Source organism: Bacteroides parvus, assembly GCF_017309675.2.
In the GTDB taxonomy this organism is placed as follows: domain Bacteria; phylum Bacteroidota; class Bacteroidia; order Bacteroidales; family Bacteroidaceae; genus Bacteroides; species Bacteroides uniformis.
This window is the reverse complement of record NZ_CP084680.1, coordinates 2,768,235-2,825,905: the sequence shown is the minus strand read 5'-3', so window position 1 is coordinate 2,825,905 and position 57,671 is coordinate 2,768,235. Positions and strand designations below refer to the sequence as shown.

At 45.0% G+C, this 57,671-nt stretch carries 52 protein-coding genes and 1 pseudogene (2 of these 53 cut by a window edge); 18 read left to right on the top strand and 35 right to left on the bottom strand.

Annotated features, from left to right (window positions below; translation table 11 throughout):
• The 3 genes from JXR92_RS11370 to JXR92_RS11360 form a co-directional block, all read left to right on the top strand.
• A protein-coding gene (locus tag JXR92_RS11370) for a glucosaminidase domain-containing protein (RefSeq protein ID WP_055298230.1) crosses the window boundary here: on the top strand, window positions 1–226 show its 3' portion. Its footprint begins 410 nt before the window's first position; 226 of the gene's 636 nt are visible here — the last part of the coding sequence; the start codon falls outside the window, past its left edge; the stop codon is at window positions 224–226.
• Between the two features lie 77 nt (window positions 227–303).
• The gene (locus JXR92_RS11365) at window positions 304–663 is read left to right on the top strand and encodes a hypothetical protein (RefSeq protein WP_070103063.1); all 360 of its coding nucleotides are present in this window, start codon (window positions 304–306) and stop codon (window positions 661–663) included.
• A 6-nt stretch (window positions 664–669) separates the two neighbouring features.
• Entirely contained in the window at window positions 670–1,527 is an 858-nt protein-coding gene (locus JXR92_RS11360) for a hypothetical protein (protein ID WP_155520061.1), read from the top strand.
• Window positions 1,528–1,538: 11 nt separating this feature from the next.
• On the opposite strand, the gene JXR92_RS11355 is transcribed toward JXR92_RS11360, so the two are convergent.
• The 18 genes from JXR92_RS11355 to JXR92_RS11270 all read right to left on the bottom strand — a co-directional run bounded on the left by JXR92_RS11355 (window position 1,539) and on the right by JXR92_RS11270 (window position 17,530).
• Window positions 1,539–2,225 (bottom strand): TraX family protein, encoded by a 687-nt coding sequence (locus tag JXR92_RS11355; protein ID WP_055298224.1) that lies wholly within the window; start codon window positions 2,223–2,225, stop codon window positions 1,539–1,541.
• An 11-nt stretch (window positions 2,226–2,236) separates the two neighbouring features.
• The gene (locus tag JXR92_RS11350; RefSeq protein WP_055298222.1) at window positions 2,237–4,546 is read right to left on the bottom strand and encodes a type IV secretory system conjugative DNA transfer family protein; all 2,310 of its coding nucleotides are present in this window, start codon (window positions 4,544–4,546) and stop codon (window positions 2,237–2,239) included.
• A gap of 24 nt (window positions 4,547–4,570) precedes the next feature.
• Window positions 4,571–5,044: a hypothetical protein gene (locus JXR92_RS11345; protein ID WP_055298220.1), complete on the bottom strand. Its 474-nt coding sequence runs from the start codon at window positions 5,042–5,044 to the stop codon at window positions 4,571–4,573.
• Between the two features lie 3 nt (window positions 5,045–5,047).
• Entirely contained in the window at window positions 5,048–5,935 is an 888-nt protein-coding gene (traN, locus tag JXR92_RS11340; protein WP_055298218.1) for a conjugative transposon protein TraN, read from the bottom strand.
• A 50-nt stretch (window positions 5,936–5,985) separates the two neighbouring features.
• Entirely contained in the window at window positions 5,986–7,197 is a 1,212-nt protein-coding gene (locus tag JXR92_RS11335) for a conjugative transposon protein TraM (RefSeq protein ID WP_055298216.1), read from the bottom strand.
• On the bottom strand, window positions 7,194–7,682 hold the full coding sequence (locus tag JXR92_RS11330) for a hypothetical protein (protein ID WP_055298214.1): 489 nt from the start codon (window positions 7,680–7,682) through the stop codon (window positions 7,194–7,196). The genes JXR92_RS11335 and JXR92_RS11330 overlap by 4 nt, the downstream gene beginning before the upstream one ends.
• A gap of 12 nt (window positions 7,683–7,694) precedes the next feature.
• Window positions 7,695–8,291 carry a conjugative transposon protein TraK gene (gene traK, locus JXR92_RS11325; RefSeq protein WP_055298212.1) on the bottom strand — a complete coding sequence of 199 codons (597 nt, stop codon included), beginning with the start codon at window positions 8,289–8,291 and terminating at the stop codon, window positions 7,695–7,697.
• Window positions 8,292–8,310: 19 nt separating this feature from the next.
• Window positions 8,311–9,438: a hypothetical protein gene (locus JXR92_RS11320; RefSeq protein WP_055298210.1), complete on the bottom strand. Its 1,128-nt coding sequence runs from the start codon at window positions 9,436–9,438 to the stop codon at window positions 8,311–8,313.
• A 60-nt stretch (window positions 9,439–9,498) separates the two neighbouring features.
• Window positions 9,499–10,149: a DUF5045 domain-containing protein gene (locus tag JXR92_RS11315; RefSeq protein WP_394373458.1), complete on the bottom strand. Its 651-nt coding sequence runs from the start codon at window positions 10,147–10,149 to the stop codon at window positions 9,499–9,501.
• Window positions 10,150–10,174: 25 nt separating this feature from the next.
• Complete coding sequence (locus JXR92_RS11310) at window positions 10,175–10,828, bottom strand: hypothetical protein (RefSeq protein WP_018711100.1); 654 nt, start codon at window positions 10,826–10,828, stop codon at window positions 10,175–10,177.
• 61 nt (window positions 10,829–10,889) lie between these two features.
• Window positions 10,890–11,636, bottom strand: coding sequence for a hypothetical protein (locus tag JXR92_RS11305; RefSeq protein ID WP_055298206.1), 747 nt, complete (start codon window positions 11,634–11,636; stop codon window positions 10,890–10,892).
• Complete coding sequence (locus tag JXR92_RS11300) at window positions 11,630–14,464, bottom strand: TraG family conjugative transposon ATPase (RefSeq protein ID WP_055298204.1); 2,835 nt, start codon at window positions 14,462–14,464, stop codon at window positions 11,630–11,632. Before JXR92_RS11300 ends, JXR92_RS11305 begins: the two co-directional genes overlap by 7 nt.
• A gap of 15 nt (window positions 14,465–14,479) precedes the next feature.
• Window positions 14,480–14,770 carry a hypothetical protein gene (locus JXR92_RS11295; RefSeq protein WP_018711097.1) on the bottom strand — a complete coding sequence of 97 codons (291 nt, stop codon included), beginning with the start codon at window positions 14,768–14,770 and terminating at the stop codon, window positions 14,480–14,482.
• 12 nt (window positions 14,771–14,782) lie between these two features.
• On the bottom strand, window positions 14,783–15,139 hold the full coding sequence (locus JXR92_RS11290; protein ID WP_055298202.1) for a DUF4134 domain-containing protein: 357 nt from the start codon (window positions 15,137–15,139) through the stop codon (window positions 14,783–14,785).
• A gap of 67 nt (window positions 15,140–15,206) precedes the next feature.
• Window positions 15,207–15,641, bottom strand: a complete 435-nt coding sequence (locus JXR92_RS11285) for a hypothetical protein (protein WP_055298200.1) — start codon at window positions 15,639–15,641, stop codon at window positions 15,207–15,209.
• Window positions 15,623–16,240: a MarR family transcriptional regulator gene (locus tag JXR92_RS11280; RefSeq protein WP_172681568.1), complete on the bottom strand. Its 618-nt coding sequence runs from the start codon at window positions 16,238–16,240 to the stop codon at window positions 15,623–15,625. The genes JXR92_RS11285 and JXR92_RS11280 overlap by 19 nt, the downstream gene beginning before the upstream one ends.
• 3 nt (window positions 16,241–16,243) lie before the next feature.
• Window positions 16,244–16,642 (bottom strand): hypothetical protein, encoded by a 399-nt coding sequence (locus JXR92_RS11275; RefSeq protein ID WP_055298198.1) that lies wholly within the window; start codon window positions 16,640–16,642, stop codon window positions 16,244–16,246.
• Window positions 16,643–16,669: 27 nt separating this feature from the next.
• On the bottom strand, window positions 16,670–17,530 hold the full coding sequence (locus tag JXR92_RS11270; RefSeq protein WP_055298196.1) for a ParA family protein: 861 nt from the start codon (window positions 17,528–17,530) through the stop codon (window positions 16,670–16,672).
• Window positions 17,531–17,913: 383 nt separating this feature from the next.
• Between JXR92_RS11270 and drt3a the strand changes: the two genes are divergently transcribed.
• Together drt3a and drt3b are read left to right on the top strand one after the other, a co-directional pair.
• Window positions 17,914–19,317: an antiviral reverse transcriptase Drt3a gene (gene drt3a, locus JXR92_RS11265; protein ID WP_055298194.1), complete on the top strand. Its 1,404-nt coding sequence runs from the start codon at window positions 17,914–17,916 to the stop codon at window positions 19,315–19,317.
• Window positions 19,314–21,569 (top strand): antiviral reverse transcriptase Drt3b, encoded by a 2,256-nt coding sequence (gene drt3b, locus JXR92_RS11260; RefSeq protein ID WP_055298191.1) that lies wholly within the window; start codon window positions 19,314–19,316, stop codon window positions 21,567–21,569. Before drt3a ends, drt3b begins: the two co-directional genes overlap by 4 nt.
• Before the next feature lie 162 nt (window positions 21,570–21,731).
• Here the strand turns inward: drt3b and JXR92_RS11255 are convergent, their stop codons facing one another.
• Window positions 21,732–23,300 (bottom strand): relaxase/mobilization nuclease domain-containing protein, encoded by a 1,569-nt coding sequence (locus JXR92_RS11255; protein WP_055298189.1) that lies wholly within the window; start codon window positions 23,298–23,300, stop codon window positions 21,732–21,734.
• Between the two features lie 118 nt (window positions 23,301–23,418).
• Window positions 23,419–23,805, bottom strand: coding sequence for a plasmid mobilization protein (locus JXR92_RS11250; RefSeq protein WP_007835290.1), 387 nt, complete (start codon window positions 23,803–23,805; stop codon window positions 23,419–23,421).
• A gap of 876 nt (window positions 23,806–24,681) precedes the next feature.
• On the opposite strand from JXR92_RS11250, the gene JXR92_RS11245 reads away from it, so the two are divergent.
• Complete coding sequence (locus JXR92_RS11245; RefSeq protein WP_055298187.1) at window positions 24,682–24,894, top strand: hypothetical protein; 213 nt, start codon at window positions 24,682–24,684, stop codon at window positions 24,892–24,894.
• A 91-nt stretch (window positions 24,895–24,985) separates the two neighbouring features.
• On the opposite strand, the gene JXR92_RS11240 is transcribed toward JXR92_RS11245, so the two are convergent.
• On the bottom strand, window positions 24,986–26,482 hold the full coding sequence (locus JXR92_RS11240; RefSeq protein ID WP_055298185.1) for a tyrosine-type recombinase/integrase: 1,497 nt from the start codon (window positions 26,480–26,482) through the stop codon (window positions 24,986–24,988).
• A 201-nt stretch (window positions 26,483–26,683) separates the two neighbouring features.
• On the bottom strand, window positions 26,684–29,407 hold the full coding sequence (gene ppdK, locus JXR92_RS11235) for a pyruvate, phosphate dikinase (RefSeq protein ID WP_117976624.1): 2,724 nt from the start codon (window positions 29,405–29,407) through the stop codon (window positions 26,684–26,686).
• 204 nt (window positions 29,408–29,611) lie between these two features.
• Between ppdK and rlmD the strand changes: the two genes are divergently transcribed.
• Both rlmD and JXR92_RS11225 read left to right on the top strand, forming a co-directional pair.
• Window positions 29,612–31,033, top strand: coding sequence for a 23S rRNA (uracil(1939)-C(5))-methyltransferase RlmD (rlmD, locus tag JXR92_RS11230; RefSeq protein ID WP_138345470.1), 1,422 nt, complete (start codon window positions 29,612–29,614; stop codon window positions 31,031–31,033).
• A 60-nt stretch (window positions 31,034–31,093) separates the two neighbouring features.
• Window positions 31,094–32,005 carry an RluA family pseudouridine synthase gene (locus tag JXR92_RS11225; RefSeq protein WP_117600531.1) on the top strand — a complete coding sequence of 304 codons (912 nt, stop codon included), beginning with the start codon at window positions 31,094–31,096 and terminating at the stop codon, window positions 32,003–32,005.
• 66 nt (window positions 32,006–32,071) lie between these two features.
• On the opposite strand, the gene JXR92_RS11220 is transcribed toward JXR92_RS11225, so the two are convergent.
• The 6 genes and pseudogenes from JXR92_RS11220 to JXR92_RS11195 all read right to left on the bottom strand — a co-directional run bounded on the left by JXR92_RS11220 (window position 32,072) and on the right by JXR92_RS11195 (window position 36,596).
• The gene (locus JXR92_RS11220; RefSeq protein WP_131226110.1) at window positions 32,072–32,476 is read right to left on the bottom strand and encodes a hypothetical protein; all 405 of its coding nucleotides are present in this window, start codon (window positions 32,474–32,476) and stop codon (window positions 32,072–32,074) included.
• A gap of 5 nt (window positions 32,477–32,481) precedes the next feature.
• Complete coding sequence (locus JXR92_RS11215; RefSeq protein WP_117703950.1) at window positions 32,482–32,901, bottom strand: hypothetical protein; 420 nt, start codon at window positions 32,899–32,901, stop codon at window positions 32,482–32,484.
• 57 nt (window positions 32,902–32,958) lie between these two features.
• Window positions 32,959–34,101 carry an MFS transporter AraJ gene (gene araJ, locus JXR92_RS11210; RefSeq protein ID WP_117600532.1) on the bottom strand — a complete coding sequence of 381 codons (1,143 nt, stop codon included), beginning with the start codon at window positions 34,099–34,101 and terminating at the stop codon, window positions 32,959–32,961.
• A 104-nt stretch (window positions 34,102–34,205) separates the two neighbouring features.
• Complete coding sequence (locus JXR92_RS11205; protein ID WP_138345472.1) at window positions 34,206–35,075, bottom strand: aldose 1-epimerase family protein; 870 nt, start codon at window positions 35,073–35,075, stop codon at window positions 34,206–34,208.
• A 16-nt stretch (window positions 35,076–35,091) separates the two neighbouring features.
• A pseudogene (locus JXR92_RS11200) lies at window positions 35,092–35,420 on the bottom strand (PAS domain-containing protein).
• A 93-nt stretch (window positions 35,421–35,513) separates the two neighbouring features.
• Window positions 35,514–36,596 carry a hypothetical protein gene (locus tag JXR92_RS11195; RefSeq protein WP_138345474.1) on the bottom strand — a complete coding sequence of 361 codons (1,083 nt, stop codon included), beginning with the start codon at window positions 36,594–36,596 and terminating at the stop codon, window positions 35,514–35,516.
• 270 nt (window positions 36,597–36,866) lie between these two features.
• On the opposite strand from JXR92_RS11195, the gene JXR92_RS11190 reads away from it, so the two are divergent.
• From JXR92_RS11190 to JXR92_RS11160, 7 genes are all read left to right on the top strand, one after another.
• On the top strand, window positions 36,867–37,496 hold the full coding sequence (locus JXR92_RS11190; RefSeq protein WP_138345476.1) for an HU family DNA-binding protein: 630 nt from the start codon (window positions 36,867–36,869) through the stop codon (window positions 37,494–37,496).
• Window positions 37,497–37,523: 27 nt separating this feature from the next.
• Window positions 37,524–38,735, top strand: coding sequence for an exonuclease SbcCD subunit D (locus JXR92_RS11185; protein WP_138345478.1), 1,212 nt, complete (start codon window positions 37,524–37,526; stop codon window positions 38,733–38,735).
• Window positions 38,736–38,750: 15 nt separating this feature from the next.
• Window positions 38,751–42,173 carry an AAA family ATPase gene (locus JXR92_RS11180; protein WP_138345480.1) on the top strand — a complete coding sequence of 1,141 codons (3,423 nt, stop codon included), beginning with the start codon at window positions 38,751–38,753 and terminating at the stop codon, window positions 42,171–42,173.
• Between the two features lie 102 nt (window positions 42,174–42,275).
• Window positions 42,276–43,130 (top strand): type I methionyl aminopeptidase, encoded by an 855-nt coding sequence (gene map, locus JXR92_RS11175; protein WP_138345482.1) that lies wholly within the window; start codon window positions 42,276–42,278, stop codon window positions 43,128–43,130.
• A gap of 21 nt (window positions 43,131–43,151) precedes the next feature.
• Window positions 43,152–44,384: a DNA recombination protein RmuC gene (locus JXR92_RS11170; protein WP_138345484.1), complete on the top strand. Its 1,233-nt coding sequence runs from the start codon at window positions 43,152–43,154 to the stop codon at window positions 44,382–44,384.
• 13 nt (window positions 44,385–44,397) lie between these two features.
• Window positions 44,398–44,964: a xanthine phosphoribosyltransferase gene (xpt, locus tag JXR92_RS11165; RefSeq protein WP_117600538.1), complete on the top strand. Its 567-nt coding sequence runs from the start codon at window positions 44,398–44,400 to the stop codon at window positions 44,962–44,964.
• A 12-nt stretch (window positions 44,965–44,976) separates the two neighbouring features.
• On the top strand, window positions 44,977–46,311 hold the full coding sequence (locus JXR92_RS11160) for a nucleobase:cation symporter-2 family protein (protein WP_138345486.1): 1,335 nt from the start codon (window positions 44,977–44,979) through the stop codon (window positions 46,309–46,311).
• Between the two features lie 127 nt (window positions 46,312–46,438).
• On the opposite strand, the gene nqrF is transcribed toward JXR92_RS11160, so the two are convergent.
• The 7 genes from nqrF to JXR92_RS11125 form a co-directional block, all read right to left on the bottom strand.
• Window positions 46,439–47,713, bottom strand: a complete 1,275-nt coding sequence (gene nqrF / locus JXR92_RS11155; RefSeq protein ID WP_117600539.1) for an NADH:ubiquinone reductase (Na(+)-transporting) subunit F — start codon at window positions 47,711–47,713, stop codon at window positions 46,439–46,441.
• A 17-nt stretch (window positions 47,714–47,730) separates the two neighbouring features.
• Window positions 47,731–48,357, bottom strand: a complete 627-nt coding sequence (gene nqrE, locus JXR92_RS11150; RefSeq protein WP_005828321.1) for an NADH:ubiquinone reductase (Na(+)-transporting) subunit E — start codon at window positions 48,355–48,357, stop codon at window positions 47,731–47,733.
• A 113-nt stretch (window positions 48,358–48,470) separates the two neighbouring features.
• Complete coding sequence (locus tag JXR92_RS11145; protein ID WP_117600540.1) at window positions 48,471–49,109, bottom strand: NADH:ubiquinone reductase (Na(+)-transporting) subunit D; 639 nt, start codon at window positions 49,107–49,109, stop codon at window positions 48,471–48,473.
• A gap of 4 nt (window positions 49,110–49,113) precedes the next feature.
• Window positions 49,114–49,803 carry a Na(+)-translocating NADH-quinone reductase subunit C gene (locus JXR92_RS11140; RefSeq protein WP_117964443.1) on the bottom strand — a complete coding sequence of 230 codons (690 nt, stop codon included), beginning with the start codon at window positions 49,801–49,803 and terminating at the stop codon, window positions 49,114–49,116.
• Window positions 49,804–49,820: 17 nt separating this feature from the next.
• Complete coding sequence (locus JXR92_RS11135) at window positions 49,821–50,990, bottom strand: NADH:ubiquinone reductase (Na(+)-transporting) subunit B (protein WP_117600542.1); 1,170 nt, start codon at window positions 50,988–50,990, stop codon at window positions 49,821–49,823.
• Between the two features lie 53 nt (window positions 50,991–51,043).
• Window positions 51,044–52,393 (bottom strand): Na(+)-translocating NADH-quinone reductase subunit A, encoded by a 1,350-nt coding sequence (locus tag JXR92_RS11130; protein ID WP_138345488.1) that lies wholly within the window; start codon window positions 52,391–52,393, stop codon window positions 51,044–51,046.
• Between the two features lie 220 nt (window positions 52,394–52,613).
• On the bottom strand, window positions 52,614–54,014 hold the full coding sequence (locus JXR92_RS11125; RefSeq protein WP_138345490.1) for a C1 family peptidase: 1,401 nt from the start codon (window positions 54,012–54,014) through the stop codon (window positions 52,614–52,616).
• Between the two features lie 159 nt (window positions 54,015–54,173).
• Here JXR92_RS11125 and JXR92_RS11120 point away from each other — a divergent pair, with 159 nt between their 5' ends.
• The 3 genes from JXR92_RS11120 to JXR92_RS11110 all read left to right on the top strand — a co-directional run.
• A complete protein-coding gene (locus JXR92_RS11120) occupies window positions 54,174–55,376 on the top strand; it encodes a BamA/TamA family outer membrane protein (protein ID WP_098032475.1) in 1,203 nt (400 codons plus the stop codon).
• A gap of 204 nt (window positions 55,377–55,580) precedes the next feature.
• The gene (locus tag JXR92_RS11115) at window positions 55,581–56,771 is read left to right on the top strand and encodes a glycosyltransferase family 2 protein (protein WP_117600546.1); all 1,191 of its coding nucleotides are present in this window, start codon (window positions 55,581–55,583) and stop codon (window positions 56,769–56,771) included.
• Between the two features lie 16 nt (window positions 56,772–56,787).
• A protein-coding gene (locus tag JXR92_RS11110; protein WP_138345492.1) for a hybrid sensor histidine kinase/response regulator crosses the window boundary here: on the top strand, window positions 56,788–57,671 show its start. Its footprint extends 1,807 nt past the window's final position; only the first 884 of its 2,691 coding nucleotides appear in the window; it begins with the start codon at window positions 56,788–56,790; its stop codon lies beyond the right edge, outside the window.

The window sequence follows — 57,671 nt, the reverse complement described above, 5'->3', positions numbered from 1 at the left end:
CCGTTCATCAGTATGCCGGAACAAGCATAATCTTTTCGGACTTACCAATCCACGTACAGGGAAATACTATGAATTCAATCATTGGACAGAAAGTGTCCGGGCTTATTATACTAAAGTGCAATATAAATACAAAGGTGGAAATTATCTGCTTTGGCTTGATGAAATCGGTTATGCGGAAGATCCAAGATATGTTCGAGAAATTATTCAAGTTCTAAAACTTATTTAATCGCAAATAATCTAGCATATTATATAGAACATAATAATTTCAATATCTTTGTGTAGAATTACTATAAATGAATGATTATGGAAGATGTATTTCGTGATTACGGTCAATTTGAAAATATAGAAAACAAAAAAATTATATGTTTTAATATAACCAAGACATATCTTCTTTCAGAAAGGGAAAACCTTTATGAGTGTACAAGAAAATTTTGGAGGCTAAACGGTGAACGAGCTAAAAATGCAGAATTAGTTTTTGCCGTATGTTCAAAGTATATTGTAGGAGTCTTCAAACCGACACACTGGTTTCTTACCGATTCTGAGGAATATTCTGGTCGTTGGGAGTTTGAAGGAGAAGAAATAATCGATTCACCATTTATAAATATGAGTATTGCTCATTTAGTAGGTAGAAGACAAAATCCTGTTATGTATATTAATATGTAATCATTTATGAAGCCAACTAAAGAAGAATATATAAAAATCTTCAGTGAAATGAAGAAATGTAGATTTCTAAATGAATTGAAAACCGATAGATATGACTCTACTATAGACTGCTTTTGCATTGTACGGATAGTAGATAAAAATACAAACTGCCTTGTTCTATATGATAATATTTCAAAAAATGAGTTGTTTAAATATTCTCAAGATGAATTCTTTAACATTTGTAGCTATATTGAAAAATATGCGGACTCTCATTTCTTAGGTTGTGATTTTTGCCAAATAACTAAAACTGTTTCTATTTCATCCCTTATAAAAGGTATAGTAAATGAATTTAATTTACATGAGAAGAAAGATATAATATTAGGAACGAAAATTGCTTTGTCTTACTTAAAAGTTTATGGAGACTGGGAAAATTTTAATTACTCGGTTGAACTTCTATCAAAGGCCAAATTTATAAATGACTTTCGGGATGCTATACAAAAAATATGTATAAAGGCAGGGGTAAACGACCTATTTAGAAGCCAAGAAAACAAGTCCAAAAAAGAATACATTATCAAACAAGCTCAAAGAATATCAAAAAGCGATAATATAATTTACTCGCATACTATTATTCAAAAATTAAATAATGCCTTCATGAAAATAGGCTTAACAGAAGATGGATACCTATTAGACGAACAATTCAAAGTTATCAAAGAAAATATCGAAAGTTTATATCACTCAGAAGCTCAGATTCAAGGTTCAGTTGTCTATAATTACGAAAAAGACAAATGGAATAAAACTTTTTCAGGATGGACTGCTGAAATAACAGAGAATAAACCTTTTGATTTTTCAGAAGATGATTTAAGTCATGATTCGAGGTTTTGGTAGTAAAATATATCTTATAAGAGAAAAAATACTAAAACAATAATATGTATGGGATAAATAGTATAGAACCCATATTTTGCTAACATACTATGTATAAATCCCCTTGTTCCATCATAACTAGAAATCACGAAATGTGCTAATAAAATGCCAGTTATCCCGTAATACATCATCAAAGTAAATGTGCAAAAAAATTGCATACCTCTACTATATGGTAAAGAGTCATCATATCCATTAAAAAGGTAAAATATAACAATAACAAGAATCCCTCTCCACTCATAATCCAAGCCAAGCCAAGAAGCAAGTCCGGCCATGCCAAGCGTCCAAAGGAATCCCTGTATCGGACTACGTTGCAAAAGATTTTCAAGAACCATCAGCGTGGCCACACCCAAAGCCAGTGTAAACATTACATTATGTGTTCCGTCAGCACCATTCAGCAGATACCAGGGTATTTCACTGATTATGGCAAAGCCCAACAGAGTAAAGAAATACCTGTACCTGCTTCTTGTATGAATAAACCCTTCAGCAATCAGGAAGGCAAACACAGGAAAAGCGATGCGCCCGATACAGCGCATCGTTTCGTATAATACGGTACCGTGCTCCATCAGATAGAGAGCAACGTGGTCTATCACCATGGAAATCATGGCAATGACTTTCAATGCACTGCCGCTAAGTCCAAATGCCGGTTTTAAGGTCATATTCATAAATTACATATTTAACTGATACCAAGAAGTTCCTTTACCATATCCTCCACTTCCTGGTTCACACGCTTGAAGTTACGGTTGAGAAGGATTTCCTTCTCTTTGTCGTTTTTGAACTCATAGATTTTGGGTAGAGCCACATAGTGTTTTTCCTCGTCCTTAATCTTCTTCATGTCAAAATGCGTCTTACAGAAATACTTGGTAGTCCTGAACTCTTCCGACTGCTCGATGTCAAAATGGTCAAGCATACTGTCATCGGTAGCCGTAAAGTCACGTGCCGCCTGTCCGGCCAGCCAGCCTGTTGCCATATCCGCAATCTTGGCTGCAGGAACCAGAAAGTCCATCTTCTCAGATATTGTGGTTGATACCTTGTGGTCATTGATGGAAATGGAGTGTGAAGTCTGCTTGGCCTTTCCGAACACATCATTCTGTGCCCACTCCAGCGTCTCCTTGTTACGTGCCGCACCCATGAAGATATTACCGCAAGTGGTGATAATCTTCTGCATACCTACTTTGCCGTAGTCAGCTTCCAGCTGAGGAAGCTCCTGGAAACCTAAGGTTACGGCAACCTTGTTGGAACGAGCCGTACCGATAAGACGGTCTATCTTGTGAAAGTACAGTGTAGGAAGCTCGTCCACGATAATGCTTACCGGGATATTGCCCTTTGAGTTTACCCTTGTGATCAGTCGGTTCAGAACCAAGGCATTGAGTGAGCCAATAACCTGTTCCTTTTCTGGGTCATTGGCAATCACCAGATAGCTCGGATTGGCCTTGTCAGAAATCTTCAGGTCGAAATCATCCCCGGTGAATACCCAGTATGCTTCTGGAGAAACAAGGCGTGCAGCGTTCACACGAAGCGTACCGACCATACCTTCCAGCTGGTCATTCGCCTTGTTCTCATAAGCACTCTTGAAAGGAGCCATCAGCGAAGCAATCCTGTCATCCTGCATCAGGATATTGAATACCTGGTCATATGGCCTTACAAGGAATGAAAGCACATGAGGCATGTCTGAGAACTCACCGGTTACGGTATCCGGTTCCACCTCATTGCCATGCTCGTCCTCATACCAGCACCTCTGAATCAGAATCTTCCTGCCTGTCCTGTCCTTATAGCTGTATCCGTTCAGGTCAACAAACATACGGTCCTCGTCAGTCGATACGTCATTGCCGTTCTCATTCACGAAATCAAGCACCACGTTACCGTCCTTGTCTATGGCATTGAAGTCATCCCAGTTGCGTATGACAATCTCCAGCTTCTTTCCTTCCAGTGATATGAAGCGTCTAAGCTTCTTACCGTTCCTGAACCCGACCGGATGGAAGTTTACAAAGAAATAGATGATGGCAGCTAGGAAGTTCTCCGCAGAGTTAGTAAAGAAGGCTTCCGAGCCGCCCTTCTTCTCTCCACCTCCCTTGTTGAGCGAGGCCAAAAGAGTAGCAGCCGTTTCAGAAGCGGCAGCCAGATCCGGGATATATTTCCGCTGAATCGGGTTGATACGGTTGGAGTATTCCACATCGGTAAAGTTTACTATACGGAACCCGCAGCTCTGAGGCAGTTTACCGGCTTTCCTGTTCTTGCAGTACTGATAGAAAAGCGTCTGTGCAAGTGTCGGAAACTTGAAGTCATATACCATCATGGCAAATCCCTTTGCTGAATGCTGCCTGATGAACGGGTCAATGATACCGAAAGACTTACCCGAACCCGGTGTACCCAGTACAATCGTACCACGGAACGGATTGATGATATTGATCCACCCTTTGTGCATCTTCTTTTTCCAGTAGTATATCATCGGAATGTTCACCGAGTAATCATTGCTGACCAGCGTTTCCGACTGCTGGAACGATTCGTTCTCAAAGTTGAAACGGTCCTCACCAACCTTGTAGTTGTAATACTTGGCAATACCGTCCAGCCCCTGATGTACCAGCATAGTACCCACCACCGAACAGACCGCATACAGAAGACGGTTGGCAGGAAATCCCAGCCAGCTGAATCCGAAACTCATGCCATGGAATACAAAACAAAGCCCTACAAGAGTCAGACCGGCCAGTACCGGATAGACAACCATTGTCCTTACATTGAATTTCAGGGACTTTTCAGCCTTTGTGCCGATACAGACAATACAGATGCATATCAGTTCAGCCACCTTGCATCCCGATACGGAATTGAATACCCTGAAGCGTGCCAGCAGGTCGAGTACGAACTGAGTAACCCTGTTGTCAGCCGTAACAGGCAGGTTCATGATAATTTCAATAATCAGAAATATATAGATGCAGCTCCTGAAGTAGTTATACATCTGCTGCTGTTCCCTTGTTTCTTCAAATGCCATACGCTCTAACTGTATATGAATTTACTAAAATGGAACCTTTATACCCAGCAGCAGACCGTTGCGGAAGGTATCCCCATGCAGGAAGTTCACATTGTTCTTCTGTATGACAGAGAGCTCCAGCCCGCTGCGGAACACATAGCTGTATTCAAATCCGGCCTCCAGTCCGAAGAAGAACTTCTTCTGTACCGCACCGAACTGAGGGCCAAGACGAAGGCGCATCATGCCGTTTTTGTACCGTGTCAGACGGTGCTTATAGACTATACCGCCGTCCCAGAAATATCCTTTCCAGAAATTGTGACATACTGGCTTATGCCAGTGATTCCCGACCTCACCATATACTTCGACGGCATTTCCGTATGAAAGCGGATACTCATAACCCAAAGTGGCATTCAGCGTACTTGGAAAAAGGAATCCGGCATTGACGGAAACCTTTCCGGTCTGTGCCGATGCACCGATGGATGCAATCGAGCAAAACAGAATGAACAGAATCTTCTTCATGGCCTATCTTTTTATGGAATGATCAATATAATAGTAGGGGTAATAGTCGGCACCGTCCAGAATATCCGAGTCGAAGCCGTCCGCATTGAGAATGTCCTCATACTCGATGGTGAGTACCACTACACGTCCGCTAATCTGGTTCTCGGAAATCTCCAGACGGAGCACCTTCTCTTCAGGGAAAGTCAGCTTCGGAAGTACAAGCACGTTCCTATAGTCCTTCCTGAACTTACGGGTATTGTTCATGGAGAATACCGGAGTAAGCTCTATGGTCTGTGAATTGGTTGCCTTTGTTTCCTTTTTGTCAGCAAGTTTTACCCTGATTTCTTCAATGTCGTATGCAATTCTGGTCCTGTTCTTCAGCGTATAGTCCAGAAAGAAATAGTCACCGATGGAATAGATATTGTTGATGTATGCCCTGATTCCGTTTTTATTGGATACAATCTGGTTGAACTTTCTCCTGCTTCCATAGACAGCCCAAGCATATCGTGCAATCTCGGCCATCGGCATGGAAACCTCCGGATTGATATAGGACAGTGTCTCATTGTAGGATACATTGTAGATGGTAGAAGCATATTTGGGTGATTCGGTATAGAGGATGTCATACTGTGCGATATGACGCTCACCGATAATGGTGAGTGTACCCAGCAGTTCGTTTTCGCTGTAACCTTCAGATGATATGGAATCATTCTCCAGATAAGGCTTGATGCGGACGATGTTGTCTGTACACTGGTTGCCTATAATTTTAGTAGTGGAAATATCCACCATTTTGATGTTCTCAGGCATGACAATGTGTGTGGTCACTTCCCGGTTGATGTATATCTTCTCGTTGGCCGACAGATGTACGGCTATGCCTGTGATAAGGCATATTATCAGAAAAATTCTGGTTTTCATATTGGAATATTAAAATGTTACTATAATTTTCTTTGCTGTATTCAGATATATTATCTCGCATCCTCCGAGTTTATCAGGTAAACAATGGTATTGTACTTGATTTTCGCCTTGTTCTTTCTGATATTGGAAGATATTGCAGAGGTAGCAGAGTTGTACATGTTCTGCAGCGACTGGAGTGCAATGGCCTCAGTCGAAATACCTGTACCGTAACCGTCAGTGGATTCAAAGCTGATATTCTGCTGTACCGTGTTGGAACCGGCATCCTTCATGAAATCACGGAATGCAGATTCAGGAACATAGAAACCTTCCATACCGTCATTGTCAAATACAGAAAGCTTGACCTTGATGAACCTGTCGCCGATAAGGATACTGGTTATGGAAGCCCTGACACGCTGCTGTCCGAAACCTGTTACCGTTCCATAGAGGTAAGTTCCCTTTTTCAGCTTTGTATCGCTTACCGTCACATCGTCCAGAAGCTTGAACCGTAGACGTGTGCCTTCATGCGCCTTTGTAGTCTGGTCAATCATGGCACGTATCAGCTTGTTCTCGGCAAATTCATCCGGAGCAGTAACCGTATTGAATCTGTCGGCATTGGTATCATCGGACTTGATTACCAGACTCGGACGGTTGCGTTCCCTTTCCTCCTGACGTACTTTAGCTATGGAATCAGCCCTGTGCTTTCTTTCCGCTTCCTCTGCTTCCGGGTCTTTGATACCCAGTCCGCTTTCAATGGCCTTCTGCCGTTCATAGCTCCTTCGCTGAATCTCTTCAAGGTCACGTGCAAACTCGTCCTGTGAGGAATATCCCATACCTCCGTAACCCGTTTCACTGTTTTCCGAAGGACCGTTACCGTAGGCATATGCATTGATATGCTTTCTTGATTCTGCAAGTGAACGCTCCAGTTCTTCAAGTTCCCTCTGCTGCCGCTGTCTTTCAGCTTCAGCAGCATCCAGACGGTTCAGTTCCTCCTCGCTGTAGCCGTGTTCCAGTTCCTCCTTCTTCTGTTCTTCCTCCCCGATACCGCTGACGGCTGTGAAGGCATCCTCGTCACCGAAACGTCTGGACATCTCATACATCTTGTCTCCGGCTTCCTCGGCATTGGCCTGGGGAAGTTCCATGTTGATACGGTCTGTAGCTACCGTTCCTGCAGTCTCCTCACCGCCGGAGAAAGTCTGCATCACAAAGTATACCAGTGCGCACAGCGGAACGAATATGACCAGCGGAAAGATATACTTGGGCTGTTTGAAATTAATCTTAATCATAGGTTATCATTGTTTTTTATGGATTTGACTATATTTTCCAGCTGCCGGTATTTGAGGATGATCCGCAAGGAATCCTCACGGCTTTTTACAGGTATGGCAATCATGGAGTCCAGTTCATGATGCAGTAACTGTCCCTTTACCGTCATGTCCGTCAATTCACTGCGGTGAATGTCCTTGTTTGCCTGGATGGTACGGAATCCCTGAAACACCGGTTCCATACCAGCAATCGAACTGACATCCGGTTCACTCTGTTTCCCGTTGCCGGAATCTATGGCAAAAGTACTGACGAGTAGTAGAAGGAGTGTTCCTGTTACACCTGCGAATGTCGTTTTCGGATGCTTTGCCGCCCATCTGTTGGCCAGTCTTATCCTTGCGGACAGACGGTATCTTGTACCGATGACACCCAGTTTGGGCTGCAACCACGACCTGACAAGCAGATGCGTTTTCAGACGGCTTTCCTGTATCTTTTTTCTGAATGATTTCATAATATCCGTATATCAATAGTCCAAATCCCTGTTTTCAAGAGTCCTCCAGCCGGTAATGAGCAGACCGTGGGGATTGTTCCTTGTCCTCGGCACGGACTCAATGTAACCTGTTGTCACCATCGAGCGTCTGATGTCCCTGGTCCTGCGCTTGATAAGCTGCGTACCGTAATAGGTAAACTTCCGTTCATGTTCGTCAAACTGAATGGAGTCACACATGATGGTACAGACAGCCGAAGAGGAAATAATGTCCGAGTAGAAACCGTTTTCGTCCATGGCCTGTTTCTGTTTCAGTGCAGTCCCGTCAGCCATATACATTGCTTTCCCTACCGTCCATTTGATATAGTCGTTGTCTGGCGGCAGATTGAAGAAATACTGGTGGAACAGCTGTATGTGCGCCTTGGCCTCCATGGTGAAGTTGGCTTCCAGCCGTGCACGCTCGGCAAGAAACGGAATGTCTCCGTCAAGTACATAAATCTGCTGCCTTTCCTCGTTGACAAAGGAAATGCAGCACCAGACCGTAAAGGCACAGATGACGGTGCAGCCTCCGATTACCGCAAATACCGTCATCATGGCCAGTCTGGTTTTCTGTGCAAGGGATTCAATAAGCATATTGTAAAAAGATTTGAAGTTATTTGACTAATGACCTGACAGCCGAACCTGTTCCTCTCATGGCAGAACCTGCCGCACCTCCGGCCATGGCACCTGCAGTAGTGGTGATACCCATTGCAGCCGAACCGGCAACGGAACCCGTACCCGAGCTTACACCTCCCGGAATCAGCCATGAAGCCACTTCAGGAACGAAGCGTATGATATAGGCACCCACGAGCATACCCATGGCATACATACAGTTGGAGCCTATTCCCTGCAGTCCCAGTGCGCCAATCTGTTCCCATGAGTTGACCGAGCCATGAAGCAGATGGTCGTATGCCACCAGATCCTGCTGTAGGTTATAAAGAAGGATGAAGTCTATATAATAGATGCACATATAGGTCACGAATCCCCATAACGAGAGGGAAAGGAACTTGGACATCCACTGGCTCCAGGCCGAGTTCCATGGCGGTGCCAGCGAGAGAGCAAACATGATCGGACAGAATATCATCATGATGGCCATGAAAATCCTCTGTGCCACGAGCATCCCGTAATACGACATCTGGAAAATCAGTTCTCCAACAAAACGTATGACATCGTTTATCCATTCACTGACCTTAGTCTCAGCCGCCACGGCAGCCCTCTGGGCGTAGTTGTTGATAGTCGAGCCCAGATTCTCCACATTATATATCAGCTTGTCCCACCAGGCAGCATCCTGACCGATTTCGGCCACCTGCTTTGCTGTGGCTATGGAGTCCTGCACGGTTCTCAGCCTGTCAAGATATTCACTCTGTTTCTGTGCCACCTTCAGCTCGAAGGCCGCCACTTCCTTGTTCTTTGCCTTGGCCATAGCCCATGTAGCGGATTCCAGACTCTTTCCCGGAACCTGCAGAGCCGAGCATATCCATGAAGAGGATGAAATACACAGGGAAATGCCAATGATACGCAATAGTTTCATGACATCCATGCCACGCCTTCCGAGCATCATCATCCAGCATTCGTATGAACCGACACACAGGGCCAGGCACAGGCCGAGAGCCTTTGCCATTGAAACGGCATCACCGAGAACAGTCACATTGGGAAATGTCTCCATGGCCGTCAGCAGCTTTTCCAGACTTTCGTCAATGGCCGGAAGTCCTATTGTCAGCGGAATAAACAGTAAATTCATGATTGACTATATTATTTGTTTAATATTATTACTTAAATTATTATCAATTATAGAGAGTGTCTAATAGTGTGTAGCGGCAACGGCACAAAGGTGTGCAGTCCTGTTGACCAGTTCTGCCATCCTGGATTTGGCTTCCTCGTATGCCTTCTGCCGCTTGGCATTCTCCAGCCCATAACCGACACCGGTTTTGTGTATATAGGCTATATCCGCACAGAGTATTTCATTCTGGCGACTCAGTTCGTCCACCTGATAGCGGAGCTTGCCGTCACTCTTCTGCATACAGTAGAGCAGTCCGTCCGTGATACAGTCCTGCATACGGTTGAACTCGTCCTTGTAGGTGGCATACATCAGGTCAACATTTCTGTCAGCCTCCCTTGCCAGTTCTTCCTTATACAGTTCCTCGACATATTTGCGCTCACTCTCCACTTTCTTGATTTTCTGCCTCTGCGTCTCTTCGGCAGTCACACGTACCGGTATGATACGTTTCACATCAGACTTGGGTTCCTTGAAACGGACACGGAATCCGGAGTTGAACCAGTCCCATTTCCAGTACATTTCCGCACCTGAGTATTTCTTATGCAGGAAAAAGTAATACCAGTCCGGAGCAAAATCCCACGGACCGTTTTCCATAGACTTCCACTGCTTCTGTTTTTCACTGTCACTGACTATGCTTTGGGCATTGGCAACAGTGACTGTACCTGAAACTGACATGCAGAACAGGCACAATAACATAATTCTAACCTGCATATCCCTGATTCCATTTGTTGATTACACGCTCAGCTATCTCATTCTTCACATTGGAGTTCAGTATCTCCCAGATATAGTCCGGCTTCCATCCGCAGTCCGTGACAAGGAAACAGTACAGGTTGGCATTGTCTATTATGTACCTTGCCCTGTCGATTGAAGCCTTCAGTGTCATTACCAGATTCAGCTTTTCATCCATGGAAGCCTTCATCAGGTTTATACCCGAAGCGGCCACGGATGCATACAGTCTGTAGCAGTGCTGTATCTCCCTTGATATTGCCACGTTGGCATCGGCATAATACCAGGCTACGAAAGGCTTCTTTGATACATGACTGAAAGTATTGCCGGTAAAGTCCTTGTATTCCGTTACCAGCTGATACAGTGAGTTGGCCGTTGAAGAAATGGCACCGGCCAGTACCAAATACGAATACGCATTGTTCAGCCTTGTATCCAGAGTAGTCCGGACATCATTGAACTTTTCCGCACCTTTCTCAATGAGCGACTGCTCGCCATAACTTGTGGCCACCCTTGTCAGAGCCTTGTCCTCGTCCTTCTTTATGGCCTTGTGCAGGGCAATGAGTGCTTCGATGGTCGGCAGGTCTTTCGGTATGATGAAAGCGGAAGCCTTTACAGGCAGCAACAGCATTATAATACCGGCTGATATGATACTTATATTCCTGAGTTTCATGACAGAGATATATTAAGGGTTAATAATTTGAAGCCACCAGGCCGTTCCAGTCCTGTACAAGATTTCCCACATGATTCTTCATGGTCATCACATTTGCCCATCCTTCAGGATCTATGGCAAAGAAGAGGTCGTTTGCAGTGGCATACTGTGCCATCAGAACCATCCCTTCCACCTTGTAGCGTATCCTGTTCAGGTCAGTATAGATGCTGTTGGCCAGTGTCAGCCTTTCATACCTGTCCAGCAGGTTGTAGCCGTCATTCTTTTTCTCGGCAGTTGCCTGTCCCTGCAACGGATTGGGAATCCTGGCATTGTTCACGATATTGACGAAGTTGCCGACCAGCTGCTGGGTTTCCGCTACAAGATTGCCGAGTTCGTTCAGACAGAGCAGCCTGTTTGAAAATTTGGCCTTGTTTACCGTACTGACAAGTACTGGAACATTTCGCAGAATATCCAGAGCACACAGGCCTATTTCCTTATAATAAAGACTTTCAGTCCCGAAACCGGATATGTTCTCCATGCTCAGCTTGTAGAGTTCCTTCATGGTAGCCATGCTTACCGTATAGAGTTCCACCTTCTGTTTCTTGGCTGCAATGGTATCCACACGCTGGTTGTGCTGTTCCTCGATAAGTTTCTGTGAAGCGGTATTGGCCATGACAATCTTCAGGCAGTTGCGGTCGAATACGATTCTCCAGGCAGCATGTGCATTGATACAGACAAATGCAGAAAGCATTATAACCGATATGACTCTTAATACTGTTCTTACCATAGTGACATAACTTTTTGATGTTGGTTGACTTTTCTTGCAAACTCCAGATACAGAAGCCCTCCATCCGCCTTGCGGTCTTCCTCGATACGGGTTATGGCCTCCTGCAGCGTACCGTACCGGGAAAGATAAATCTTCAGAGCCTCCTTTTCGCTACGTTCTGTAGTATATGCCCAGTAGCATTCCGGTGCTTCCTCCACACCATACACATCCGAGTGCTGTCCCCGGCAAATCCACACCTCCTTGAAGTAACTTCTTCCCTCATGGTTATTCAGCGCATTGATGGTGAAAATCTGCTGACGCTGTATGTCAGTGAGTCCCAGAATGGCTGCAATATCCTCATACCTGTCCTTGAACTTGGTCTGGTCAAGCAGAATCTTCACATCCGAGTTATTGATGATGGCCTCCTTCACAATAGGGGAGTCAATCACGTCATTAAGCTCCTGAGTAACCACACCGGCTATTCCGTGGAACTTTCTGACGGTCTTATACAAATACTTTATATATTCCGCCATGGTAGGTGAAGCGATTGCCTTCCATGCCTCTTCAATGATAAGAGCCTTCCGTCCCTTTTTGATACGCATCTTCTGCAGGAACACGTCCATGATAATCAGCACCACAATCGGGAAAAGCACCGGATCATCCTTTATCTTGTCAATTTCGAACACAATGAAACGCTCGTCAAACAGGTTAATGTCGAGGTCGGAGTTCAGCGTCATCTCCAGCTCGCCGCCACGGTAGAACTGTTTCAGAATGGCCGCAAAGTCATGTATATTGAAACTGATTTTCTCCAACTGTGTAATCTGCGGAATGCGTTCCAGAGCAAACTCGTAATAGGAATTGAACGAGAGTTCCTGAACCTTCAGCCTGCGCTTCTGTTCCTCCATGTGGTCAATCTGCCTGTCTATCTTAATCAGCATGGAATTGTTATAAAGTTCCCTTTTATATTTTTCGATAATGGCAAGTGCACGTTCCTTTTCCGATTCTGTGGCCGCTTCATCATTAATCAGAGCTGTCAGTGAACGGCACTGTCGGATAAGCTTCAGGCGGCGTACTTCGGAAGGCAGCAGCAGGGCACGGCTTTCAGCCTTCTCCTGAACATCTTCTGTATTTATCTGCCTGTCGATGTCCTCCATGCTGTGCGTGTACTGTTCATAGTCATCCTCCATTTTGGCGGCGACCAGCAGTTTCTGCCTCAATGCCTCACGCTCACTGTCACTGAACCCTTCAAACGGATTGAAATAGGCCTCGTAATATTCCACTATGGTCTGGTTTATCAGCATGTCCTCAATCTTTGTTGGAAATGCGTTACCTTTGAATATCAGGAATATCAGCGATTTGAGAAAGTTCTTCTTCTCACCGAAATTAAGTTCATACTCCTCCTTCGTGACCTTAAACGGATTCATGGAAATGGGCTTCTCCTTCGAGTAGGCTATGTATGTACCCTTGTAATATCCGCATATGCCTTCGTAGGAATCACCCGTATCCACCATGACCACATCCGTATTCTGTTCCAGAAGCTGGCGTACCACACTGTTCATGTGGAAGGACTTGCCGGAACCTGAAGGACCGATACAGAAGAAGTTGGCATTGTCCGTCATCTTCCTTTTGCCTTCCTTGCCTGTGATGTCGATGCATACAGGCAGTCCCTGACGGTCGGTGTAGTATGTGGTCAGCGGTGTATCCTCAGACTCCTTCAGATGCTCCTTGAAGAAAAAGCACAGGGCTGCATCCGAAAGCGTCAGGAACAGGTCATAGTCCGGGTTGAATGCATATCCGTTACCGGGAAAACTGTCCATGAAAAGCTCCAGCTGATTGTAGGCTGTTTTTGACGGCATGATGCCGCACTCATACAGCTTTGTCTCCAGAAAGGAAGTTACAGGAGTTACTTTGTCAGGGGGACAGCTCACCAGAATGTTGAAGTTGCAGTACACAAGCATGGTACTGTCAACGGCCAGCCTGTCCAGCACTTCCTCAATGTCAGCCTTGGCAATACGGTTGCTCGGGTCCGGCATGGAACCGTGACGCTTCGCTTTGGCCTGAAGCTTACGCAGCAGCTTCCTCTGTCCCGGTATCTGAATGACCTGGTTGAACACCACACAGTCCGAGTAGGGGACGCCGGTAAGGAAAGAAAGCAGGTCTGTAGCAATTCCGTATCCGTTGATGTTCATCTGCGTGTACGGCTTTACCATGGAAGGCAGGTTTATCTCGTCAATATCGACCAGCGGATAGGAACGGATGATACGGTCACCAGTCCTGAGATATTCGTCCGAAGCCTTGAAGTTGGTCATTGAGAACGGTCCATGCCGGAACTGGAATGCCATGAAACGGTGACAGTACTCGCTGACTTCCTCCTTGTCGAGCTTCCTGTGCCGGATATGCTTTTCGGTCAGAATATCATCCGTCTTTGATACCTTGGCATGGAAATCGAGCCATCTCTTCGGGTCATACTGGATGAACTGGCTTCTCTGAGCCTCCTGGGTGAGGATAAGAAAAGTCCTTATCTCTGTGAACTCCCTTCCCTCGAAGTATCTGAAATAGCTCCTTGTCAGGAACTCCGCATCATCCGGCACATCATGGTGATATGCCTGTCTGCACATAATATCCTGCTTCTGCAGAGTATATCCCTCACCGATGGTCTGAAGGATATTGGATAGCACGTCATGAAACAGCATGTACTGCTGCGCATCCGTACAGAGCTGCTGGACCGGATTGGTTATCTCAAAGATAACTGACGGCTCGCCTCTGGCCGAGAACAGCACGACATTGCCGTCCGTCTCCTCCAGCTGCGCATAGAGTCCGTCAAATATTCTTTTCCTTATGTGTGCCATACTGTATAAAGTGATTTACTGTTCTTTTCTCAGGCTTCTGTAGATATAGATACCTCTTGCCCTTTTCTTGTTGTGGAGTCCTCCACGCTGCTTGATGTAGATGGTTATCAGTCCCACCAGTGCCATGACCATCATGGCTATGAACCCTGCAATCTTTCCCAAAGCGATTGAGAAACCGATGAAGCCTACGAATGATACGCCTATGGCTGCCGCTGCCAGAGTGAGGAAACGGCCGCGTATGCCCATAAACTCCAGCGGCTTCTGCAATCCCTTGAACACAGGGTAACCTTCCTGATTCATTGTCATGCCGGGAAAGGATTACTGGAAGAACAGCGGAAGAGCTTCCGAAAGTGCGATGAATGCGATACAGCCTCCGATGGTAAGCATGATGGTCTTCTTCACGTCCTGGTCTCCGTTCTGCATCTTGAAATAGACGTTGAATGCACCGACCAGAACGATAACGGCAGCAATGGCCTTCATCAGGTTCGATACCGGAGTCTGGTAGGAACTGACTTCCTGAGTTGCCTTGGTAAAACCTGCGGCACCCTTGCTTCCTGCCATTGCATTGGATGTGGAAATAATCAGTGCAATTGCCGCCACCACACACTTCTGTCCAAAACTTGAACCGATGAATCGCTCCGTAAGATTCCGGGCATTTTTCTTTATTATCTGCATTTCTGAATAATGTTAAAGGATTTCATCGCCAAAGAAACAGATGTCACTAAAGGAACGGTATATAATATCAGGCGTTCTCACAGCTGAAGATAACGGCACCGAGGTCACTGGTACCGGTCTCTGCCAACCGGTTTATTTCCTGAATGATATTCTCTACCAGAATGCCGTCAGTCATGATGGCCTCCCGGTAAACGTGTCTGGAAGATTCTGATTTGGATGCAGATTTCTCTGTACCGTCAGAATCAGTATTTTCATTCTCAGGTTCGGGATTCCCTGTATTATTCTCTTCCTGATTCTCTTCTTTGGATTCAGGTTCATCCCGGTTTATTCTTATCGGCCTGAAGCTTCGTTCTTCTTCCGATATGTCAATGTCCTCTTCTTTTTGGCTGTCCTGTTCGGCATTCTGTGCGGCCTTTGCCCTCTGAATGTCCATAAATATCATTGCCGCATAATAGAGAGCCATTATTATAAAGAGAAGGAATACTATCTGTCCGTACTGCATGGCTGTTGTAATATGATGTTGGATGAAAGAGCGGAACTCTCCTCCGGAAGCGGAAGGATATGCAGTCCCAGTCTGATGCCCCGGCTTTCCAGACGTTCCCTGCGTTCCGTACTGCCGGTATAATAAATCACGTTGTGTTCCTCACTGATGATGTATCCGTTTGACTTCATGTTTGAGCGTACCCTTACCTTTGCCCTGTTTGAAATGACACGGATACCGGTTATGGGTTCCAGTCCGAAGACGATACGCCGTCTTTCCCTCTTTACCATCTGAGTACGGATACGTGATGAAATGAGGTGTTTCTCTTCACCAGTGCGTTTGAGTCCGATTGCAGCGGCTATGCGTCCGACACTCATCCGGGTAATGCCGAGAGCTTTCCCTATCTCAGAGAAGGAACACTCCTGGAAATGGTTTCTGATATAGTCTGCACGCTCCATCCATTTGGATTTGGCCATTTTTACAAGTCCAAGCTCTCGGGCTTTCAGCTTGACTGTCGACTCGCTAAGATTGAGAACGGCAGCGGTATAGGCTGTGGTCTCTACCGGATACAGTTCAACAAGAGCGGCCAGCATCCTGTCGGTCCAGTCTGTCTTTTTCATATCCTACAGATTATAACTGTTAAACAAAGATTTCTTTTCCCTTCTGTATTCTGCCAGACGTGGTAGGTAGGACTTGAAGAATGCCCTTACGATGGCATTCACCAGGTCAGAGCGGCATCTGCCATGTATATCGCAGTCGTCAAGTGAATCCGCAAGGTCACGGTCGAGTTTGCAGACAAGTCTTTCTGTTTTGTCTGTTCCTGAACTGTCCGATTGCAGGAATTCCATGAAGTCATCCCAGCATCCTGTATCCGAGAGGGAAACAGCAGTATCCTTTTCCTGTGCTTCGTTATTATTTTCCTTTTGCTCAACCTGGGTTTCTACGGAATCTTGCGTCAATATAAGTTCTGAATCATTGATGCCTCTTGTCAGGTCATCTATTTCCGGTATATCCTTACTCATAGTGCTATGGTTATTGAAATTTACTGATTATTCTGGTTCTTTATTCTGATTGCAGTTGCCATTTTCTGAAGGACTGGTTTTAGATTGGCCGGTATTGTCATTTGATGCTTCATCAGACGGCTGTGCCTTCTTTTTCTTCTTAGATTTGGGATTCAGATTTTCCGTCAGCTGTATGCCTTTGAGTTCTTTTTCCCTTATCGGTTGAAGTGTATCGAAGATACTCTGATAGACCTTGTCAAAGACCGGTGTAACGATAGTAGCCTGCATATCAAGTGCCGCCATAGTGCTGAACCGTTCCATATCCGCACGTTTGGGAATCTTCGCAGTGACATATCCATAGTTGGAGAAGGTATCCCTTGCATTGTCCCAGATAAGCAGTTCGGAACGCTTGCCGATTCTTCCGTCATTCAGATTGGGAATGATGAAGAGTCTGGCTTTCATTCTTTCACCGACAGCCTTTTTCAGCCGGTCAACAAACATGAGGAAACTGGCTGTGGACGGAACGGTTACCAGGTCATAATGAAATGGAACAATAATGATGTCCGAGTTGACGAACATGGGTATCAGCCCTTCCGCTTTCAGACTACCGGGAGAGTCCATAAGCACAACGTCAATGTCAGGATCGTTGTGCAGTTTCTCCATCAGGGAAGTCATCATTGCCTTGTCGTTTGCTTCGTATGCCCATACCTCGTATGGCATTTCTTGTTCGCCATATTTTCTGATGTCGGCCTTTCGGCACTTCATGATGGAGTGCTGGAAGTCGCAGTCTATCACCACAACCCTTGCACCTTTTGTCACCAGATAGTTGGCAAAGGTTACGCAAAGGGTAGTCTTTCCTACACCTCCCTTCTGATTGGCGAATGTCACGATAACCGGAGTCTGTATCATTTCAAGTATTGATTGATTTTGTGACAAATGTATCAACCAAGATTTTCAGGTAAGAAATGTGCAACACATTTGTGATTTCGGTTTGCTAAACCTAGATTTTATGATTTTAATTATTTAATTATCAAGATTATTACAGCTGAAAAGGTTACAAATAGAAGTCCTATTATGTAAGGAAAATAGTTTTAAAAAAACGTTGTTTTTGAGATGTTGTGTATATTGACCATTTTTATAAATCATAATACAAATCTTCTATGTGATTGTACTATTAATAAAAAAAAATGTGAGTATTAACGATTTTACGCTATCTTTGTGTAAATCACACCTTTTTTGGGTATATCTTTAACATAAAAGAATAATCTGTAATTATTAAATTTGTAATAGCAATGTTGGATCAATCGTTTTCAGCACATAATTTTGATATAATTTACGGAATAGAAAGCCGCAAAGGAAATATTGATATACATAGTATGCCTACAAAGTATCTAGACATTGTCAAGAAAACAAAGGATATAAAATCAATAATTAAAGAATTAAAGAATAAGGAGGATGATAAATCAATCGAGGATTTACATCATAATAAGGAACTGTTGCTTGAATTACAAGAAAATAAAAAACAAGCTTTGTATGAGCATTTAGAGGAGATTTCTGATATCGTTAATAGCTCTTCGTTTAGATTTGAATTAAAGAAATTGAAAATAAAAGGGAAAGAGGCTTTTTCCATTGATACAACTAAACATACTCAGTTTTTTGCAATAAAGCAGTTACAATACAATTTGAGAAATGTTTTTAAAGTAAGACAAGCGAATCGGCATCAGATACTGTCAAATATCAAAATATTTTTAGACTCCAAGATTCCTGTTTATGTAATTAGAACAGATATATCAGGATTTTATGAAAGTATTCCACAGAAATCTTTGATTAAGTCTGTAGTAGAAAATTCTTTATTGAATTATAAGTCAAAATCTTTTATTCGAGGAATATTGAGAGAATATGAAACAACTAAGGACAAATCATTGATTCCTGAGAATTATGGTGTACCTCGTGGTATTGGAATAAGCTCATATTTAAGTGAACTTTATATGCGTGACTTAGATAAAAAGTTATCATCCCGAAAAGAAATAATATACTATGCACGGTATGTTGACGATATATTCATTATTTTATCATCATTACCCAATGGAAAAACGTTGCAATCATATTATGATGACATTGTAGCTTTATTCAATGATTATGAACTAACATTAAAACAACCAGGCATAGGGAATAAATGTGAGCTAATTGACATGTATTCATCACTAAACTTAAAATTACAAAAGATTGAATACTTGGGATATTGTATTGAAATAGAGCGTATCAATGGAAAAATTGATTGTAAATTTCGGATGAAGAAGGAAAAGTTTGATAATATAAAAAAGAAAATGGATAACGCTATTAAGCACTTTAATGACTTAAGTGTCATAAATGTTAAACAAGCATATCGTGATTTAATGGACTCTTTAGATTACATTACGGGAAATATAGCTCTTAATAAAACAAAGTCTGGTGTAAAAACTGGTTTATATTATAGTAATGATTTGTTAGACAATGATTTGCCTGACCTTAAAGGGTTAACACGTTATCTTCATAGTCGTAAAGTTGAACCATATAATAAACTCAAAGGTTATGAGGTCTTAAAATCACGAATAGAAAGTAAGATAAAAAAAATAGATTTAGCAAAACGGTGGAATGAACGAAAATTTAATAGATTCTCATTAGAACAAATTGAAAGAATGGAAAGTTGGTTATGAAACGTCGTAAAAAAATTAAACTTCAATACAAGAAAGAACGTGTGGTTTTTTCAGATATTCTCCCATATGAATTGCCGATTATTTTTTCTAATCGGTATTTCTATAGATTTCTTGTGAATAATAAAATTGCAATCTGTAATATTAACTCTAAAGATTGTAATGTTTCTTGGAGTAATGAAATGCCAGATGGAGCAAGATTTATTATGGCAATATTAATGAATATGAATGCATCTCCTTTGTTAACTTGTCATGAGTATAAGTATAATGAATTTAAGTCAATTCCATTTGTCTATAATGTCCAACATAAACCGACAAAACCACGTCAATTGGCAATTGTTCATCCAATTAACCAGATTAAAGTGGTTGAATTTTACAATAAATATAAGGATGCTATTATCTATCTTTGTTCCAAAAGTAATTTTTCTATGAGAAAACCTCAAAAGGTAGCTAGCTATTTTTTCTATAAAGATAGGCTTCATCATATTCTCTTAGGTAGAAAGACTGATAAAATGGAAATGTATTTTAAAGAATATGAGAACTTAAAAACTTTTTTTAGTTATAAAAAATATACGAATATCTATAAATTCTATGAGGATTATCGTTATCAGAGAGCTGAAAAAAAGTATCAGCATTTGCTAAGGACTGATATACAAAGTTGTTTTGATAGCATATATACCCATTCGATTGCATGGGCTGTGAATGGAGGAGCTAATATATATAAAGATAACTTTAAAGGATATGATATGTCTATTGGTTGCGTTTGGGATAAAATGATGCAAGAAATGAACTATAATGAAACCAATGGTATAGTTATTGGTCCTGAATTTTCACGAATATTTGCAGAGGTTATACTTCAGCAAATAGATACGTCTGTTGAGCGAGAATTATTGAAATTGGGGTATATACACAAAGTAGATTATGAGTGTTATCGTTATGTAGATGATTATTTCTTTTTCTTTAATGATGAAAAGGTAAAAGAAATAGCGATTCATCTATTTCAAGATTATCTGAAAGAATATAAATTAAATCTAAGCCAAGAGAAGACTGTTGTATTAAATCGTCCTTTTATAACAAATATCACTAAGGCAAAAATCAAAATAGATAGTTTAATTCAAGAGTATGTAAAATTTTATAATGATTCTGACAATCAAAACATTGATGAACATACAATAGAGCAAGAGAATATTGATATAAATGATCTAGATACAAATGAAGAGGAGGAGTCTATAGTTAATATAAATAGAGAAAAAGCTGAAGAATGCATAAATAGTAATGGATTCTTTAAATTAAAGTCAACAAACTTCAATAGGAATTTCAAGGCTATTTTAATAGATAATGATGTAAACTCAAAAGATGTTTTAAACTATACAATTGCACGTTTGGCAATAAAGCTCGAAACTTCTCTGAAAGCTTTTGATAAAATTTATAAGGGTTTGTGTCTAACTTTAAGAAATGAAAAGTTATATGACCTCCATGAAAAGGCATCTTGTAAGATAAAGCAGATGGAAAAGATTCTTTCCAAATATCTTTACGAAGTATTAGATGTAGTTTTCTTTATGTATTCAAATAATAAACGTATTAATACGACATTAAAAGTTATGCAAGTCCTTAATGCAATTATAATTTACCTAGATAATGATTATATAGTCCAAAGAGGAAAAATTAAAAATAAAATAAGACGTTTTAGTGAGTATGGTCGTGAAATTGTTTTTAAAAAAATACGTGATGAAATAAGCCTCGTGCTAAAAACATCTCCTATAGATAATAGAATACAACTAGAAACACTTTATTTTCTTATAACTTTAAGAAGTATGAATAAAAAATATAGACTAGTTTCAGGAGAACTAATAACGTATTTAAATATAGAGAGGCAAGAAAATGGTAATCTTAATTTTCATCATTTGAATGCTATTGCTATAATTCTTTTATTATATTATATGGGTAACGAAAAAGAATATATAAGTATTAAAGATGCATTAATGAGATATATTAAAAGAAAATTTGATGAAACTCCAGAAAATAGGCGAAAAATAATGTCTGAATTTGTAATTTTGTCATTAGATTTAGCGACTTGTCCTTATATTAACCCTAGTCTTAAATATAGATGTTTAGAAAAAATGGGGTTAAATACAAGTGAGGCTATTGAAGTTTGTAAATATCTGAAAAGACAGAAGTATATGTTTACTAAATGGACGGGAGTAAACATAACTAAGGAACTAAACGCAAAGATAAGTCAAGAGGTATATTCATAGGCCTTGGGTTGGAACAGGCCTATGATATATAAACTTTATGGCAAGTCTTCACGTTTTGATAAGGTAGAGAGGTTGAACTCAACAAATCTTACACACATTACCTCAAGCCAGTCCGATGGTGGACAAAACTTGGAGGACGGACAGAGTTCGCCGTCCTCCTTTTTATTTTATTTTCATTGAATGTTCATCATCAACATTATCATAGTTACCTTTTTGACCAACTTCCCACTCACGTTTCTCACTATGGCTACCACCACCTGCATCACGCAGCTTGGCCTTGTCAGATAAACGTGAAGTAGTTTTTTTTGATTGCAGGTGTTTTTGCCGTTCAATTTGCTTCATTGGCTGTTTCTTCAATTGTTCAAGATTGAAGTTTTCTTCAGTAAGATTTATAATGATATGCTGCTTGAAGTTGATGGCATAAGTTACATCTTCTTCCTGACGGATGGTAAAGCCTTCTTCATGCAGTCGGCTTCTGATAGAGATGACTGTTTCATCATTGAATATCTCACGCAACCGATTCACTGCATCTGTGTAGTAGTGTGTTCTTTCCGGAGATATATCTACTAAATCTGTCCGTGAAACCTTGAATATCTTACAAAGTAGGTCACGTTCAGCTTCAGTAGCCGGGCTGAACATTTCTACCATAGCTATACGGTTGTTACGCTCAATAGCTTCTGTCATAAAAGGTTTTAACGGGCGACTTTGGCCATCAAAGTAGATAATGCCTTTCTTGATATAGGCATGTTGCTTCCTGATTTTACTGTATATTTCACCCTGGGTAATCTTCGGATTAAGTGTCAGTAACCGGTCAATATAGTCCTCTATCCGATTGAACCGCTCTTCAGGAGTAGTGAAGTCCAGGAGTTCCTCTACAGCCAGCACTCTTGCACCATGAATGACGGTCTTGTTTGCATGATCAACAAGCATATACCCGTATGGCGCATCCTTCTTGCCGAAGAATACAATGTCAATGCCGAACTTCGTTTTCAGTTCCTTCTGTAGTTCCTCCTTGTTGGAACTTACGTCACGGTACTTCTTTAATATACTTCTGAGCTGACGGCAACGTGTCCTTTCCCGATAACCGCTCTTGAAAAGACTTTCTATTTCAGTAAAAGGGATTTCCTTCTGAACCTTTCCACCATGCTTGACGAATACATTTCCATCTTTCTGATAGACTTCATTTCCCATGGAAACCATTATAGACTTGAATTGGGCAAATGAAGAGAACGTGTACTGCTTGGCCAAATTAATGTCATCTTCCGTTTTCTTCTTCCTGTCGTTACCAAGAATACGGTCAATGACTTCTTGAGAACGTCTGCGCTCATGACTGTGCTGAATCTTTCTTCCATCAGGTGCCACTCTTGAAGTGACAATATGAAGATGGGTATTCTCTGTGTCATAATGGGAGTAAACAAGCAATGGCTGACCGGATTCTCCGTATCCCATTTCCTTGAGATACTGGTGTGCAAAATCCAGCAACTCATCTTCCGACATTTCGTGACCTTTACATGATATGGCCACATGAAACTGCGGTTTCCTGATTCTGCTGTTCTGTGAACTGTACTTCTGGAGATAACCGACCAACTCACTTTGGGTAGGTTTGTGAAAAGTTCCGAGTGAACCGAAATTCTGAATCTCGATAAGCCGTGCAATACCTTTCGATACTTTATATTCATTGTAACCGACAGCATGGAAGTTCGTGCTTCCCGGTAATATGGTTGCTATCATATTGAATCTTTATTTATCAAGGTTTAAGTGACTGAGTAACCGAAATACTTCAAGCTCATTAATCTACGGTTACGCAATAATAATATCTGAAATGATTGAATATCGTGTAGTCTGCAATTCAGATTCTGACAGCTTTCTGTGTCAGAGAATCAAGGTCTTTCTTTATTCGATTCAATGTTTCCTGAGTTTCAAGAATAACCGGTAACAGAACTTCCTGAATATAGCTGGGTGTGAGTAAACCGGCTACCGCAAGCTCATTGGCACGTTTAACCGACTGATTAAGGTTTCCTCCAGCCCAGGAAAGTTCATTCTGATATTTCCGGTAAAACAAACCCAAATCATTCATCAGTTCGAGCTGCCTTTTGGTACCAATATTTGAATACTCTGCCAATGCCGAGCGTATATAATGGCTCACAGATGAATAGGTGGCAGATTTCTCCTTAAACTGTTGTACTTCCTCCGGTGTCATTCTTACCTTGATGTACTTGTTTCTCTGATTCTTCATGCTTGAATACATTGGTGGTTAGGTTTCCCGGACCATCTTTCGCCATGCGAAACAGCGGCCTGCCGCTCCGATGCGCCAGCATTCGGCAAGTTACTTTTGTGAGTACGAAACGGAGTTTTGTGGCCACAAAAGTACAACTTGCTTGGAAAACTCTGCACGTCAGAACAATACCTTCCGGGAATGATTATTACACCCAAATTTACCAGAGAAAGCCGTTGCAAACCGAAATCAACAACACAATTCTTTGGAGGCATATTCCTGTTAACCATGTGCTGTAGCATCCGATTGTCTTGGAATATCCATATAGCGGAATATTGTTGTATAGAGTCCTAAAACTTATCAAACTAATTTTCGTGTATTCAGAAATAGATGCTATAAGTATTATTCAATTTTAGAACAATACGAATCTCAGTAATCAGAAAATAATGTTGCGATATATATGGTTTGATAAACCAAAGTTTCAAAAACACAGAAGATGTAGTTATCTGGGATAAATGGCTATTGTTCTCATAAAACCTATATCCAATATAATATGTAGTCCCGATACCATGATAGCATGATAAAAGTAACCTGCTTATCTAAGTTATTGGAATCCCAATAAAAGGGAAAATATAATTATGTAGCTAATTCAGCTGATGAAATGGCTATCAGGAAATCTTATTTTATCTGAACTGTATTGCAGAAACATTCAGGTAGAATAACCCTGTAATCAGAGTCTGAAGATACCTTGTTATCATGGTTATATAACACAGATAATCAGTAAAAAATCTACTCGAATAACAAGAAAATAGTGCTGCGCAAATTTTCGTATCTCATTGATTCTTAGTATATTTATATAATTAATAAGCTATTATATATCACTAAATATTACACGTTATGTTTGAATTGTTGTTGATTATATATCTGCTGCCGGTACTTATTATCGGTATGCTACTCCTAAAACTGGTATTCTGGCTTTTAAGGATTGTCATACGTTTGACTATATGGCTGGTTAAGAAAACCTTCATACTTATATGGAAGCTCATCGTACTCGTTTTTGCCATACTTATAGGTCGTGAAGTATTGCCCTGGAATCAACCGGACAAATAGAAAGAACCGCACTAATATGAGAAATGGTGCGGTTCTGATAAAGATAAGTAGAATCCTCCCTTTGCGTTAATGGCTTGTTCAGGTTTTCCGATTACATGAATCCTTTTCCCTTGCTTCTTTCATACACAACTTCTTTCTTGGAATCACAATTCATAAGACGGAACTGAACCATACATCCGGTAGGAATATCCTTAGGTAACTGTTCAACCAGTCTGTCAATAACCTGGTCCACATTACTGAAACCAATATCTGTTATTTCACCGATAACATCACCTTTGAAATACGCACGGCCATAGATCATCATCTTCTTGGTGATACGGAACAATTTGTCTGCCGGTGTCTCGAAGTCACGTGCCTTGCCTTGCTTGCTCTTCTTGCTGCTGAAGAAAATGAAGTCAATCACTTTGGCATTGAGTTCCCAGGCAGGAGTGAAGTCTATCTTGACATAGCCTCTTGTAATATTCAGTCCATGACTGTGGTTCATACCGAAAGCAACCTCATACAGATTGGCATCACAGTCATTTTGAGCAATAGTAGCCCATGTATGACGGAAAGTATAATAACAGTAGTAATCCTCCTTCTTCATTCCCATATCAGCACATATCTTTCTGATTCCAATGTTTACGTTGGCATTGAAACTATCCGGATTGCTGTAACGCTTATGGAATTTGAAAAGATATTCATCATTCTCGTCTGAAAGATACTTGTCAAATGTAGGCTGAATGAATGGTTCCACACGCATTTCAATATAGGCTTCATCTTTCCTGCTATGCTTTGTCTTAGCTCTTTTATATCCGATAATTCCATCTTTATAGTTTTCTTTTTTAAGCTCAAAAATATCTACGGTGTTTATTCCGCCAAGACACAAGGATAGGAGTGCCACGTCTCTTCCCAGTTCTGGAAGAGAGGAAATCATTTTAGTTTCTGGTAGTGGGCGATTGAAAAACTCCCTACATGCCTCTGCACTGATGGCTCTTTGAACTGTACTGTCAGATTTTGGAATGGATACTTTTAACCAAGGATTGTATTTGATTCGCACGATACCACGTTCTTCATCGTTCAGCTCTATAAGTGCCCTTTTGAATATCTGTCTTAAACAAGTCGGGTACATTTCTTTCGCCCTGTTCGTCAACGAAAGGCTATTAATCCATCTTGTTAAAACAGAAGAAGACAAGTGAGTAAACATCACTCTGGTTGTTCCCAAATATCTTTCGAGGTGGTTTACAGCCAGGCGATAATTCTTAGCATTACGTTCATGTCCTTCAGAGGCCATACGGTTAATGAACTTTGTTGCATAGTCACTAAAGCATACTTCCATATCAGAGTTCATTAAGTATTCTATTAATTCTGTTACAGAGTATCCTGACACATCTTTACGATTTACCAATTCTGTATAACGAAGTATTTCCTGTGCACAATATTTATTTATGACAGCATCCTTAATCTCTCCAGATTTGGATAGCTGTTTGTCAGTAACGAATTTATCAGTCTTAATATACCCTGATTTTGAACGATGAAGTACTCGAATGTACACTTGGTAAAAGCCGTCAGCTCGCTTATACCTTACAATAGTCTTAAATGTTGCCATACCTTATTGATTTACAGTTGTTTTACTTTTGTAAGTTCTTTGTAAGCGTACCCTCTCAGTTTAGTAAGCTATTTGTAAGCAAGTACCGTTTATTTGGCTCATTTTTTGCGGACAAATGCACGAACCGCCTAAAAACAACTTAGGCTGTAATGTCTGAAAAACAGTCCATTACAGCCTAAATCAATGATTATCTTATACTATTTATGCTTCCTCTATTGCAGCCTGTGCCGCAGCCAGACGTGCAATGGGCACACGGAACGGAGAACAGCTGACATAATTCAAGCCGACTCTATGGCAGAACTTCACAGAAGAAGGTTCACCTCCATGCTCGCCGCAAATACCGCACTTCAAGTCCGGACGGATAGCACGTCCCTTTTCAGTAGCCATACGCACCAACTGTCCTACACCATTCTGGTCGAGTACCTGGAACGGGTCTACTTTCAGAATCTTCTTCTCCAGATAAATCGGGAGGAAGGAAGCGATATCGTCGCGTGAATAACCAAATGTCATCTGAGTCAAGTCGTTCGTACCAAATGAGAAGAACTCGGCAGAGGAAGCAATGCGGTCGGCAGTCAAGGCGGCACGCGGAATCTCAATCATTGTACCTACTTTGAAGTCGATGCTGTCACCCACTTCTTCAAACAACTGGGCAGCCTCAGCACGAATCACTTCTTCCTGCTGCTTGAACTCATACAAGATGCCGGTCAGAGGCACCATGATTTCAGGATGGGTTTCAACGCCTTCCTTCTTCAATTCCAAAGCAGCGCCCAGGATAGCACGCGTCTGCATCTGCGTAATTTCAGGATATGTATTTCCCAAACGGCAACCACGATGACCCAACATCGGATTATGCTCACAAAGCGCCTCAACACGTTGCTGGATATACTGGAGGCTTACACCCATCGTATCTGCCATTTCCTGCTGTCCCTTCAGGTCATGGGGAACAAACTCATGCAAAGGAGGGTCGAGCAGACGTACAGTCACCGGACAACCAGCCATTGCCTTGAAGATACCCTTGAAGTCAGCTTGCTGGTAAGGTAGAATCTTAGCCAAAGCCTTGCGACGTCCTTCGGCGTTTTCTGCCAGAATCATCTCGCGCATGGCTTTAATCTTCTCGCCTTCGAAGAACATGTGCTCCGTACGGCAAAGGCCGATACCCACCGCACCAAAATTGCGTGCCACTTCTGCATCATGAGGAGTATCCGCATTGGTACGAACCTGCAGCTTCGTATATTTGTCTGCCAAATCCATCAGTTCCGCAAAGTCACCGGACAGCTCAGCCGCTTTTGTTTCCACCTTGTCTTTATATACTTCACCAGTGCTTCCGTTCAAGGAGATATAGTCACCTTCTTTCAACAGTACACCATCCACTTCCACTGTACGCGCCTTGTAGTCTATGTTCAAGGCACCGGCACCGGATACACAGCACTTACCCATACCACGAGCAACCACTGCCGCATGAGAAGTCATACCGCCGCGGGCAGTCAGGATACCTTCGGCAACTGTCATACCTGCCAAATCTTCCGGAGAAGTCTCAATACGTACCATCACCACACGCTTGCCGGCAGCATGCCATTCGGCAGCATCATCGGCAAAGAATACGATTTGTCCCGTAGCGGCACCCGGAGAAGCGGGAAGACCACGGGTCAATACCTTGGCTTGCTTCAGAGCTGTCTTGTCAAATACCGGGTGGAGCAGTTCGTCCAACTTATTGGGCTCACAACGCATCAATGCAGTCTTTTCGTCAATCATACCTTGATGGAGCAAATCCATGGCAATCTTCACCATAGCGGCTCCGGTACGCTTACCGTTACGGGTCTGGAGGAACCAGAGTTTACCCTCTTGTACAGTGAACTCCATATCCTGCATATCACGGTAGTGATTTTCGAGCTTCGTCTGCAAAGCATCCAACTCCTTATAGATTTCCGGCATAGCCTCCTCCATGGAAGGATATTTGCTGACACGTTCTTCTTCGCTTACACCGGCCAATTCAGCCCAACGTTGAGAACCGATTTTTGTAATCTGTTGCGGAGTACGGATACCGGCAACCACGTCTTCGCCTTGTGCATTAATCAAATACTCACCGTTGAAAAGGTCTTCACCGGTAGCAGCATCTCGGCTAAAGCAAACACCCGTGGCAGAGCTCTCGCCCATATTACCGAATACCATAGCCTGAACGCTTACGGCAGTACCCCATTCGTCAGGAATTCCTTCCATCTTACGATACAAGATGGCGCGTTCGTTCATCCAAGAGTTGAATACGGCACAAACGGCACCCCACAACTGCTCGTAAGCACAAGTCGGGAAGTCTTTCCCTGTTTGTTCTTTTACGGCAGCCTTGAACTTCTTCACGAGTTCCTTAAGGTCTTCCACCTCAAGCTCGTTGTCCAGCTTCACGCCTTTAGCATGTTTCACATCTTCTATAATAGCCTCGAACGGGTCTACATCTTCCTTGTTCACCGGCTTCATACCCAGCACCACGTCGCCATACATCTGCACGAAACGACGGTAAGAGTCCCATGCAAAGCGTGCATTGCCCGTCTTGCGCGTCAAGCCTTCCACCACTTCGTCATTCAAGCCAAGATTCAGGATAGTGTCCATCATGCCCGGCATGGAAGCGCGTGCACCCGAACGAACGGAAACCAGCAACGGATTCTCCACATCACCGAATTTGGAACGCATCAGTGTTTCCACATGAGCGATGGCTTGTTCAACTTCGTTCTTCAACAGAGCAACGACTTTATCCTGCCCCATTTCATAATATTCCGTACAAACTTCTGTCGTTATTGTAAAGCCCGGAGGAACCGGAACTCCTATAAGGTTCATTTCTGCAAGGTTGGCACCTTTCCCACCCAAAAGGTTTCTCATATCGGCCTTTCCTTCTGCCTGACCGTTACCAAAGGTATAAACTCTTTTTTTGTCCATAATATAAATTTAAAGTTTTTGATAGTGATTTTCTCTTTTCTGTTCGCAAATCTAAGTATATTTCGCAGACTAGAAAACTTTTTCAGAAAAAACTTTATGCTAAAATGCAATTTCGACATTGCAATCTTTAATATTTCATTTCATAGAGAGAAATCCCGAAAAAATGTCTATTTTTGCCGAAGAATTTATTAGATTGGTGTAAAAGTGGCAAGAAAGAGAAAAGAACTTCCCCTACTGGAGAAGGTGACAATTACGGATGTGGCTGCCGAAGGAAAAGCCATCGCAAAAGTCAATGATTTGGTGATTTTCGTACCATATGTCGTCCCCGGCGATGTAGTTGACCTGCAAATTAAGAGAAAAAAGCATCATTATGCTGAAGCCGAAGCTGTGAAATTCCATGAATATTCGGCAGTACGGGCAGTTCCATTCTGCCAACATTATGGTGTATGCGGCGGTTGTAAATGGCAGGTTCTCCCCTATTCCGAGCAAATCAAGTATAAGCAAAAACAAGTAACGGACAACCTCACCCGCATCGGCAAAATAGAATTACCGGAAATTTCTCCGATATTAGGTTCAGAAAAAACTCAGTTCTACCGGAATAAACTGGAGTACACTTTTTCCAACAAACGTTGGCTGACGACAGAAGAGATTCAGCAGAATGTAGTGTACGAACAGATGAATGCCGTAGGCTTCCATATTCCCAATGCTTTCGATAAAGTGCTTGCCATAGAGAAGTGCTGGCTGCAGGACGATATATCCAACCGCATCCGCAATGCAGTACGCGACTATGCCTACCAGCACAACTATTCCTTTATCAACCTGCGCACGCACGAAGGAATGCTACGCAATATGATTGTGCGTACCTCTACCACCGGCGAACTGATGGTAATCCTCATCTGCAAGATAGAGAAAGAGGAGGAAATGGCTCTGTTCAAGCAAATGCTGCAATACATAGCAGATACATTCCCCGAAATCACTTCCCTGTTATACATTATTAATAATAAGTGCAACGATACCATCACCGACCTCGAGGTACACACCTTCAAAGGGAAAGACCACATCTTCGAGGAAATGGAGGGACTGCGCTTCAAGGTAGGTCCCAAATCTTTCTATCAGACCAACTCCAAGCAAGCCTACAACCTCTACAAAGTAGCGCGCAACTTTGCCGGACTAACCGGTAACGAGCTTGTTTATGACCTTTATACCGGCACGGGCACCATTGCCAATTTCGTATCCAAGCAAGCACGCCAGGTAATCGGCATAGAATATGTGCCCGAAGCCATTGAAGACGCCAAGGTCAATGCCGAGATTAACGGAATCAAAAATACATTGTTCTTTGCCGGAGACATGAAAGACATGCTGACACAAGACTTCATCAGCCAATACGGCCGTCCCGATGTCATCATCACCGACCCTCCCCGTGCCGGAATGCACCAGGATGTAGTGGATGTCATTCTGTTTGCCGAGCCCAAACGCATCGTATATGTCAGTTGTAATCCGGCTACGCAGGCGCGCGACCTGCAACTGCTCGATGCGAAATATAAAGTAAAGGCCGTTCAACCGGTAGATATGTTCCCGCACACCCACCATGTGGAAAACGTAGTATTATTGGAATTAAAAAATTGAAAGTCCAAGTCGTTTTCAATCCTAAATTGTAAATTGTCTAATCGTAAATAAAAACCAGTCGTGGCAAAAGAAAAAATTACAGCAAGGGCCCGTGCACAATATACGGACTACATGGTGAAGGAACCGATGGAGCTCATGGAGTTTCTGGCAGCTAAAATGCCGGATGCCAGCCGCACCAAGCTGAAATCATTGCTGAGCAAACGCATTATATATGTGGACAGCGTTATCACTACACAATACAATTTTCCCCTGAAACCGGGTATGAAAGTACAAATCAGCCGTGAGAAGGGACGTAAAGAGTTCAACCATAAACTGATGAAGATTGTATACGAAGATGCCTATATCATCGTGATAGAGAAGATGCAGGGTTTGCTGTCCGTCAACACTGACCGGCAAAAGGAACGTACCGCCTATACCATCTTGAATGAATACGTGCAACGCTCGGGCAAGCAGCACCGTGTACACATCGTGCACCGCCTGGACCGTGACACCTCCGGCTTGATGATGTTTGCCAAAGACGAGAAGACCCAACGTACACTACGCGATAACTGGCATGACATTGTAACAGACCGGCGATACGTAGCCGTAGTGGTCGGCGAGATGGAAAAAGATGCAGGAACCGTGGTTTCTTGGTTGACGGACCGCAAGTTGTATGTATATTCAAGTCCGACAGATGACGGGGGACAAGAATCCATTACGCATTACCGTACCATCAAACGAGCCAATGGATACTCTCTCGTTGAACTGAACCTGGAAACGGGACGAAAAAACCAGATACGTGTACACATGCAGGATTTGGGGCATCCCATTATCGGCGACGGACGCTATGGACTGGAAGACGTAAATCCTATCGGACGCTTGGCTCTGCATGCTTTCAAACTCTGTTTCTATCATCCCGTCACGGGAGAACTGATGCGGTTTGAAACACCTTATCCGGGAGAGTTCAAGAAGCTGGTCTTGAAGAATAAGTAGAAGATTTCTTATAAAAAATGTTCCCTATACAATGAGTATAGGGAACATACAAATAATCCTATTTTTTTATTCCATATATAATGTGAAATTAAAACCCGGAGAATCATCCGAAAAGAAGAATGTACCCCATAGCTGATTACCACTGACTCTGACATCATCCATATAAGAAATGCCACCATATCTGCCATAATCTAATACAAGGTTTCTACTATAACTATCTTCCCACCACCATTGAAAACGGAATGAATCACAATATTCCCCATTGCGATAACGTTGAACTTCTTCTCCGAAACCATCTGCCCCGAAAGAAAATGTACTAATCACCGACATACCAAAGTCATCCAACATGCCTACATCGCCTGTCCATGAACGACCGATAATAGTAGAATCCACTACATCTTGATCGTCTTCACAAGAAGACAAGCCTATACATAGGACAGACAGCAAGAACAACTGCACCAAAAACTTCATAACCTTCATTTATTTATATAATTTGCATCTGTCAACATCACAACTTTTCCTTCTATCTTACCGGAAAGATAATGGTCACGCACCCATACATTCTCAAAGTATTTCACTTTACCATCTGCAAAAGTCAACTTCAAAGTCTCTTTGCTATCATCTGTCCAACGCCAATTAAACTCCCGATCATAAGTCACTTTACCGTCCGTAGTGTAAGTTGTGGATACTTCCTGCCCCTTGTTATCTTTCTTATAAAATCTTAGTTGATACGCACCAGTCACAACACCATCACTTTCGTAATCTTCAACCCATGTTCTTTCACACAATTTGTCGTCACTATTCTGCATAGTATAATACACATCATCCCCACAAGACGCCAGTCCAATCGTAAATACACACAACAGCAATATCTTCACATAATTCAAAGTCTTCATAAGTTATCGAGTTTAGTTAATACTTGTGGACAAACATACACAAAAAAAATGAAACACTTAATACTTAGCCTGGAATTTCTTGTAGAAGACAAGGAATAAAATAAATCCCATCAGTGCAAACGGTACGCCTGCCAATGCGGGATAACGGTATCCTCCACTCAAGGCAAGACCTCCGATATAGGCTCCGATAGCATTCCCCAAATTGAAAGCCATCTGCACACAAGCGCCTCCCAACATTTCTCCTCCAGGGGCCACACGAATCATCAACACCTGCTCCGGACTGGAGACGGCAAACAAACCTGCCGTACAGAGTGTCATCAATATCGCCGAACACCACGGATGGGGCGAAAGTAAAAATGTCAATAATAAAATAACACATATCATCCCTTGCACCACCGTACCGACCTTCCCCGGAGTGTACCGGTCGGACATGCGCCCACTGACCAGATTACCGACAACCATTCCGAATCCTGCCAGTACCATCAGTGCCGTAATGCTGTCCGCACTAAAACCGGAAACCTCAGTCAGCAACGGGGTGATGTAGCTATACCAGCAGAATACGCCACCGTTACCCAAAGCCGTAGCTCCCAATATGAGCCACGGCGCCGGCTTCTTCAAAAAACGGAACTGTCCTTTAAATCCCGTATCTTTCAGTCCTTCGACCTGCGGTACCCAACGCCAAATATAGTACAATGTTATCAATCCCCAGGCACCTACCAGCAGAAACGTGGCACGCCAAGACAGTGTATGGCTCAACGAAGTCCCCAACGGCACCCCAAACAGATTGGCCACAGTCATTCCCGCTATCATAATTGAAACCGCCTCCGAGCTTTTCCCCTTATCAGCCAATTTTCCCGCAACAATGGAAGCCACCCCAAAATAAGCGCCATGAGGAAGCCCGGAAACAAAACGTCCCAACAGCAAGACCCAATAATTGGGTGCCATAGACGCACAAATATTACCCACAATCATTAATGCCATCAAGACCAGCAGAATCTGCTTCAACGGGCGTTTACGGGCCAGGAGCAGCATGGGCGCACCAAAACAAACACCCAACGCATACGCAGAAATGAAATGACCGGCCACGGGAATGCTGATTCCCAAATCAGTAGCCACATAGGGCAAAATACCCATCATCGTAAATTCGGCAATCCCCAGCCCCAATGTACCGAACGCCAATGCAATAAGACTCTTCTTCATACCTTAAAAAACAACCTATATTTTTTACCGGGCGCAAAGATAATGACATTGCATTCTCCAAATAAAAAGGATACCGAATTATTTTCAGTATCCTTCTTCATTTTTTATCTTATATCAATTGTATACCCACCATTAAAGACTTCTCCCGGCGCCAAGTGCTGCATCCAGTCCTTATCCTTATATTCATCCTTATAATGAGCACGGTCACAACGCCCGTACCACGGCTCGATGCAGACAAACGGAGCATTCTTGGCCGGAGGCGACCACAACCCCACCACCGGAGTGTCGAAATACAGACTGAGATAGGGTTTCTTCTCCTTATTATATAATGTAACTTCTTTCACTTGACTGTTTTCCAGAATCAGGGCATCTTTATCAAAGGAGTGGATGTCCAAAGGCAGCAGGCCATCTGTCAACTCAAGCAAATATTCCTTATCCGGAGCGGCACATCCTTTCTCGGAGATAAGGATATAGTGCAAACCTTCCGTCTTATCAAAGCCGAAATATCCACGGTCCGTTGTCTCCGTATCATAGTCCGGGTAATAGAAAGCCGGATGGGCTCCTATCTGGAAGTGCATTTCGCATGTTCCGGTATTGATGACTTTCCAAAGCACCTCAATCTTCTTTTCCTCTATCCGATAGCCTATCTCAAGGCAAAACGGGAAAGGATATTTCTTGCGTGTTTCCTCACTGTCAACCAGTCGATAGCGTACCTCATCTTCCTGTTCAAATATCAATTCAAAATCCATATCGCGGGCAAAACCGTGTTGCGTCAATGCATAGGAAACACCTTCGTGGCGGTATTCATTCTCCCAAACGCTGCCTACAATGGGAAAAAGCACCGGAGAATGCCGTTTCCAGAAAGCAGGGTCTGCCTGCCAAAGATATTCTTTTCCATCACGCAAGATACTGCATAACTCGGCCCCATGCGGGGAGACTTTAATTGTCAGTTCTGAATTAGAAAGTGTTTTCATATCATATATCATTTTGTTATTTTCTCATATAGTGTGGCATCTCTCCGGGTATTTCCATCGAAATCTCCACCAAACCACCGACCACTCCGTCCTGCTTCCATGCTGTCTGATAAATCATTTTCTTAACGCCGTTCTTCTCAATGGTGTAGGCATTCACTCCCCCGTTTCCAGCAGTTCGCGTATCTTGGCTTGCGATTGCGGGTTGTGGCAATCAAAGAGATTCTTGCCTATCAAGTCACCGTGTTTGGCAAACGTACGGCATGCTTTCTCGTTCATATATAGGATGATTCCCTTTGTGTCGCATACAGTTACGGCACAGTTCATTTCATTGACCCATTCGTACATAATTCTTTATTTTTAATTGGCTATTTTCTATGCACTTGAAATACATTTACAGAAAACTCTTCAAAGTCAAATGTCCTTTCCTCTATCGAATTATTATTGCATTAATCCTCCTTCTATGAAGAAAACGACTTCATTCAATCGTTCTTTATTCGATTCTTCATCTTTAAAAATAGCTGGAGTGAAGATTATCCTATCTTGAATCAGATTATCTACCAAATCCCACATGACTTCATGGTACAGCATCACCATTGCCACTTTTTCATTGTCAATACCATATTGGCTTGCTAAGGAGCCACAATTATTCTTTAGTTCCGCACTGATAGAGTTTACCAATTTTTCAGTTATTTGATGAAAGCGGTCTTGCCGTTTCTTTATAATAGGAAATAATACATCTCCATTATCATCTACCAGCCCATAAGGTTTTAACTGAGAAACGAGTTTGGCATCTGTTACTTTTCCAAATTGTGCTATTTCATCAGCACAATGGTCCATAATGTCGTTGTCAGGAGCAATGCCGCTATTGATGTAAGTCAAAATCAAATTCTGTTCCCCGAAACCATTCGTACCGCATGCAAAGCCATTTCTTGATTCGTATAATACCCAGTAACAGCCACTCCAGCTTGTATAATTGTCAACATCCTCAAACAAGACTAACTTTGTCCACATTTTTCCATCCAGAAGGTATGAAAAAACAAGTGAGAGTACATTGTTCTTGAATCCCATTTCACTGATAGTTTGTGCCAATGATATAAAGTCTGCCTTTGTTTTGACATACATGGATTCAGCAATCTCCTTACTTAAGCTTCTTAGAGAATTGGTCTGTTCTTTGTCGAGAATGGGTATAGTAGTTTCCCATTTCTCTTTTGTTTTACTGACAAGTCCACCTACTTCCAATAACAATAATTGGCTATCAGAGCATTTAATACCCATTTCACGAAGTTCGGCTTGAGTACGTGGAGTCCGTAAATTGTATAGTATTTCCCAATTATTATCTGGCGTTACATAGTCTTCGGGCTGATGTCCGTTCACTGCAACAAACTGGGTTGCTTCCCATTCGCTATAAGGTCTTATCGATATTTGTGCTTTAATCATTGTGGTAACGGACAATAAGGTAAACAACAATAATAAGTCCGGATAATGTTTCATATATCGCTTAATTTTAGTTTTGTTCATCATTCATGCACTTCTCTTATGTAACAAAGATAACGTTTTTTTCAATTCCTCTCTCAAACCTATAACAAAAAACTTCCCGACTACCAATAAAAAACTTCCTAACTACTAATAGTAAAGTTTGCAAGTATAGAGATAAAGAATTACCTTCGCCCTTGGTTTGTCTATCCCAAGCCTTGGGATAGAAATCCCCAACCTTGGCATACACATCCGCAACCTTGGGACAAACTCTGTAAGCCCCAATAAACAAACGAACCTCATAACAACGCTACCATCATGGCAGAATACAACATGCAGGAACTGAACCTGCCGGGAGAAGACGGCAAACGCATCCTCTACCCACGAATGAAACTATACGGGCAGGTGAACTTGGAAACCATCACCGAAAAGATAGCATACGCCTCATCCTTCACACGAGGAGACATCATCGGACTGATGCAAGCCATCACCGACGAAATAGCCTACCAAATGGGGCAAGGTTACTCCGTGAAGATTGACAACTTAGGAGTATTCACCCCTGCCCTCGGTCTGCGGCAAGACCGTGAACGGGAGACGGGCGAAGAAGGAGACATCAAGCGAAACGCCGTCAGCATCTGCCTGAAGGACATACATTTCAAGGTGGACAAGGAACTACTGTACCGTACCGCTCGCCATTGCCACCTGAAACGTTCCACCGACAAATTCCAACGCTCCTCACAAGTGTTTTCTCCGCAGGAACGGCTGGAACGGGCAAAAAAATACCTGGAAAAGAACAGCTTCATGACCCAAGCCGACTATTGCCAACTGACCGGCTTATTGAAGTCTGCCGCCTCCCGCGAGTTGCGCGAATGGATAGCCAATCCCGAATCGGGCATCGACTACAAAGGACGAGGAACACACAAGATTTATATTCTAAGGAAACCATAACCCACATCCATTGAAGTAACAAAAACAATGAAAATACTACATACCAGCGACTGGCATCTGGGACACACCCTCTACAACTACGACCGCACCGCCGAGCAGCAATCCTTCCTACGGCAACTCACCCGCATAGTAACCGAAGAGCAGCCCGACGCCATGGTGGTAAGCGGAGATATCTACCACTACTCCTCTCCCGCTGCCGCCACGCAGAAGATGTACACCGACGCCATGCTGAACATCCATCAAGCCTGCCCCGGAATGGCCATCGTAGTCACCGCCGGAAACCACGACAGCAGCTCCAAATTGGAGATAGACAGCAACCTCTGGCAGCACTTCGGCTTGAACGTTGTGGGAAACATCGAACGTACAGCCGAGGAAGTGAATCTGGACAAGCACATCATCGAGATAAACAATGAAAAAAAGGCAATAGGCTACGTCATTGCCGTGCCCCACGTCTATCCGCAAAACTTCCCCCTGCTGGACACTGAAACACCGCGCGACCAACGGCAGGCACGCTTCTTCCAGGCACTGCTGGACGAAGTGAAGAAACGGAATACGGCACAGCTTCCCGTCGTCCTCATGGCCCATCTCTCTATTGAAGGCAGCGACCGTAGCGGGCACGATGAGAGTATCGGCGGAATAGAGTATGTTCCCCTCAGCGCTATGGGAGAAGGGTACGACTACCTGGCACTCGGACACATCCATTGCCCTCAGGACATCAAAGGCAGTCATCACCACGCACGCTATTGCGGCACTCCCCTCTCCGTCAGCTTCGACGAAACCTATCCGCACTCCGTCTCCATCATCGAGTTGGAGAAAGGGGCAGAGCCACAAATCAGTACAAGGGAAATTGAAAATCCGATTCCGCTCGTCACACTTCCCCATGACCCGACACCTTTCGAGGACGCCTTGAAACTGCTGGAAGAATATCCGGAAGAGAAACCTGCATACCTCCGTCTGAACGTGCTGACAAACGGCTACCTGCCACCCGACTGCAACGAAAAAGCCTCGAACGCCGCCAAAGGCAAGGCATGCAAATATTGCTACATCAAGACTACCCGAAAGCGGCAGGCCGACACTGACGAGAGCAAGCATATCTCCATCCAAGAGATGCAGGAAATGTCTCCCCTGGAAATAGCCAGACTCTACTACCGCGAAACCGAAGGAGAAGAGATGGACCCAGAACTTTGCCAGCTGATGGAGACTGTCATGCAAAAAGTGAAAAGCAAGAACAACTCCTAATCATTTGTCCGAACCATGAAACTCCAGAAACTGACCATAAAGAACCTTGCCTCCATAGAAGATGCCGTCATCGACTTTGAGAACGGACCGCTAAGCGAGGAATCCCTTTTCCTTATCTGCGGCGAAACGGGTGCAGGGAAGACAACCATTCTCGACGCCATCTGCCTGGCACTCTACAACGAAACGCCCCGCATGGACCATGCCGAGAACGAAAAATACAAAGACCTGAGCCAGACTTTCTCTGCCAAAAAGGAAGATGTTGCCATCAACGACAGCCGGCAACTGATGCGCCGTAACACCAGTGAAGCATGGACGGAGCTGGAGTTTACCGGCTCAAACGAAATACCCTACACCGCCCGATGGTACGTGGCGCGGGCACACCGCAAGATTTCAGGAGCCGTGCAGGATGTGCGCTGGACACTGGAAAACAATAAAAGCGGCATACAGCTCAACAAAAAGAATGAGATAAAGACGGAAATACAAGCTGCAGTGGGGTTGACCTTCGAACAATTCTGCCGCACCACCATGCTGGCACAAGGCGACTTCACCAAGTTCCTGCAAAGCAAGGAAAGCGAAAAATCGGATATTCTGGAAAAGCTGACCGGTACAAGTATCTACTCCGAAATAGGTGCCGAAATATATGCCGCCACCAAGGAAAGACGGACGGAATACGAAAACCAGAACCGGAAGCTGGAAGGCATCCACATCCTGGCAGAAGAAGAAGTCGCCACAATCAAGGAAGCCATAGCCACGCAAAATGCCGGAGTCAAGGAAGCCAATGAGCAGAAAACCATCGCCCTCGCAAAAAGGGACTGGCTGAAGAAATACTCCGAACTCCTCCTCACCCGTGAACAGCAAAAGAAGATGTGGGAAGGGAAGCAAGCGCAACTGCAATCGGACGAATTCAAACAGAAAGAACTGCTGATTAAGGAATGGAACGCCACCGCCGATGCCCGCAACTGGCTCTCTACCTTGAAACAGCAGCAACAGCAACAACAACAGAACTATGCACAAGCCGGAATGTTAAGAGCATCCTTTACCCGGCTGGACGGAGGAAGCAAGTGGCTATGCGGTTTCCTGAAAGAGCAAGAAGACAAGCTGCATCGTGCCGAGAAGTACTTGCAAAAGCATTCGCCCTTACTGCCCATGTTCGAGCAAAGCCAATCCATCATTACCGGCCTAAAATCCGCACTCGATGCCCAAACACGCATCGACACCTACAACGCGCACCTTGAAAGACTTGCCGCGCAACAACCCGTAAAAGTCAAGGAGCGTACCGACAAGGAAGCTGCCCTCACCCGGAAAGAACAAGAGAACCATACATTGCAAAACGAAATAAACCTCCGGAACAAGCAGCTTGAAACCATGGACCGCCCTGCCCTGCAAGACAAGAAAAACAAACTCGATGCCGGACGGGAGAACCTGCTGCAAGCCTTGAGCGCCTTGTCTTTACTGGCTGAAACGGAAAGGACACTGAACGAGGCAAAGGAAAACGAAAAGGCTTTGAACGCCAAAGTGGAGGCGTGCCAAAAGCAATACGTCCTCCTGCAAACGGCATTCGACAGCAAGAAAACAAGTTATGATGACATCCGCACCCTCTACGACAAGCAAAAGGAAGCCGTAGAAGAGTGGGCAAAGGAAGCACGTTCCCGGCTTGCCGTCGGGGATACTTGCCCCGTGTGCGGACAAGAAATAAAATTGCTTTGCAAAGATGAAGATTTCCAGTCTGTCCTTGCTCCCATACGCACCTCCCTGGAAACAAAAGAGAAAGAATACAAGGAAGCCGAGCAGGCATTGAACAACAACCGGACAGAATCCAAGACCTACGGAACGCTGGCAGAGAATGCCCGTCAGTCCACAGCAAGAGCGCTCCGGAGCTACAACCTTGCCCACGCTGACGCACAAGCCCAATGCGCCCGATGCAACGGCATCGGCCTCTCTACAACCACCGGCGAAACCCTGAAGAAGCTACTGGAAGAGAACAAGCTGGAAGCAGACAAACTGAACGAAAAGCTCACGGAAGTTCAAATGCTCAGCACACAAATCATAGCTCTGCAACGGCAAAAGGACGAATGCCAGAAACATGTGGACGCTGCACGCCAAGCCTTCAACTCTGCCGACAGAGTGCTGAATGAGCTGAAAAACAGCATCGTCAATTACGAGTCGCTCACCGCCAACGAAAAAGAGAACATACGTGCCACCATGGACCACGTCACTCCCCACATCCTCTGGGAAGGATGGAACACGGAATGGGAGAACTCCCCCCTCTCCTTCATTGACCGCCTAACGCAAGCTACGCGCAACTACCAGCTGGCGCAGGAAAAACAAAGAGAACTGAAATCCACCATTGCCCTTATCTACAAAGAGCTGGAAGGGATAAACATCAACAAGGAAAGCATCGATGCCGCATTCCCCGACTGGCGCAACGCACCTGCAGCAACACAGGAAATAGAAATCAAGGACCTGGGGATTGCCTGGAATAATCTGAATACACAAGCAAGCGGACTGAAACAAAGCATATCCTCCACCGCAGAACAAATGGCAAGGCTGCAAAAGGATTTAACCGGGTTCTATGCCGCCAACCCCACTCTCGACGAGGAGCGTATCACCGTCCTATCCGCTTGGTCCGGCTCCCGGATAGAAGCATTGCGTGCCTCATTGCAGACACTTAAAGAGGAAGAAGTAGCTGCATCGACCGCCTTTCATCTGGCCACCGGACAAGTGGAAGAGCACATCGGCCGGAAGCCCGAAATAGAAGAAAACGAAAACCTCGAAACCCTGGATGCACTCATCGCGAATCTCGAAGAAAAGATAACCGCCGGCAACCAATCCATCGGCCAGCAGAAGTTACGCCTGGAAGAAAACACCCGCAACATCGACCGGATAAAGGAAGAAAAGGAACGTGCCGACCGGCTGCGCGAAGAGTATCTGAAGTGGGACCGCCTCTGCCGCCACTTCGGTGACGAACGGGGAAAGAACTTCCGCAACATAGCCCAGAGCTTCGTCTTGAAAGAACTGCTGGCAGGCGCCAATTTCTATCTGCAACGCTTGACCGACCGCTACGAACTGGAGTGCCAGGCCGGTTCGCTCACCATCCTGCTGCGCGACTTCCATCAAGGAGGCTCGGCACGTCCGGCATGCACCTTATCGGGCGGCGAAAGCTTCCTGGTATCTCTGTCGCTTGCCCTCGGGCTTTCTTCCCTCAGCCGCCAAAGCCTCTCGGTAGACACACTGTTCATCGACGAAGGTTTCGGCACACTGAGCAGCGACTACCTGAACACCGTGATGGACACATTGGAAAAACTGCACCGGATGGGTGGCAAGAAGGTAGGCATCATCAGCCACGTGGAAGGACTGAAAGAGCGTATAAAGACCCAGATACAAGTACGGAGAATAGACAGTTCAAGAAGCGAAATAGAAGTAGTGAATACCCTCTAAGCCGGTATCGGGATAAAGAAAACGAATGTTTTTTCGGCTCTTGATAGTACAAGCACCTGCATTATTGTGTATTTTTGCAGTCTCATAAAAAAAGAAAAGACAATGAAAAAGTTCATGAAAGGAGTCCGGTTTACTCCTAAAAACTATTCCGACGAAGTAGAAGCCAAAATTCAACATTATAAGAAAGAAGGATATAAACTGCCGATGCGAAGCGCACTCCGTACCGAGGAGCAGTTGGCCGGTATCCGTGCAAGCGCCAAAATCAACACAGCCCTGCTGAATTATCTCTCCGAGAACATTCGCGAAGGCATGTCCACAGCCGAAATTGACCACATGGTGTATTGCTTCACCACAGACCACGACGCCATCCCCGCCCCCTTCATGTACGAAGGCTTCCCCAAAAGTGTGTGCACCAGCATCAACGATGTAGTGTGCCACGGCATTCCCAGCACCAGGGAATTCTTGAAAAGCGGTGACATTGTAAATGTCGATGTATCCACCATTTACAAAGGTTACTTTGCCGACGCATCACGCATGTTCATGATTGGCGAAGTCAGCCCCGACATACAGAGGCTGGTGCAAGTCACCAAAGAATGCCGTGACATAGGCATACAGACCGCACAGCCCTGGGCACGCCTCGGTGACGTAGGCGCCGCCATCCAGGAACATGCAGAAAAGAACGGATACAGCGTGGTACGCGACCTCTGCGGACATGGCTGCGGCGTCAAGTTCCACGAAGAACCGGATGTGGAACACTTCGGCAAACGTGGTACGGGCATGCTGATAGTGCCGGGCATGACGTTCACCATCGAACCGATGATTAACATGGGAAGCTACGAAGTCTTTATCGACGAAGCCGACGGATGGACCGTCTGCACAGACGACGGACTGCCTTCTGCCCAATGGGAAAGCCAAATCCTGATTACTGAAGACGGAAACGAAATATTGACACAATAAGGCGGACACTTCAAAACATCTATGGAAATATTATTACTGATTATAGGGATAATCATTGGAACCGTAGTCGGCTATCTGGCGGCAGACCGCAAGTCTGCCGCATTGAAGGCCGAAATCAGCGGGACAAAGAAGGAAATAGAATTATTGAAGTTGCAGAAGGAAGAAGCCGAAGCATTGCACAAGCGCATGAATATCGAGTTCGAGAATCTCTCCAACCGTATCTTCCAAAGCAAAGCCGAAGACTTTACCAAGCTGAATGCCGAACACCTGGGCAATCTGCTCCGTCCGCTGGGTGATAACCTGAAGGACTTCCGCCAAAAGGTGGAACAAGTATACAGCACCGAAGCCAAAGAACGTTTCTCGCTGGGTGAACGCATCAAGGAACTGGTGGAGCTGAACAACCGCCTCAGCGAAGATGCCAACAACCTGACTCGTGCCTTGAAAGGAGACTCCAAGATGCAAGGCAACTGGGGCGAAATGATTCTGGAACGTCTGTTGCAAGCCTCCGGACTGATTGAAGGCGAACACTACTTCCGCCAGGAGTTTCTAAAAGACGAACGGGGCGAAGCCATCATCAACGAGGAAAGCGGGCAGAAGATGCAGCCCGACATCATCGTGAAATACCCCGACGAACGGGAAATGATTATCGACTCCAAAGTGTCGCTGACTGCCTATGCTGCCTACACCTCTGCCGAAAGCAAGGAGGAGCAGGCACACTTCCTGAAAGCACACCTGCAATCTGTCCGCTCCCACATCGACGAGCTCAGCCATAAAGACTACTCGCATTATGACGCCCAATCGCCGGATTTCGTCATGATGTTCATCCCCACCGAAGGTGCCTACCTCCTCGCCATCCAAAGCGATACCCACCTCTGGGAATATGCCTACAACAAAAAGGTGGTACTGATGAGCCCCACCAACCTGATTAGCGCCCTGCGCCTCTCGCTCGACCTTTGGAAGAAGGAGAACCAGGTAAAGAATGTGCAGGCCATCATCAAGCGCGGCACCATCTTATATGAAAAGATTGCAGGCTTTACCGACACCTTCCTCGGTATCGGCGACCGACTGGCCAGCCTGCAAAGGGATTACGACAAAGCCTTCAACCAGCTCTCGGACGGTAACGGCAGCGTAGTGCGCCAGGCCGAAATGCTGAAAGGCATGAGCCTCACTCCCAAGAAACGCATTTCTCCAAGATTGCTGCCCAAAGATACCATTCAAGAAGAAACAGAAGAGGAAAACGATAACATTCAATAAAACATCATCCAACATGAAAACTCTGAAAGACCGCATTCTCAAAGACGGAAAATGCTTCCCCGGAGGCATTCTGAAAGTAGACAACTTCATTAATCACCAAATGGACCCCATCCTGATGAAATCCATCGGCGTGGAATTTGTCAGACGGTTCGCTTCCACCTCCATCAACAAGGTCATTACAGTAGAGGCGAGCGGAATTGCCCCTGCCATCATGGTAGGTTATCTGCTGGAACTGCCCGTAGTATTTGCCAAGAAGAAGAAACCGAGTACCATGGAAAACATGCTGACCACCACCGTATTTTCCTTCACCAAGAACCGTTCGTACGAGGTCTGTGTCAGCAAGGACTTCCTTTGTCCGGGTGACAAGGTACTGTTCATTGACGACTTTCTGGCCAATGGCAATGCAGCCAAAGGCATGATTGACCTTGTGAAGCAGGCAGGTGCCGAACTGGCCGGTATGGGATTCATCATCGAGAAGGCTTTCCAGCATGGTGGCGACGAATTGCGCGAACAAGGCATCCATGTGGAATCACTTGCCATCATCGAGAGTCTGGACAATTGTGAGATTAAAATCAGATAAACCGCTGCACACATGGAGGACAATCAAGAAGGAGAAAAGTTAAAAAACGGACTGATATACGGACTGAATGACAAGCCACCTTTCAAGGAAGCATTCTTCGCCGCCCTGCAACATCTGCTTGCCATATTCGTTGCCATCATCACACCTCCCCTCATTATTGCCGGAGCACTGAAACTCGATGCCGAGACCACCGGTTATCTGGTATCCATGGCATTGTTCGCTTCGGGCATTTCAACGTTCATCCAGTGCCGCAGGTTCGGAGGATTGGGTACGGGGCTGCTATGCATCCAAGGAACCAGTTTTTCCTTTATCGGACCCATTATTGCTGCCGGAACGATGGGCGGGCTTCCGCTTATCTTCGGTTCTTGCATCGCAGCATCTACCGTGGAAATGTTCATCAGCCGAATCTTGAAATATACCAAGAGAATCATTACGCCCCTCATTTCGGGAATCGTTGTCACTCTCATTGGAATGAGTCTGATAAAAGTGGGAATTACTGCTTGCGGAGGCGGTGCGGCAGCGCAAGCAGACGGTAGTTTCGGCAGTCTGCGCCATGTGGGACTGGCGGCCCTGGTGTTGCTACTCATCATTGCCTTCAACCGTAGTTCCAACCGGTATATGAGGATGAGTTCCATTGTCATCGGATTGGTTATAGGCTATATCGTGGCATGGTTCATGGGGATAGTAGATTTTACATCCATACAAAGCTATGGCGGTTTCAATCTCCCGATGCCGTTCCGTTACGGATTGGACTTCAGCATCTCAACCATCATTGCCTTAGGACTTATTTTCATGATTACCGCTATCGAAGCATACGGTGACATCACAGCCAATTCGCTCATATCCGGCGAACCGGTGGAAGGAGAAACATTCGTAAAACGCGCTTCGGGCGGTATCCTTGCCGACGGCTTCAACTCCATGCTGGCAGGTATGCTCAACTCTTTTCCCAACTCCGTATTTGCCCAAAACAACGGGATGATACAACTGACGGGAGTGGCAAGCCGTTATGTAGGTTACTATATAGCAGGATTCCTGGTAATACTCGGGCTTTTCCCCGCCATAGGCCTGGTATTTTCATTGATGCCGGAACCGGTATTGGGCGGCGCTACCCTGCTTATGTTCGGAACAGTGGCAGCGGCAGGCATACGCATCATCGCCGCACAGGAAATCAACCGTAAGGCAACATTAGTCATGGCTATCAGTTTCTCTTTGGGACTAAGCGTAGAACTGGTTCCGGAAATATTATGCCAACTTCCCGAAATACTAAGAAATATCTTCTCTTCGGGAATTACCACCGGAGGAGTAACAGCCATTCTGGCAAATGCACTGATTCATATCAAGGAATAAAAGAAAAAACTGCGAAGAATCCACTCCACTTTCTTTCATTAGAGAGGAAAATACCTCGAACAAAAAAACTCCGGCAAGACCCTGAAGGCCAAGCCGGAGTTTTTTATCTCAAGACGGATAAGGAAGGTTATCCGCCAAAGTTATCGAACATCAGGTTCTGAGCCGGAACGCCGAGGTCGTCGAGCATCTTCTCAACAGCCTTCGACATCGGGCCGGGACCGCACATGTAGTATTCGATGTCTTCGGGAGCTTCGTGGTCTTTCAAATAAGTCTCGTAAATTACATTGTGTACGAAACCCGGAGTGTACTTCACGCCCGCTGCATCGGCTGCCGGATCGGGACGGTCCAGTGCAAGATGGAACTTGAAGTTGGGGAAATCCTTTTCAATCTGCAGGAAGTCTTCCAGATAGAACACTTCATTCAATGCACGTGCACCGTAGAAATAATTCATCACGCGATCTGTAGTGTGCAGTGTCTTCGTCATATGCATAATCTGTGCACGCAACGGAGCCATACCGGCACCACCACCGATCCACATCATCTCCTTCTTAGAGTCGAATATCGGATGGAAGTCTCCGTAAGGACCACTCATGGTTACCTTATCACCCGGTTTCAGGGTAAAGATATAAGAAGAAGCGATACCCGGCATTACATCCATGAAGCCCGGTCCCTGGTCTTTCGGCTTAAACGGAGGCGTAGCGATACGTACCGTCAGCATGATGCGGTCGCCTTCGGCAGGATAGTTGGCCATGGAGTAAGCACGGATGGTTTCTTCGTCATTGCGGCACTTCAAGCCCAACAGACCGAATTTCTCCCATGCAGGCAAGTATTCCTTACCGATAAGTTCCTTATCGATGTCCTTATCATAATCCATCGAATATTTAGGAATCTTAATCTGCGCATAAGAACCCGGAACGAAATCCATGTGCTCGCCTTTGGGCAAAGCAACGATGAACTCTTTGATGAACGTAGCCACATTCTTGTTGGAGATAACCTCGCACTCCCACTCTTTTACGCCCAGTACGCTTTCGGGAACCTTGATAGCCATATCGCCTTTTACCTTCACCTGGCAACCCAGACGCCAGTGATCTTGTATTTGCTTACGGCTGAAGTGCGGAGTCTCAGAAGGCAAGATTTCACCCCCACCTTCCATTACCTGGCATTTGCACTGTCCGCAGGAACCTTTACCACCGCAAGCGGAGGAAAGGAACACACCGTTTACAGACAGCGTATTCAGCAATGTAGAACCGGAAGCTACGTCCAGTTCCTTATCACCATTGATAGTCAGTTTTACATTACCCGAAGGCACCAAGAAATTCTTGGCAACCAGCAGGATAACAACAAGCAGGATGACAACCACGAGGAATACTCCAATGCTTGCTAATATCATATTCATATCCATTGTTTTATTCCTTTCTTTTAGATGTTCAAACCAGAGAAACACATAAATGCCATTGCCATCAGACCTACAGTGATAAACGTGATGCCCAGTCCTTTCAGTGGAGCCGGAACGTCAGAATAGGCCATTTTTTCACGGATGGCAGCCAAGCCTACGATAGCCAGCAACCAACCGATACCGGAGCCCAACGCATAAGAGACAGCATCAGCAATGCCACCGATGAATTTCGGGTCGCTCTCACCCAGCGTGATGCGCTGCTGCATGAAAAGAGAAGCACCCATGATGGCACAGTTTACAGCAATCAACGGCAGGAAGATACCGAGTGAAGCATACAGCGAAGGGCTGAAACGCTCTACAATCATTTCCACCAACTGAACGATAGCTGCGATTACAGCAATGAAAAGAATAAAGCTCAGGAAGCTGAGGTCAACGCCTTCAATGATTGCGTTGGCAGCCAGCACCTTTGTCTGCAATAAATAGTTGACCGGAAGCGTAACTACCAACACGAAAGTTACGGCGATACCCAGTCCCACGGCAGTCTTCACATTCTTCGATACGGCAAGGTAAGAACACATACCGAGGAAGAACGCGAATATCATGTTGTCCACAAAGATAGAGCGGACGAATAAACTTATTAAATGTTCCATATCTCTTCGATAAATTAAGAATTAAAGAATTAAAGAATTAAAGCAATGAGAACTTGTACTGCAGCAGAGCAGCCCATTTTTCATTCTTTCATTTTTCATTCTTCATTTATTTATTACTGCTTTTCCTGCAATTCTTTGTGACGTGCACGCTGATACCAGATGATGCAAGCGCAAAGAATCAATGCCATTGGCGGCATCAGCATCAAGCCGTTGTTCACATAGCCCAACTTCTGCAGAGGTTCATAGTTCAAGATGTTGAAACCGAGCAACGTTCCCGAACCCAGAAGCTCGCGGAAGAAAGCTACGATTACCAGAATCTTGGCATATCCCAAACCATTACCCACACCGTCAAGGAAAGACTCCCAGGGACCGTTCTGCATGGCAAATGCTTCCAAGCGCCCCATCAGGATACAGTTGGTAATAATCAGACCTACATATACAGAAAGCTGCACACTTACATCGTAAGCAAAAGCTTTCAGAATCTCACTTACAATAGTTACCAACGCGGCAACAACCACCAGCTGAACGATGATACGGATACGGTTGGGTATCGTCTTACGCAGCAGTGAAATCACTACATTGGAGAATGCCGTAATCACCGTCACTGAAAGACCCATCACAATGGCGGGCTCCAGCTTGGCAGTAACAGCCAAAGCAGAACAGATACCCAATACCTGCACGGTAACAGGATTGTTCAGTCCCAGCGGAGTAGAGAATATTTCTTTATTCTTCTTTGAAAACAATTGTCCCATATTCTTATTCCTCCTCATTATTATTAGTTAAAAAGTTCTTGTAGCTGCTCAGACAAGCCTTCAACATAGCATCCACACCAACAGAAGTGATGGTACCACCGGAAATGCCGTCCACCTGATAGTCAGGTTTCTCTACCTTGCCGTTCTTCACAACACCGAGGGCCACCTCGCCGTTCTCCAATGTTTTCTTTCCAGTGAATTCACCCTGAAACTGGGGAGTTGCAATTTCGGCACCCAGACCCGGAGTCTCACTGGCATGGGAGAAGTAAACACCGTAAACGGTATCCTTGTCGCTATTCAGTGCAACATATCCCCAGATAGCACCCCAAAGACCGGCGCCGTAAACGGGAAATACATATTTCTTCTCACCGTCAACCTCTGCCACGAATACATGCAGACGGTTATTTTCTTTGGCTTCTTTCTCGTAAGCGGTAGCAAATGCACCGGTATTCTCAGTCAGCTTACCGTCAACGTTCATCAGCATATCGCCCTTTACATATTTATTATATTCAGCTTCGGCATCCTTTACGTCCTTGATGTTGAGTGCAGCAAGAATCTGCTTCTTCGTGTCAAGTTCCACGTTCTTGTTCTGCGTCTCGCGCAAGGAAGAACTTACGAATGCCAGCAGGAATGCAACGATAACAACCATTACCGAAGCATAAATGATAGTATAACTATTACTATTGGTATTCATTTCTTTTCCGGTATTTATTAATTGTTAGACTTGATTGCACGTTTCTCGCGACGGCTGATGTTGCCCTGTACCACACAATAGTCAATCAGCGGAGCGAAGATATTCATCAGCAGAATGGCAAGCATCATACCTTCGGGATAACCAGGGTTGAGCACACGGATAATGATAGCCATGACACCAATCAGGAATCCGAAGATATACTTACCGGTCTCTGTACGTGCCGATGTAACGGGGTCGGTAGCCATGAACACGGCACCGAAGCAGAAACCACCCAGCACGAGGTGTTCGTACCAAGGCATCTGTGCCATCGGGGTGTCGGGACCGATTGTATTGAATACCCATGCCATGAAGGCGCCACCTACGAATACGGAAAACATCGTCTTCCAGCTTGCAATGCCCGTCCACAACAGCAAAATGGCACCCAGAGCGATGGCAATTACGCTTGTCTCACCGATAGAACCCGGAATAAGGCCGGTCACCATGTCCCAAGAGAATTCCGGAACGGCGCCCGAGGTAGCGGCTGCACCCAGCGGAGTAGCTACCGTCAGTCCGTCTACCGACTGCCCCAGACCAAAGATGCTGTCGCCCGATACCCAAACGGCATCACCCGACATCTTCGTAGGATAAGCAAAGAACAAGAATGCACGGGTAATCAAAGCTACGTTGAACACGTTCATACCCGTACCACCGAATACTTCCTTAGCAAAAATTACAGAGAATGCAGTAGCCACCGCTAGAATCCACAACGGGCAGTCTACCGGAACAATCATCGGAATCAAGATACCGGAAACCAGGAAGCCTTCCTGAATCTCCTCCTTCTTCCACTGAGCCACTACGAACTCAATGCCGAGACCTACTACATAAGATACAATGATTTTTGGCAATACAGCCAAGAAACCGTAGATGAACATTTCCCAGAAGCCGCCGGTGGCACCGGTAGCATGGAAATGCTGGTAACCTACGTTATACATACCGAACAGCAGTGCCGGTACTAACGCAATAACCACCATCGACATGATGCGTTTGCTGTCAATGGAGTCGTGAATATGCGTTCCCGATTTCGAAGTGGCATTAGGCACGAACAAGAATGTTTCGAAGCCGTCGAACACCGAACGAAATGCGTGGAATTTGCCGCCTTCTTCAAAGTTCGGCTTTATCTTGTCGAGATAATTTCTTAACGCTTTCATTAATATATTTACGATTTTACGATTTACAATTTACGATTTGCCATACGCCCCGATTATGCCATTTCGGCACGAAGCATATCGAGTCCTGCACGTACGATGCGCTGCACTTCCACTTTGGAAGAACATACGAATTCGCAGAGAGCGAAATCTTCAGGAGCTACTTCGTAGATACCCAGAGCCTCCATACGGTCAATATCACCTGCAATGATTGCTTTCACCAGATATTCGGGGAAGATGTCCATTGGAAATACGCGGTCGTATTCGTTGGACATAATCATGTGACGTTCGCCACCCTTGATACGGGCATCTATCACATATTCCTTCTTGCCCATCAGCCAGCTGAAGTAAGAGCGGTTGACGCTGAACTGATTAAAGCGCGGCATAATCCAACCCAACATTTCATGGATTTCATCTCCTTCGGGAATAACGGTCAGCTGGCTGTCGAAAGAGCCGAGGAAGCCGTTCGGAGAAATTTTCTTACCGGTCAGCACGTTACCGCTGATGTAGCGGAGGTCCTTGTCGGTAGTCACGTTACCTTTGAAAACGTTCGTCAGCAGAGCGCCGACTTTCAGCTTGCAATAAGCGGGTTTCAACACTTCGGAACCCGTTACAGCTACCGTACGGGTCAAGTCTACATGACCGGTATTCATCAGACGTCCGATGAAAAGTACGGCTTCGGCACTGATAGTCCAGACCGTTTCACCTTTCACTACCGGAGAGATGTGGTTAATCTGTACACTCACGTTGCCTGCCGGATGCGGTCCGTCGAAAGCTGTTACGGTAACGTTCTTTGCCTGCACAAGGGCAGCAGCCTTTTGTTTTACACTAATACCCAGATACGTCTTTGCCATCTTTGACAAAGCGTCGAGTCCCGTCTGGAAGTTTGCTTCTTCTCCTTTCAGAGCGAATTCGAAATCGGGAGCCAGAGGATTACTGTCGAAAGCCGAAATGAAAATAGCTTTCGGAGTCACCGTCGGGTCAGCGATAACGTCGTACGGACGTTGGCGGATGAAAGCGAACATACCTGCCTGCAAAAGAGCTTCTTTTACCTGCTGGCCGCTCATCTTGGACGGGTCCATCTTGCCAAATTCCTCATAGTCTTGTTCAGTGGCAGCCTCTACAACGATGTTCAGCACCTTACGGCGCGCACCACGCTCCACGCTTGTCACTACGCCACTGACGGGCGAAACAAATTTCAATTCAGGATGATTCTTGTCGATAAACAAGGGTCCCCCGGCCATCACATATTCCTGCTCTTTGACCACCACTTTCGGAGTGATGCCTGTATAGTCATCGGGAATCAGAGAATAAAATCCTGGTTCCTTAACAGACACAAGTTCCTGGGCAGCAGCGCCTTTCAGGTTGATGTCAAGGCCTCTACGTAACTTAATTACATTTGCCATGCGTTTATTTAAAATAATGGTTTCATTAATTTGCCGCAAAAGTAGCAAAAAAGAACGTGAATAAAGAGCAAAAAAGAAAGGAATTACGGAGAAATTTCCGTAATCCCTTTCGTTAACGAACACGAGAACAAGGATTAGGGATTAATACCCTGCGGAATCATAGTGCAGCCCACTAATCCCTAATCCTTAACCCCTAATCCTTAACCCCTAATCCTTATCATCACTTTTCTTCAGCAAACATCGGGTCCCATGCCGGCAGGCGGACAGGCTTTTGTTTAAACAATTCCATCACTTTGGCAGGAACATACTTTGTCTCCACTACCAGACGGAACATGTATTCATTGAACCACTCGTCGGTCATGATGAGATGTCCCTGGTAACCGGAAGCAGCTCCCCAGCTATTCTCTACCATCCACTTTACGGGCTTTCCGTCTTTGTTCAAGTCAACAGCCATCAAGGTCATGGCGTGGGAAGAGCCACTGGAGAAAGTCTGGATACGTTGCTTCTTGTCCATCCCGAAGGTGGTGCCCATCAGTGATTCGTAGTCATAGTTTTTCACATCGAGCAGACCGCGTTCGGAGTTCAGGAACTTGCCCACATCGCAAGAGAAGTACATCATGGTGCTGTCCTTCAAGGAGGCAATGGCCATCTCTTTGATGTCCTCTACGGGCAGGTTGACATAAGTCCAGTTCTTGCCGTCGTAACGGTGGCGGTCATAGTCTATTTCATAGCACTTGTAATACTCGCGACTGGGGTCGTTCATCAGCATTACGTAGTTGGTCAGCAGTTGTTTGTCTCCATATTTCTCAAGGAAAGACATGGGAGTGTGATGCTCTGTCTCCACAGGATTGCCCTTGGCATCGTGGCGGACATAGTCGAACTCCGTGGGAGGTACACCAAGGTTCAGCACCAACATGCGGTAGATGGTTCCGAGCATTGTGGTTTTCTCCTTCTCCAGAGCTGCGGGCTTGGCACCGGCGGCAGCCATATCACGTAGTTGCAGACCATACTCTTTCAGCTTCAGAGAGATGAGGTTGGCCATGCGGGAGGTATTTTCACTGCTGTTTGTTTCAGGCATGGCATCTTTAGGAACAAGGCCGTATTTGGAAACAATGTCGGCCACACCGGTAAAGGTACCCCCATCGCTCAGCGGATGCTGGAAGAGCCATTCTACGGTTTTATCAGTCAGGGGACTCTTGGAGGTGTCGATGATGCCTTGCAAGAAGAGGTTTGCCTTCTCCAACTGGTCCCAGAAGAAAGGATAGACTTCGGAGAACTCAAAAGACTGGAAACCGTATTCGGCAAGGGTCTTGGCCCGCATCACGTTGAGCCCGGTGAACAACCAGCAACGGCCGGACGACTTCTGGTCGGTGATGCCTCTGGACTCTACCTTGACGGAGAAGTGGGTATCCATGCCCTGCATATTCTCCTGGTTGAGTGCCAGTTTACGGATGTCATTATTGCCTATGGCATTGCGGAGAGCCTTGTCGGCAGCCGTGCCTTGATAACTTTGCTTGATTTGCCCAAGCATTTCGGGGCTGATGCCGCCTTTTCCTTCTTGTGCCTGCACAGAAAGCAGTGCGGCACTCAGAACAATTACAGATAAAAATCGTTTCTTCATTCAGATTATGTGTTTTTAGTTATTGATGTCTTGCTTCGTGAAGCAGACAAAAGTAATGTCTTTTTTGATAATTTTAGTGACATCTTTAGATTTATTATCTATTACAGTGAAAACTATTCGGAATAAAATAGTTTCCTTTGCACCCACATTTCGTACGACATGAAAAGATATATACTAAGCATTATCGCACTGGTGCTGTTCGCCACCACCCTTTATGCCCAGGAACAGACTGCGGCCGCCACAAACGACAGCGTTCCCGCACTGACAAAAAAAGAACTACGCAAGCAAAAGGTAGCGCGCCGGAATCTGCATTACAATATTCTGGGTGGACCCAGCTACACTCCCGACTTCGGTGCCGTGCTGGGAGGAAGCGCCCTGATGACCTTCCGCATAAACCCCAGCGACACCACGCAGTTGCGCTCCGTAGTGCCCATGGCCATCGCCTTCATGTTCAACGGTGGCATCAATCTTTTCTCCAAGCCTCAACTCTTCTTCAAGGGTGACCGTTTCCGTATCTTCGGAAAGTTTAGCTATAAAAATACGGAAGAAAACTTTTACGGCATCGGCTATAATACCAATAAAGATTACGTACGAAGCGACAGTACCAGCAAATACCGATACAGCGGCGTGCAAATCAACCCCTGGTTCCTCTTCCGGCTGGGCAACAGCAATATCTTTGCCGGACCTCAAATAGACATCAATTATGACCACCTGACGGAGCCCGGCAAGTTCTTGGTGAACGAACCTTCGTACAAAGAGGCAGGCGGTACGGCCAACGGCTACAACAACTTCAACTCCGGCCTCGGCTTCCTGCTGACATACGACAGCCGTGACGTTCCCGCCAACGCCTACCGCGGCATGTATCTGGATTTCCGCGGCATGATGTACACCAAATTCATCGGAAGCGACCAGACCTTCTACCGCCTGGAGATAGACTACCGCCAATACAAGTCACTGGGCAAGCGCAGGGTGCTTGCGTGGACGGCACAGACCAAGAACGTGTTCGGCGACGTCCCACTGACGCAATACGCCCTCACCGGAACGCCTTTCGACCTGCGCGGCTACTACATGGGGCAGTATCGCGACAAGTCCTCGCACGTGGTCATGGCAGAATACCGGCAGATGCTCAATACCGACCGCAGCACCTGGCTGAAGCGGATGCTCAACCACATAGGTTTTGTAGCCTGGACCGGGTGCGGCTTCATGGGCCCCACTCCTGGCAAGATAGAGGGCGTACTGCCCAACTATGGTGTAGGTCTACGCATTGAGGTACAGCCACGCATGAACGTCCGCCTGGATTTAGGCAAAAATACGGTGAACAACCAGATGCTGTTTTACTTCAATATGACAGAAGCGTTTTGAGTAACGCCTTACCTTGCCGTATCTGCCCGTCTCCCTCCTATGGAGAATGATTATAACATCAAAATGCCCTGAAAACCAAACTTTACCTCTTGAGACACAAACATTTCATTTTTCTTTTCTTTTTCTTGCATCGGTAAAAGATTATCCATACTTTTGGCAATCACATTTCTTTTTCCTCAAAAAGATAGCAAACAAAACAGAAGCATGAAAGTTCTTGAGATACTCTTCTGGATAAGTTTATTCATAGTGTTCTATACCTATATAGGCTATGGTATATTATTATATATTCTGGTCAAGATAAAAGAGTGCTTCCACACACCTACCCTCTGGCCTATGCCCACCGACAACGCATTGCCCCCATTGACTCTGTTTATCGCCGCCTATAATGAAGAAGATGTAGTGGACGAAAAAATGCGCAACTGTCTGGAGCTGGACTATCCTGCCGACAAGCTACGCATTCTTTGGGTGACCGACGGCAGCAACGACCGTACCAACGAACGCCTCTCCCGCTGGCCGCAAGCCACCGTCCTCCACCAACCCCAACGCCAAGGCAAGACAGCCGCCCTGAACCGCGGTATACATTTCGTAGGAACGCCCCTTGTCGTATTCACCGATGCCAATACGCACCTCAACCGAAAAGCCCTACGGGAGATAGTGCACGCCTTCACCGACCCTAAAGTGGGATGCGTGGCAGGCGAAAAACGTATTGCTGTGCAAAGTAAGGACAATGCTGCCTCTGGGGGAGAAGGGTTGTACTGGAAATACGAATCCACCCTCAAAGCGCTCGACGCACGCCTCTATTCAGCAGTAGGAGCAGCGGGTGAGTTGTTTGCCGTGCGCCGCAATCTGTTCGAAGAAATGCAAACAGACACGTTGCTCGACGACTTCACACTCTCCCTGCACATCGTCATGCAGGGACACACCATTGCCTATTGTGCCAATGCCTATGCCGTAGAAAGCGGCTCGGCAGATATGCGCGAGGAAGAAAAGCGCAAGGTGCGCATCGCTGCCGGTGGCTTGCAGTCTATCTGGCGGCTACGTCCGCTGCTCAACCCGTTCCGTTACGGCACATTCTGTTTCCAATATATTTCCCACCGGGTGCTGCGCTGGTCGCTCACTCCTATCCTATTGTTTCTATTGCTTCCCCTCAACACAATTCTCATCTTTACGACAAGCACGCCATTACTGTATGCCATCATATGGCTGTTACAAGCTTTTTTCTACCTCATGGGAAGTTGGGGGTACTACCTTTCAACGAAGCATATAAAGAACAAGATACTTTTCATCCCCTACTATTTCCTTTTTATGAACGTCAACGTCATACGAGGATTCAACTACCTGCGCAAACGTAAAGACAATGCAAGCGGCGCATGGGAGAAGGCCAGAAGGGCATGAAACTAATACTATAAGAATGAAAAACATTTTAAAACAAGCTGAAAACGCCGAAAGACTGTTAAAGCAGACATCCGACACCATGATTCTTCTGGACAAAGACGGTATTTGTGTGGACATTGCAGTTTACAACATCAATCTCTGGTTCTTGAAGGAAGACCGGTTACTGGGCAAGAATCTGTTCCAACTAATTCCCTTATCCACTTATAACCAAATCTATCCGGACTTTAAAAGAGTACTGACGCACAAAATACGCTCTACCCATAACTACGAAATGGCCTTGAACGGCACCACTTATTTCTTCAAGTGTATCATGTCCCCCTTTGACGGAATGGTGCTCTGCCAATACCGCGACATCACGGAACGTAGCCAGCGCAAGCTGGAACTCGAAAGAAAAAACCAAGAGTTGAATGAAATCCAAAAAGCTGCGCTTATCGGAAACTGGCAATACGATTCAGACACCCAAAGCTTCAAATATGCCGGACACACCGATATCCTATGCACAGAGGAGACACAAGAAATCAATCTGAACGACTATCTGAAACTGATACTTCCCGAAGACCGGAAATCTTTCACCAACTGGCTGAAAGAAAACCTAAAAGGGAAAATGGAAAACAGTGTGGACTACCGCATCTTGCTTCAGGAAAAGATTTTCTATATACGGCTCAAGGCCTTTGCACGCGAATATCATAAAGACAAAAATACCATTCTGGAAGGATATATACAGAATATCACCGACATTCAGCAACGGCGCAACGATATCAACTTGCTGACACATGCCATCAACAACTCCACCGAAGATATTTACTCGGCACACGAAGACGGTACACTGATATTCGGCAACCGCTGCTTCAAGGAGCGACATGGCATCGGCAATACCCAAGACATCACGAAACTGAAAAT

What these genes read in the sequence shown, in the direction of transcription:
- JXR92_RS11365 (WP_070103063.1), top strand. Translation starts at nt 304, where the DNA reads ATGGAAGATGTATTTCGTGATTACGGTCAATTTGAAAATATAGAAAAC.
- JXR92_RS11360 (WP_155520061.1), top strand. Translation starts at nt 670, where the DNA reads ATGAAGCCAACTAAAGAAGAATATATAAAAATCTTCAGTGAAATGAAG.
- JXR92_RS11355 (WP_055298224.1), bottom strand. Translation starts at nt 2,225, where the DNA reads ATGAATATGACCTTAAAACCGGCATTTGGACTTAGCGGCAGTGCATTG.
- JXR92_RS11350 (WP_055298222.1), bottom strand. Translation starts at nt 4,546, where the DNA reads ATGGCATTTGAAGAAACAAGGGAACAGCAGCAGATGTATAACTACTTC.
- JXR92_RS11345 (WP_055298220.1), bottom strand. Translation starts at nt 5,044, where the DNA reads ATGAAGAAGATTCTGTTCATTCTGTTTTGCTCGATTGCATCCATCGGT.
- traN (WP_055298218.1), bottom strand. Translation starts at nt 5,935, where the DNA reads ATGAAAACCAGAATTTTTCTGATAATATGCCTTATCACAGGCATAGCC.
- JXR92_RS11335 (WP_055298216.1), bottom strand. Translation starts at nt 7,197, where the DNA reads ATGATTAAGATTAATTTCAAACAGCCCAAGTATATCTTTCCGCTGGTC.
- JXR92_RS11330 (WP_055298214.1), bottom strand. Translation starts at nt 7,682, where the DNA reads ATGAAATCATTCAGAAAAAAGATACAGGAAAGCCGTCTGAAAACGCAT.
- traK (WP_055298212.1), bottom strand. Translation starts at nt 8,291, where the DNA reads ATGCTTATTGAATCCCTTGCACAGAAAACCAGACTGGCCATGATGACG.
- JXR92_RS11320 (WP_055298210.1), bottom strand. Translation starts at nt 9,438, where the DNA reads ATGAATTTACTGTTTATTCCGCTGACAATAGGACTTCCGGCCATTGAC.
- JXR92_RS11315 (WP_394373458.1), bottom strand. Translation starts at nt 10,149, where the DNA reads ATGTCAGTTTCAGGTACAGTCACTGTTGCCAATGCCCAAAGCATAGTC.
- JXR92_RS11310 (WP_018711100.1), bottom strand. Translation starts at nt 10,828, where the DNA reads ATGCTGTTGCTGCCTGTAAAGGCTTCCGCTTTCATCATACCGAAAGAC.
- JXR92_RS11305 (WP_055298206.1), bottom strand. Translation starts at nt 11,636, where the DNA reads ATGGTAAGAACAGTATTAAGAGTCATATCGGTTATAATGCTTTCTGCA.
- JXR92_RS11300 (WP_055298204.1), bottom strand. Translation starts at nt 14,464, where the DNA reads ATGGCACACATAAGGAAAAGAATATTTGACGGACTCTATGCGCAGCTG.
- JXR92_RS11295 (WP_018711097.1), bottom strand. Translation starts at nt 14,770, where the DNA reads ATGACAATGAATCAGGAAGGTTACCCTGTGTTCAAGGGATTGCAGAAG.
- JXR92_RS11290 (WP_055298202.1), bottom strand. Translation starts at nt 15,139, where the DNA reads ATGCAGATAATAAAGAAAAATGCCCGGAATCTTACGGAGCGATTCATC.
- JXR92_RS11285 (WP_055298200.1), bottom strand. Translation starts at nt 15,641, where the DNA reads ATGCAGTACGGACAGATAGTATTCCTTCTCTTTATAATAATGGCTCTC.
- JXR92_RS11280 (WP_172681568.1), bottom strand. Translation starts at nt 16,240, where the DNA reads ATGAAAAAGACAGACTGGACCGACAGGATGCTGGCCGCTCTTGTTGAA.
- JXR92_RS11275 (WP_055298198.1), bottom strand. Translation starts at nt 16,642, where the DNA reads ATGAGTAAGGATATACCGGAAATAGATGACCTGACAAGAGGCATCAAT.
- JXR92_RS11270 (WP_055298196.1), bottom strand. Translation starts at nt 17,530, where the DNA reads ATGATACAGACTCCGGTTATCGTGACATTCGCCAATCAGAAGGGAGGT.
- drt3a (WP_055298194.1), top strand. Translation starts at nt 17,914, where the DNA reads ATGTTGGATCAATCGTTTTCAGCACATAATTTTGATATAATTTACGGA.
- drt3b (WP_055298191.1), top strand. Translation starts at nt 19,314, where the DNA reads ATGAAACGTCGTAAAAAAATTAAACTTCAATACAAGAAAGAACGTGTG.
- JXR92_RS11255 (WP_055298189.1), bottom strand. Translation starts at nt 23,300, where the DNA reads ATGATAGCAACCATATTACCGGGAAGCACGAACTTCCATGCTGTCGGT.
- JXR92_RS11250 (WP_007835290.1), bottom strand. Translation starts at nt 23,805, where the DNA reads ATGAAGAATCAGAGAAACAAGTACATCAAGGTAAGAATGACACCGGAG.
- JXR92_RS11245 (WP_055298187.1), top strand. Translation starts at nt 24,682, where the DNA reads ATGTTTGAATTGTTGTTGATTATATATCTGCTGCCGGTACTTATTATC.
- JXR92_RS11240 (WP_055298185.1), bottom strand. Translation starts at nt 26,482, where the DNA reads ATGGCAACATTTAAGACTATTGTAAGGTATAAGCGAGCTGACGGCTTT.
- ppdK (WP_117976624.1), bottom strand. Translation starts at nt 29,407, where the DNA reads ATGGACAAAAAAAGAGTTTATACCTTTGGTAACGGTCAGGCAGAAGGA.
- JXR92_RS11220 (WP_131226110.1), bottom strand. Translation starts at nt 32,476, where the DNA reads ATGAAGTTTTTGGTGCAGTTGTTCTTGCTGTCTGTCCTATGTATAGGC.
- JXR92_RS11215 (WP_117703950.1), bottom strand. Translation starts at nt 32,901, where the DNA reads ATGAAGACTTTGAATTATGTGAAGATATTGCTGTTGTGTGTATTTACG.
- araJ (WP_117600532.1), bottom strand. Translation starts at nt 34,101, where the DNA reads ATGAAGAAGAGTCTTATTGCATTGGCGTTCGGTACATTGGGGCTGGGG.
- JXR92_RS11205 (WP_138345472.1), bottom strand. Translation starts at nt 35,075, where the DNA reads ATGAAAACACTTTCTAATTCAGAACTGACAATTAAAGTCTCCCCGCAT.
- JXR92_RS11195 (WP_138345474.1), bottom strand. Translation starts at nt 36,596, where the DNA reads ATGATGAACAAAACTAAAATTAAGCGATATATGAAACATTATCCGGAC.
- JXR92_RS11190 (WP_138345476.1), top strand. Translation starts at nt 36,867, where the DNA reads ATGGCAGAATACAACATGCAGGAACTGAACCTGCCGGGAGAAGACGGC.
- JXR92_RS11185 (WP_138345478.1), top strand. Translation starts at nt 37,524, where the DNA reads ATGAAAATACTACATACCAGCGACTGGCATCTGGGACACACCCTCTAC.
- JXR92_RS11180 (WP_138345480.1), top strand. Translation starts at nt 38,751, where the DNA reads ATGAAACTCCAGAAACTGACCATAAAGAACCTTGCCTCCATAGAAGAT.
- map (WP_138345482.1), top strand. Translation starts at nt 42,276, where the DNA reads ATGAAAAAGTTCATGAAAGGAGTCCGGTTTACTCCTAAAAACTATTCC.
- JXR92_RS11170 (WP_138345484.1), top strand. Translation starts at nt 43,152, where the DNA reads ATGGAAATATTATTACTGATTATAGGGATAATCATTGGAACCGTAGTC.
- xpt (WP_117600538.1), top strand. Translation starts at nt 44,398, where the DNA reads ATGAAAACTCTGAAAGACCGCATTCTCAAAGACGGAAAATGCTTCCCC.
- JXR92_RS11160 (WP_138345486.1), top strand. Translation starts at nt 44,977, where the DNA reads ATGGAGGACAATCAAGAAGGAGAAAAGTTAAAAAACGGACTGATATAC.
- nqrF (WP_117600539.1), bottom strand. Translation starts at nt 47,713, where the DNA reads ATGGATATGAATATGATATTAGCAAGCATTGGAGTATTCCTCGTGGTT.
- nqrE (WP_005828321.1), bottom strand. Translation starts at nt 48,357, where the DNA reads ATGGAACATTTAATAAGTTTATTCGTCCGCTCTATCTTTGTGGACAAC.
- JXR92_RS11145 (WP_117600540.1), bottom strand. Translation starts at nt 49,109, where the DNA reads ATGGGACAATTGTTTTCAAAGAAGAATAAAGAAATATTCTCTACTCCG.
- JXR92_RS11140 (WP_117964443.1), bottom strand. Translation starts at nt 49,803, where the DNA reads ATGAATACCAATAGTAATAGTTATACTATCATTTATGCTTCGGTAATG.
- JXR92_RS11135 (WP_117600542.1), bottom strand. Translation starts at nt 50,990, where the DNA reads ATGAAAGCGTTAAGAAATTATCTCGACAAGATAAAGCCGAACTTTGAA.
- JXR92_RS11130 (WP_138345488.1), bottom strand. Translation starts at nt 52,393, where the DNA reads ATGGCAAATGTAATTAAGTTACGTAGAGGCCTTGACATCAACCTGAAA.
- JXR92_RS11125 (WP_138345490.1), bottom strand. Translation starts at nt 54,014, where the DNA reads ATGAAGAAACGATTTTTATCTGTAATTGTTCTGAGTGCCGCACTGCTT.
- JXR92_RS11120 (WP_098032475.1), top strand. Translation starts at nt 54,174, where the DNA reads ATGAAAAGATATATACTAAGCATTATCGCACTGGTGCTGTTCGCCACC.
- JXR92_RS11115 (WP_117600546.1), top strand. Translation starts at nt 55,581, where the DNA reads ATGAAAGTTCTTGAGATACTCTTCTGGATAAGTTTATTCATAGTGTTC.